The 55,502-nt window shown below is 69.2% G+C and carries 54 protein-coding genes (2 of these 54 running past the window's edge); 29 read left to right on the top strand and 25 right to left on the bottom strand.

Annotated elements, in window-relative coordinates; all coding sequences use genetic code 11:
- The 3 genes from CYFUS_RS09160 to CYFUS_RS09150 form a co-directional block, all read left to right on the top strand.
- Window positions 1–986, top strand: the 3' portion of a protein-coding gene (locus CYFUS_RS09160) for an NAD(P)/FAD-dependent oxidoreductase (RefSeq protein ID WP_232537462.1). 463 nt of this gene lie to the left of the window's left edge; 986 of the gene's 1,449 nt are visible here — the last part of the coding sequence; its start codon lies off the left edge, out of view; the stop codon is at window positions 984–986.
- Window positions 987–1,077: 91 nt separating this feature from the next.
- The gene (locus CYFUS_RS09155; protein WP_095984875.1) at window positions 1,078–3,159 is read left to right on the top strand and encodes an OPT family oligopeptide transporter; all 2,082 of its coding nucleotides are present in this window, start codon (window positions 1,078–1,080) and stop codon (window positions 3,157–3,159) included.
- A gap of 229 nt (window positions 3,160–3,388) precedes the next feature.
- The gene (locus tag CYFUS_RS09150) at window positions 3,389–3,826 is read left to right on the top strand and encodes a hypothetical protein (RefSeq protein ID WP_095984874.1); all 438 of its coding nucleotides are present in this window, start codon (window positions 3,389–3,391) and stop codon (window positions 3,824–3,826) included.
- A 12-nt stretch (window positions 3,827–3,838) separates the two neighbouring features.
- Here the strand turns inward: CYFUS_RS09150 and CYFUS_RS09145 are convergent, their stop codons facing one another.
- The 6 genes from CYFUS_RS09145 to CYFUS_RS09120 form a co-directional block, all read right to left on the bottom strand.
- Window positions 3,839–5,011 (bottom strand): pyridoxal phosphate-dependent aminotransferase, encoded by a 1,173-nt coding sequence (locus CYFUS_RS09145; protein ID WP_095984873.1) that lies wholly within the window; start codon window positions 5,009–5,011, stop codon window positions 3,839–3,841.
- The gene (locus CYFUS_RS09140; RefSeq protein WP_095984872.1) at window positions 5,008–5,286 is read right to left on the bottom strand and encodes a hypothetical protein; all 279 of its coding nucleotides are present in this window, start codon (window positions 5,284–5,286) and stop codon (window positions 5,008–5,010) included. The genes CYFUS_RS09145 and CYFUS_RS09140 overlap by 4 nt, the downstream gene beginning before the upstream one ends.
- 103 nt (window positions 5,287–5,389) lie before the next feature.
- Window positions 5,390–6,103 (bottom strand): dethiobiotin synthase, encoded by a 714-nt coding sequence (gene bioD / locus CYFUS_RS09135; RefSeq protein WP_095984871.1) that lies wholly within the window; start codon window positions 6,101–6,103, stop codon window positions 5,390–5,392.
- A gap of 11 nt (window positions 6,104–6,114) precedes the next feature.
- Window positions 6,115–7,287, bottom strand: coding sequence for an 8-amino-7-oxononanoate synthase (gene bioF / locus CYFUS_RS09130; protein ID WP_095984870.1), 1,173 nt, complete (start codon window positions 7,285–7,287; stop codon window positions 6,115–6,117).
- Window positions 7,284–8,315: a biotin synthase BioB gene (gene bioB / locus CYFUS_RS09125; RefSeq protein WP_095984869.1), complete on the bottom strand. Its 1,032-nt coding sequence runs from the start codon at window positions 8,313–8,315 to the stop codon at window positions 7,284–7,286. The genes bioF and bioB overlap by 4 nt, the downstream gene beginning before the upstream one ends.
- A gap of 146 nt (window positions 8,316–8,461) precedes the next feature.
- Complete coding sequence (locus CYFUS_RS09120; RefSeq protein WP_095984868.1) at window positions 8,462–8,731, bottom strand: GlsB/YeaQ/YmgE family stress response membrane protein; 270 nt, start codon at window positions 8,729–8,731, stop codon at window positions 8,462–8,464.
- 187 nt (window positions 8,732–8,918) lie between these two features.
- On the opposite strand from CYFUS_RS09120, the gene radA reads away from it, so the two are divergent.
- On the top strand, window positions 8,919–10,280 hold the full coding sequence (gene radA / locus CYFUS_RS09115) for a DNA repair protein RadA (protein ID WP_095984867.1): 1,362 nt from the start codon (window positions 8,919–8,921) through the stop codon (window positions 10,278–10,280).
- Between the two features lie 101 nt (window positions 10,281–10,381).
- On the opposite strand, the gene CYFUS_RS09110 is transcribed toward radA, so the two are convergent.
- The 4 genes from CYFUS_RS09110 to CYFUS_RS09095 form a co-directional block, all read right to left on the bottom strand.
- Window positions 10,382–10,603 (bottom strand): hypothetical protein, encoded by a 222-nt coding sequence (locus CYFUS_RS09110; RefSeq protein WP_095984866.1) that lies wholly within the window; start codon window positions 10,601–10,603, stop codon window positions 10,382–10,384.
- 247 nt (window positions 10,604–10,850) lie between these two features.
- Complete coding sequence (locus CYFUS_RS09105) at window positions 10,851–14,006, bottom strand: efflux RND transporter permease subunit (RefSeq protein ID WP_095984865.1); 3,156 nt, start codon at window positions 14,004–14,006, stop codon at window positions 10,851–10,853.
- 21 nt (window positions 14,007–14,027) lie between these two features.
- Window positions 14,028–15,197, bottom strand: a complete 1,170-nt coding sequence (locus tag CYFUS_RS09100) for an efflux RND transporter periplasmic adaptor subunit (protein ID WP_095984864.1) — start codon at window positions 15,195–15,197, stop codon at window positions 14,028–14,030.
- Window positions 15,198–15,234: 37 nt separating this feature from the next.
- Window positions 15,235–16,581: a TolC family protein gene (locus CYFUS_RS09095; protein ID WP_095984863.1), complete on the bottom strand. Its 1,347-nt coding sequence runs from the start codon at window positions 16,579–16,581 to the stop codon at window positions 15,235–15,237.
- 250 nt (window positions 16,582–16,831) lie between these two features.
- Here CYFUS_RS09095 and CYFUS_RS09090 point away from each other — a divergent pair, with 250 nt between their 5' ends.
- The 4 genes from CYFUS_RS09090 to CYFUS_RS09070 all read left to right on the top strand — a co-directional run bounded on the left by CYFUS_RS09090 (window position 16,832) and on the right by CYFUS_RS09070 (window position 21,848).
- Window positions 16,832–17,326, top strand: coding sequence for a DUF6748 domain-containing protein (locus CYFUS_RS09090; RefSeq protein WP_095984862.1), 495 nt, complete (start codon window positions 16,832–16,834; stop codon window positions 17,324–17,326).
- A 1,339-nt stretch (window positions 17,327–18,665) separates the two neighbouring features.
- Window positions 18,666–19,424, top strand: coding sequence for a hypothetical protein (locus CYFUS_RS09080; protein WP_157758347.1), 759 nt, complete (start codon window positions 18,666–18,668; stop codon window positions 19,422–19,424).
- Window positions 19,421–20,362, top strand: a complete 942-nt coding sequence (locus CYFUS_RS09075; RefSeq protein ID WP_095984859.1) for a type VI immunity family protein — start codon at window positions 19,421–19,423, stop codon at window positions 20,360–20,362. The genes CYFUS_RS09080 and CYFUS_RS09075 overlap by 4 nt, the downstream gene beginning before the upstream one ends.
- 466 nt (window positions 20,363–20,828) lie before the next feature.
- Window positions 20,829–21,848, top strand: coding sequence for a hypothetical protein (locus CYFUS_RS09070; protein WP_232537461.1), 1,020 nt, complete (start codon window positions 20,829–20,831; stop codon window positions 21,846–21,848).
- Window positions 21,849–21,851: 3 nt separating this feature from the next.
- On the opposite strand, the gene CYFUS_RS09065 is transcribed toward CYFUS_RS09070, so the two are convergent.
- Window positions 21,852–22,439, bottom strand: coding sequence for a DUF1993 domain-containing protein (locus CYFUS_RS09065; protein WP_095984857.1), 588 nt, complete (start codon window positions 22,437–22,439; stop codon window positions 21,852–21,854).
- A gap of 182 nt (window positions 22,440–22,621) precedes the next feature.
- Between CYFUS_RS09065 and CYFUS_RS09060 the strand changes: the two genes are divergently transcribed.
- The 6 genes from CYFUS_RS09060 (at window position 22,622) to CYFUS_RS09035 (ending at window position 31,273) form a co-directional block, all read left to right on the top strand.
- Window positions 22,622–23,998 carry an AHH domain-containing protein gene (locus CYFUS_RS09060; protein ID WP_095984856.1) on the top strand — a complete coding sequence of 459 codons (1,377 nt, stop codon included), beginning with the start codon at window positions 22,622–22,624 and terminating at the stop codon, window positions 23,996–23,998.
- An 11-nt stretch (window positions 23,999–24,009) separates the two neighbouring features.
- The gene (locus CYFUS_RS09055) at window positions 24,010–24,573 is read left to right on the top strand and encodes an imm11 family protein (protein ID WP_232537460.1); all 564 of its coding nucleotides are present in this window, start codon (window positions 24,010–24,012) and stop codon (window positions 24,571–24,573) included.
- Window positions 24,574–24,604: 31 nt separating this feature from the next.
- The gene (locus CYFUS_RS09050; protein WP_095984855.1) at window positions 24,605–26,077 is read left to right on the top strand and encodes a sensor histidine kinase; all 1,473 of its coding nucleotides are present in this window, start codon (window positions 24,605–24,607) and stop codon (window positions 26,075–26,077) included.
- Window positions 26,078–26,286: 209 nt separating this feature from the next.
- Complete coding sequence (locus CYFUS_RS09045; protein ID WP_095984854.1) at window positions 26,287–28,401, top strand: PAS domain-containing sensor histidine kinase; 2,115 nt, start codon at window positions 26,287–26,289, stop codon at window positions 28,399–28,401.
- Complete coding sequence (locus CYFUS_RS09040; RefSeq protein ID WP_095984853.1) at window positions 28,401–28,820, top strand: response regulator; 420 nt, start codon at window positions 28,401–28,403, stop codon at window positions 28,818–28,820. The genes CYFUS_RS09045 and CYFUS_RS09040 overlap by 1 nt, the downstream gene beginning before the upstream one ends.
- On the top strand, window positions 28,817–31,273 hold the full coding sequence (locus CYFUS_RS09035; protein WP_157758346.1) for a PAS domain-containing protein: 2,457 nt from the start codon (window positions 28,817–28,819) through the stop codon (window positions 31,271–31,273). Before CYFUS_RS09040 ends, CYFUS_RS09035 begins: the two co-directional genes overlap by 4 nt.
- A gap of 9 nt (window positions 31,274–31,282) precedes the next feature.
- Here the strand turns inward: CYFUS_RS09035 and CYFUS_RS09030 are convergent, their stop codons facing one another.
- A complete protein-coding gene (locus CYFUS_RS09030; RefSeq protein ID WP_095984851.1) occupies window positions 31,283–31,855 on the bottom strand; it encodes an NUDIX hydrolase in 573 nt (190 codons plus the stop codon).
- A gap of 58 nt (window positions 31,856–31,913) precedes the next feature.
- Here CYFUS_RS09030 and CYFUS_RS09025 point away from each other — a divergent pair, with 58 nt between their 5' ends.
- The 4 genes from CYFUS_RS09025 to CYFUS_RS09010 all read left to right on the top strand — a co-directional run bounded on the left by CYFUS_RS09025 (window position 31,914) and on the right by CYFUS_RS09010 (window position 36,596).
- Window positions 31,914–33,323, top strand: a complete 1,410-nt coding sequence (locus CYFUS_RS09025) for a sigma-54-dependent transcriptional regulator (protein ID WP_095984850.1) — start codon at window positions 31,914–31,916, stop codon at window positions 33,321–33,323.
- 197 nt (window positions 33,324–33,520) lie between these two features.
- Entirely contained in the window at window positions 33,521–34,612 is a 1,092-nt protein-coding gene (locus CYFUS_RS09020; RefSeq protein ID WP_095984849.1) for a TetR family transcriptional regulator, read from the top strand.
- A 113-nt stretch (window positions 34,613–34,725) separates the two neighbouring features.
- Window positions 34,726–35,409, top strand: coding sequence for a TetR/AcrR family transcriptional regulator (locus tag CYFUS_RS09015; protein ID WP_095984848.1), 684 nt, complete (start codon window positions 34,726–34,728; stop codon window positions 35,407–35,409).
- Window positions 35,410–35,459: 50 nt separating this feature from the next.
- Window positions 35,460–36,596, top strand: a complete 1,137-nt coding sequence (locus tag CYFUS_RS09010) for an FAD-dependent oxidoreductase (protein ID WP_095984847.1) — start codon at window positions 35,460–35,462, stop codon at window positions 36,594–36,596.
- Here CYFUS_RS09010 and CYFUS_RS09005 read toward each other — a convergent pair whose 3' ends face one another.
- On the bottom strand, window positions 36,597–37,136 hold the full coding sequence (locus CYFUS_RS09005) for a hypothetical protein (protein ID WP_232537459.1): 540 nt from the start codon (window positions 37,134–37,136) through the stop codon (window positions 36,597–36,599).
- 117 nt (window positions 37,137–37,253) lie between these two features.
- On the opposite strand from CYFUS_RS09005, the gene CYFUS_RS09000 reads away from it, so the two are divergent.
- Window positions 37,254–38,306, top strand: a complete 1,053-nt coding sequence (locus tag CYFUS_RS09000) for a hypothetical protein (protein WP_095984846.1) — start codon at window positions 37,254–37,256, stop codon at window positions 38,304–38,306.
- Between the two features lie 7 nt (window positions 38,307–38,313).
- On the opposite strand, the gene CYFUS_RS08995 is transcribed toward CYFUS_RS09000, so the two are convergent.
- Complete coding sequence (locus CYFUS_RS08995; protein ID WP_002622181.1) at window positions 38,314–38,652, bottom strand: tetratricopeptide repeat protein; 339 nt, start codon at window positions 38,650–38,652, stop codon at window positions 38,314–38,316.
- Between CYFUS_RS08995 and CYFUS_RS08990 the strand changes: the two genes are divergently transcribed.
- Genes CYFUS_RS08990 through CYFUS_RS08970 form a run of 5 tightly spaced genes read left to right on the top strand, consistent with a single transcriptional unit; the run spans window position 38,651 to window position 42,731 of the window.
- Complete coding sequence (locus CYFUS_RS08990) at window positions 38,651–39,919, top strand: glutamate-5-semialdehyde dehydrogenase (protein WP_095984845.1); 1,269 nt, start codon at window positions 38,651–38,653, stop codon at window positions 39,917–39,919. The genes CYFUS_RS08995 and CYFUS_RS08990 overlap by 2 nt on opposite strands.
- Before the next feature lie 17 nt (window positions 39,920–39,936).
- Window positions 39,937–40,467, top strand: coding sequence for a ribosome silencing factor (gene rsfS, locus CYFUS_RS08985; protein ID WP_198316514.1), 531 nt, complete (start codon window positions 39,937–39,939; stop codon window positions 40,465–40,467).
- Window positions 40,464–40,928 (top strand): 23S rRNA (pseudouridine(1915)-N(3))-methyltransferase RlmH, encoded by a 465-nt coding sequence (locus CYFUS_RS08980; protein ID WP_095984844.1) that lies wholly within the window; start codon window positions 40,464–40,466, stop codon window positions 40,926–40,928. Before rsfS ends, CYFUS_RS08980 begins: the two co-directional genes overlap by 4 nt.
- 53 nt (window positions 40,929–40,981) lie before the next feature.
- Window positions 40,982–42,106, top strand: a complete 1,125-nt coding sequence (locus CYFUS_RS08975; protein WP_095984843.1) for an RNA ligase RtcB family protein — start codon at window positions 40,982–40,984, stop codon at window positions 42,104–42,106.
- A 13-nt stretch (window positions 42,107–42,119) separates the two neighbouring features.
- Window positions 42,120–42,731, top strand: a complete 612-nt coding sequence (locus CYFUS_RS08970; protein WP_095991886.1) for a glutathione S-transferase family protein — start codon at window positions 42,120–42,122, stop codon at window positions 42,729–42,731.
- Window positions 42,732–42,784: 53 nt separating this feature from the next.
- On the opposite strand, the gene CYFUS_RS08965 is transcribed toward CYFUS_RS08970, so the two are convergent.
- On the bottom strand, window positions 42,785–43,540 hold the full coding sequence (locus tag CYFUS_RS08965) for an anti-sigma factor family protein (protein ID WP_095984842.1): 756 nt from the start codon (window positions 43,538–43,540) through the stop codon (window positions 42,785–42,787).
- Complete coding sequence (locus tag CYFUS_RS08960; protein WP_095984841.1) at window positions 43,537–44,046, bottom strand: RNA polymerase sigma factor; 510 nt, start codon at window positions 44,044–44,046, stop codon at window positions 43,537–43,539. The genes CYFUS_RS08965 and CYFUS_RS08960 overlap by 4 nt, the downstream gene beginning before the upstream one ends.
- 107 nt (window positions 44,047–44,153) lie before the next feature.
- Here CYFUS_RS08960 and CYFUS_RS08955 point away from each other — a divergent pair, with 107 nt between their 5' ends.
- Both CYFUS_RS08955 and CYFUS_RS08950 read left to right on the top strand, forming a co-directional pair.
- Window positions 44,154–44,915, top strand: a complete 762-nt coding sequence (locus CYFUS_RS08955; protein ID WP_232537458.1) for an alpha/beta fold hydrolase — start codon at window positions 44,154–44,156, stop codon at window positions 44,913–44,915.
- A 41-nt stretch (window positions 44,916–44,956) separates the two neighbouring features.
- Window positions 44,957–45,415, top strand: coding sequence for a GNAT family N-acetyltransferase (locus tag CYFUS_RS08950; protein WP_232537457.1), 459 nt, complete (start codon window positions 44,957–44,959; stop codon window positions 45,413–45,415).
- A gap of 24 nt (window positions 45,416–45,439) precedes the next feature.
- Here CYFUS_RS08950 and CYFUS_RS08945 read toward each other — a convergent pair whose 3' ends face one another.
- Window positions 45,440–46,813, bottom strand: a complete 1,374-nt coding sequence (locus CYFUS_RS08945) for a hypothetical protein (protein WP_157758345.1) — start codon at window positions 46,811–46,813, stop codon at window positions 45,440–45,442.
- Between the two features lie 96 nt (window positions 46,814–46,909).
- A complete protein-coding gene (locus tag CYFUS_RS08940; RefSeq protein WP_198317015.1) occupies window positions 46,910–47,101 on the bottom strand; it encodes a hypothetical protein in 192 nt (63 codons plus the stop codon).
- A 54-nt stretch (window positions 47,102–47,155) separates the two neighbouring features.
- Here CYFUS_RS08940 and CYFUS_RS08935 point away from each other — a divergent pair, with 54 nt between their 5' ends.
- On the top strand, window positions 47,156–47,332 hold the full coding sequence (locus CYFUS_RS08935) for a hypothetical protein (protein ID WP_232537456.1): 177 nt from the start codon (window positions 47,156–47,158) through the stop codon (window positions 47,330–47,332).
- Window positions 47,333–47,505: 173 nt separating this feature from the next.
- A complete protein-coding gene (locus tag CYFUS_RS08930) occupies window positions 47,506–47,976 on the top strand; it encodes a hypothetical protein (RefSeq protein ID WP_232537455.1) in 471 nt (156 codons plus the stop codon).
- 46 nt (window positions 47,977–48,022) lie between these two features.
- Here CYFUS_RS08930 and CYFUS_RS08925 read toward each other — a convergent pair whose 3' ends face one another.
- The 4 genes from CYFUS_RS08925 to CYFUS_RS08910 form a co-directional block, all read right to left on the bottom strand.
- The gene (locus CYFUS_RS08925) at window positions 48,023–49,393 is read right to left on the bottom strand and encodes a hypothetical protein (protein WP_157758344.1); all 1,371 of its coding nucleotides are present in this window, start codon (window positions 49,391–49,393) and stop codon (window positions 48,023–48,025) included.
- Window positions 49,394–49,500: 107 nt separating this feature from the next.
- Window positions 49,501–50,310 carry an aminotransferase class IV gene (locus CYFUS_RS08920; RefSeq protein WP_095984838.1) on the bottom strand — a complete coding sequence of 270 codons (810 nt, stop codon included), beginning with the start codon at window positions 50,308–50,310 and terminating at the stop codon, window positions 49,501–49,503.
- The gene (locus tag CYFUS_RS08915) at window positions 50,307–50,879 is read right to left on the bottom strand and encodes an anthranilate synthase component II (RefSeq protein WP_095984837.1); all 573 of its coding nucleotides are present in this window, start codon (window positions 50,877–50,879) and stop codon (window positions 50,307–50,309) included. The genes CYFUS_RS08920 and CYFUS_RS08915 overlap by 4 nt, the downstream gene beginning before the upstream one ends.
- Window positions 50,876–52,351, bottom strand: coding sequence for an anthranilate synthase component I family protein (locus CYFUS_RS08910; protein ID WP_095984836.1), 1,476 nt, complete (start codon window positions 52,349–52,351; stop codon window positions 50,876–50,878). Before CYFUS_RS08910 ends, CYFUS_RS08915 begins: the two co-directional genes overlap by 4 nt.
- 142 nt (window positions 52,352–52,493) lie before the next feature.
- Between CYFUS_RS08910 and CYFUS_RS08905 the strand changes: the two genes are divergently transcribed.
- On the top strand, window positions 52,494–53,306 hold the full coding sequence (locus tag CYFUS_RS08905; RefSeq protein ID WP_095984835.1) for a hypothetical protein: 813 nt from the start codon (window positions 52,494–52,496) through the stop codon (window positions 53,304–53,306).
- Window positions 53,307–53,315: 9 nt separating this feature from the next.
- Here the strand turns inward: CYFUS_RS08905 and CYFUS_RS08900 are convergent, their stop codons facing one another.
- The 3 genes from CYFUS_RS08900 to CYFUS_RS08890 form a co-directional block, all read right to left on the bottom strand.
- Window positions 53,316–53,963: a LysE family transporter gene (locus tag CYFUS_RS08900; protein WP_095984834.1), complete on the bottom strand. Its 648-nt coding sequence runs from the start codon at window positions 53,961–53,963 to the stop codon at window positions 53,316–53,318.
- Between the two features lie 141 nt (window positions 53,964–54,104).
- Entirely contained in the window at window positions 54,105–55,001 is an 897-nt protein-coding gene (locus tag CYFUS_RS08895; protein WP_095984833.1) for a hypothetical protein, read from the bottom strand.
- Between the two features lie 82 nt (window positions 55,002–55,083).
- A protein-coding gene (locus CYFUS_RS08890; RefSeq protein ID WP_232537454.1) for a Rieske 2Fe-2S domain-containing protein crosses the window boundary here: on the bottom strand, window positions 55,084–55,502 show its final stretch. Its footprint extends 529 nt past the window's final position; the window shows 419 of its 948 coding nt (coding positions 530–948); its start codon lies beyond the right edge, outside the window — the gene reads right to left on this strand; the stop codon is at window positions 55,084–55,086.

Raw genomic sequence — 55,502 nt, 5'->3', positions numbered from 1 at the left:
TGGGCGTGAAGGTGAAGGGCCCGGAGGGAGAGCAGGAGATTCCAGGCGCGCTCATCGTGGACACCAGCGGCCGGGGCTCCCGGGCGCCGCAGTGGTTGGAGGCGCTGGGCTTCGGCCAGGTGGAGCAGGATCAGGTACGCATCGACCTGGGCTACACGAGCCGCCTCTACGAGCGCCCCCCGGGCTTCGACGCGTGGAAGATCCTCGTGCTCAATGGCAAGGCGCCCGAGAGCCAGCGCTCGGGCTTCATCTCCAACGTGGAGGGAGGGCGGTGGATCGTCAGCCTCAACGGCTACTTCGGCGACCACGCGCCCACCGACGACGCGGGCTTCCTGGAGTTCGCGCGCGGCCTGCCCACGCCGGCCATCTACGAGTACATCCGCGACGCCCGGCCGCTCACCGCGCCCGTGCTGCACAAGATTCCGTCGAGCCGGTGGCTGCACTACGAGCGGCTGGCCCGGAGGCCCGAGGGGTTCGTGCTGCTGGGGGACGCGGTGTGCGCCCTCAACCCCGTCTTCGGCCAGGGCATGACGGTGGGTGCCCTGGGAGCGAAGTTCCTCGGCGAGTGCATCGCCCGGGCGAAGGTCTCGCCGGAGGGCCTGCCCCTGGAGGTGGCGCGGCCCTTCCAGAAGAAGCTCGCCGGGCTCATCGGGCTGTGCTGGACGCTCACCACCACCATGGACCTGGCGCACCCGCGGGCCGAGGGCAAGCGCCCCATCGGCTTGAAGTTCCTCCAGTGGTCCTTCCAGAACATGATCGACCTGACGTCCCAGCACGCCGCGTCGTGCCGGACCTTCTACGAGGCGCTCCACCTGCGCAAGGGAATCCTGGGGCTGCTGCAGCCCGGCTTCCTCGGGGCGCTGCTGGTGTACAACCTCAAGAGTTTCTTCGTGCCGAGGCACCAGCGGGCCAACCTGGACCGGATGCCGGCCCGGCCGGGTCCCAGCCCGAGCCCGGGCCTGGGGCGGGTGGACGCCGCCGCCTGAGCCGATGGGGCGCCCAGCCATTTGGAGGACCCGGGAGGCGGTTGTAGAACCCTCCCCGACCCGGCCGTCCCCCATCTGGGAGCCCCATCACATGAAGCCTGATTCCGCTGGCCCCGCCGCGACAGAGTCCCTCCAGCCCGCCACCGACTTCCAGCCCTACATTCCCGCCGAGCAGATGGACGTGGCGGAGTTCACGCCCAAGGCCATCATCATCGGGGTGTTCTTCGGCATCATCTTCGGCGCCGCCACGGTGTACCTGGCGCTCAAGGCGGGTCTGACGGTCTCGGCGTCCATCCCCATCGCGGTGCTCGCCATCTCCCTGCTCAAGAAGCTGGGAGGCTCGACGATCCTCGAGAACAACGTGGTGCAGACCATCGGCTCGGCGGGCGAGTCCATCGCCGCGGGCGTGGTGTTCACCCTGCCCGGCTTCCTCTTCCTGAGCCCCGCGAGCCAGGGCGCGAGCTTCTTCGAGTACTGGACCATCTTCACGCTGGCGCTGCTGGGCGGCGTGCTGGGCACGCTGATGATGGTGCCCCTGCGCCGCTCGCTCATCGTCAAGGAGCACGCCAACCTGCCCTACCCGGAAGGGACGGCGTGCGCGTCGGTGCTCATCGCGGGCGAGAAGGGTGGCGATCTGGCGAAGATCGCCTTCCAGGGCGTGGGCTTCGCGTTCGTGTACGCGCTCTTGCAGAAGATCGTGAAGCTCATCGCCGAGACGCCGGCGCTGGTGACGAAGCAGACCAACCGGTTCTTCCCCTCGGCCACGCTCAACGGCGACATCACGCCGGAGTACCTGGGCGTGGGCTACATCGTCGGACCGAAGATCGCCGGCGTGCTCGTGGCCGGTGGCGTGCTCGCGTGGCTGGGCCTCATCCCGCTCCTGGCCACCCTGGTGCCGGCGGACACCATCGCGGCGCAGCTCGTGAAGCTCGGCTACCTGCAGAGCCTCACCACGGCGGGAGGCGCGGGCGGGTGGGATCCGGCGACGCACACCTTCCGCGACACCGCGAGGGCCATCTACAGCGCGTACGTGCGGCAGATTGGCGCGGGCGCGGTGGCGGCGGGCGGCTTCATCACGCTGCTCAAGACGCTGCCCACCATCGTGACGGCCTTCCAGGAGAGCCTCTCGTCGTTCAAGGAAGGGGCCGGGGCGGCCGTGAGGAAGCGCACCGAGAATGATCTGCCCATCACCGTGGTGCTCGTGGGCAGCGTGGGCCTCATCCTGGTGATGGCCGTGCTGCCCTTCCTGCCGGGCAGCGTGTTCGGCCGGCTGATGCTGGGCATCCTCATCGTGGTGTTCGGGTTCTTCTTCGTGACGGTGGCCTCGCGCATCGTGGGCATCATCGGCTCGTCGTCCAACCCCATCTCCGGCATGACGATCGCCACGCTGATGGCCACCTGCCTCATCTTCATCGGCATTGGCTGGACGGGGGACGTCTACCAGCCCATGGCGCTGTGCGTGGGCGGCATGGTGTGCATCGCGGCGGCGAACGCGGGCGCCACGTCGCAAGACTTGAAGACGGGCTACCTGGTGGGCGCCACCCCGCGCGCGCAGCAGATTGGCCTGATGATTGGCGCGGTGGCGGCGGCGATCGTCATCGGACTCACCATGAAGGTGCTGGACACGCCCTCCGCGGCGCTGCGCGCCCAGGGCGTGGAGCACGTGATCGGCACGGACGCGTACCCCGCCCCGCAGGGCACGCTCATGGCCACGCTCATCAAGGGCCTCCTGTCCTTCAACCTGGACTGGCAGTTCGTGCTCGTGGGCGTCTTCCTGTCGGTGACGATGGAGCTGTGCGGCGTGAAGTCGCTGTCCTTCGCCGTGGGCGCCTACCTGCCCCTGTCCACCACCGCGCCCATCTTCGTGGGCGGCGCCATCAAGGGGCTGTCCGACTTCGTGGCCCAGCGCAAGGGCGAGCACGTGGAGGAGTCCGAGCTGGGCCCCGGCAACCTCTTCTCCACGGGCCTGGTGGCCGGTGGCGCGCTCGCGGGCGTGGTCGTCGCCATGCTGTCCGTGTCCGACAGCGTCAGCAGCGCCATCTCCCATCTGTCGCTGGAGCACGCCCTCACCAACGTCCTGGGCGCGGGGGGCTACCAGTTGCTCGGCGTGTTCGCCTTCGCCTTCATGAGCTTCGTGCTCTACCGCGTCTCGCGCCGCCCCTCGCGGGTGTGACGCACCGCATCCCCCACTCCGCCTGGTGGACGAAGCGTGTGCTTGTCACCAGTGCGGGGGCATTCCCGGCGGATTTTTGAAGGGTGCAGGACGATCGTCGGCCCGCCCGCATGAAGAAGGAGCGGGCACTGCACACCTTTGTCACCGAAACGGCGAAGCGCTGTCCGCATCACTCCATCTATGTGGAGAAGGACATCGCGAAACCGGAACGGTTCCGGGGGAGGCGACCATGGCCATGACCGTGACGAAGCAGGCGGAAGAACGAGAGGGACAGAACCGAGCCCTCGAGGCACGGGAGCGCCGCAACAAGGCGCGGCAAGCGGTGGCGCGGAGCATGTCGGGCCGATCGCTCGTCGAGCTGTCCCTGGACGAAGCCCGGGAGAGCGTCCTGGAGGATGACCGGGAGCGTCGTTTCCTCACCGCGCTGCAGCAAGTGGAGACGGAGCTGGGGGTGGCGCCCTCGGAGATGGTGGAGGATGAAACGGGCTTCTACGGCCTCTTCGTCACCCCCATGCCCGCCCTGCTCGCCCGGCGCCGGGCCAGCCGCATCGAGGCGCGGGAGGCGTGGGATCAACGCCTGAGCATCGAGTGCTACGGACTCGCCGGCAGTCTGGTGGCCACGGGCAAGGTGCCCCGCGAGGCCGTCGGCACACCGACGCTGCACTGAAGTCCTTGGACCCTAGCCGCCCGCGGCCAGCACGCGCGCGAGCGGCCCCAGGGCGGCGGCGAAGACGTCCGGGTGCGTCAACAGCGACAGCACGAGGAAGGCACCTCCCCGGAAGTCATAGAAGTATCCCGGCTGCACGCTCACCCCCTCGTCCAGCAGGGCCAGACACGTGGCCTCCTCACCGGGCTCCAGGGGGATGCGCAACACGGCGCTCCAGCCGCCCTGGGCGGGCACCACGTCCCAGGACGCGCCCGACGGCCGGGCCTCGAGCAACCGGCGCCGGTTCTCCTTCACCCGCGCGAGCACCGCGCCCTGGAAACGAGGCGCGTGGGCCAGCCACTCCGGCAGGCTGAGCTGCACGGGCGTGTTCACCGGCAGGTACGTGTCCGCCACCAGCTCCAGACGCGCCAGGGCCTCGTCCCGCGCCGCCTCGGGTCCCCCCACGTGCATCCACGCGAGCTTGAGGCCCGGCAGGCCCGCGACCTTCGACAGCCCCGACAGGCTGAAGGTGGGCATCGGCAGCGCCCGCCCGGCCACCGAGCCCACCCGCCCCGGCTCCGCGTCCCAGGCGAAGTCGGAGAAGACCTCGTCGGACACGAGCGCCAGCCCGGCCCGCGCGCACAGGGCGCCGAGCGCCTCCAGCTCGCCCTCGCGCAGGTAGTGGCCCGTGGGGTTGCCGGGATTCACCACGAGCACCGCCCGCGTGCGCGCGTCACGCGCGGCGTCCACCGCGTCCACGTCCAGGCCGAAGCCATGCACGCGGGGCAGGCGATAGGTGCGCGTCTGGACGCCCTCCAGCCGCGCGAGGTACTCGAAGAGCGGGTAGCTGGGCGCGGGGACGAGCACGTTGTCCCCCGGCTCGCACAGCAGCTTGAAGAGCCAGCCGTAGGCCTCGCTCGTGCTCGCCGAGAGGACGAGGTGCTCGGGGCGGAGCGCCCTCCCCCGCGTGCCCAGGAAGCCCGCCACCGCCTCGCGGGCGGAGAAAAGGCCCAGGGACTCGGGGGCGTAGCGCAGGGCCTCGGGGTGGGCCAGCGGCGCGGGCGCTGGCAGGGGCAGCTCCACGCGGGTGGGGTTGGTCTCCGTGAGGTCCATCACCGGCAGTCCCCGGGCGCGGCGGCTGGCGAGCGCCAGGGCCAGGGCGTTCCACGTCCGCGCGAACCCCGTGCGCGCGGAGAAGGGACTCACAGGCCCGTCTGCAGCATGGCGTTGGCCACGCGCCGGATGAGCTCGCGGCGGATCTCCTTGCGGCAGTGGTCGATCGCCTTGGGGTGGGGCTTGGGCAGTGTCCCCTCGCGCGAGCGGAGGGCGGTGCGCAACACCAGTTCGACCTTGGATGGCTCGAGGTGGAAGAGCCGGGCTCCCTCCTTCTGCAGGAAGTAGGAGAGACCGCGCGTATCGAGGAGCTTGGAGAGGTATCGCCTGGAGTCAGCGAGGAGCGAGAGGTCGATGATGTCGGCCATTCGCCGAGGTTTCTCACCCGGATCGAAACATGCGTCCATTTCGCGGCCGGACGGTGCGAAAATTTGATCTCCGGCGCGCGTGCGAAACGCGGCGGAGGCCGATTTATCGGGCTCGCGCGCGATCCATCCCGAGCAGTGGGGCGAGTGCCGCACGGAACGCCGCGTGACGGCGTACCGGCTGCAACAGGTAGGGAACAGGGCCGAGGACACGGACGCCGTGGCGCTCGGCGATGAGCGCCGCGTTGTCGCGCTCGGAGGGGTCGCGCGTGGGGGAGCTCCGCGACAGCAGCACCGCCGCGACAGGGATGTTGCGCGCGGCGAGGGCCTCGAGGGACAGGGCCGTATGGTTGAGCGTGCCCAGGCCCGCGCGGGCGACGAGCAGCACGGGCAGGCCGAGCGTGGAGATGAGATCGATGACGTCGTGGGAGGAGTCGAGCGGGACGAAGAGGCCGCCGGCGCCCTCGACGACCACGGCCCCCTGCCCCACCCGCTCCCAGGCGGCGAGGGTGACGCCCCAGTCGGGCTCGCGGCCGAGGCGGCGCGCGGCGATGCCCGGGGCCAGGGGCGCGCGGAAGCGGTGGGGGCAGACGAGGTCCAGGGGCAGGTCGCTGCGCGCGGCCTCGCGCAGGCTCAACGCGTCCGCGGGGGCGCGCAAGGAGGCACACCCGCTCTCGTAGGGCTTGAAGCCCTGGGGAGACAGCCCCGCGTCGGCCATCAGGGACAGCAGGGCACGGGAGGCCTGGGTCTTGCCCACGCCGGTGTCCGTGCCCGTGACGAAGAAGCGGGGGGCCGGGGGAAGCGCACGTCGACGGGCCAAGGGGCCTCCTTCTAGAGGTTGAGGGCGCGCAGGGCGGCGAGCGCCAGGTCGATCTGGCCCTCGGTATGCGCGGCGGACAGACAGAAGCGCAAGCGGCTGGTGCCCTCGGGGACGGTGGGCGGGCGGATGGCCTTGACGAGCAGGCCCCGGGAGCGCAGCGCCTGGGACGCCGCGACGGCGCGCTCGGGCTCGCCCACGATGACGGGGAAGACGGCGCTGCGGGGCTCCACGGCGAAGCCGAGCGCGCGCAGCCCCGTGGAGAAGCGGTGGATGTTGCGCCACAGCCGGGCACGCAGCGCGTCATCGCGCTCGACGATGTCCACGGCGGCCTCGGCCGCGGCGCACAGGGCGGCGGGCAGCGCGGTGGAATAGACGAGGGGCCGGGCGCGCTGGAGCACGAAGTCCACCACCGGGCGGGACGCGGCGATGTACGCGCCCAGCCCGCCGAGCGACTTGCTCAACGTGCCCATGCGCACGTCCACGGACCCTTCCAGGCCCAGCGCCTCGCACAGCCCGGCGCCGCGCTCGCCGAGCACGCCCGTGGCATGCGCCTCGTCGACGAGGAGCGCCGCGCCATGGGCCTGGCACACCTGGACGATGTCGTGCAGGGGGGCGAGGTCTCCGTCCATGGAGAACACGGTGTCGGTGACGACGAGCCGGCGACGCGCGGGGGTGGAGACCAGGGCGCGCTCCAGCGCCTCGACGTCCGAGTGGGGGTAGACGACCGTGCGGGCGCGCGACAGCCGGCAGCCGTCGATGAGGGAGGCGTGGTTGAGGGCGTCGGAGAAGACGACGTCCCCGGGGCCCACGAGCGCCTGGAGGGTGCCCACGTTGGCCGCGTAGCCCGAGTTGAACAGGAGCACGGCCTCGGCGCGTTCGAAGGCGGCGAGCCGGGCCTCCAGCCGCTGGTGCGCGGAGGTGTCGCCCACCACGAGCCGACTCGCGCCGGAGCCCACGCCATACACCTCGAGCGCGGCGGCGGCCGCGGCGCGCACGGTGGGCGACGCGGCCAGGCCCAGGTAGTCGTTGGAGGCGAAGTTGACGAGCGTCTCGCCGCCCAGGCGCACGAGCGGCCCCTGGGCGGAGTCGAGCGGCTCCAGATAGCGGCGCAGCCCTCGGGCCTTCAGGGCCTCGAGCCCCTCCTCGGCCCACGCGGTGGCCACGCCTCCCGCGCGCGCGCTCACCGGGACGTGTCCGGTTCCAGCGGCCGGATGCCCGCCTTCTCCAGCAGGGCCATGTCCTGGGCGTACTCGGGGTTGCCCGTGGTGAGCAGCTTGTCGCCGAAGAAGATGGAGTTGGCGCCCGCGAGCATGCAGAGCAGCTGCGCCTCCTCGTTCATCTGCTTGCGGCCCGCGGACAGGCGCACCATGGACAGGGGCATGAGCAGGCGCGCCGTGGCGATGGTGCGCACCATCTCCACCGACTCCACCGGCTTCTGGTTCTCCAGGGGCGTGCCCTTCACCGCCACCAGCGCGTTGATGGGCACCGACTCCGGGTGCACCTCCTGGTTGGCCAGCGTGAGCAACAGCCCGCAGCGGTCCTCCACGCTCTCGCCCAGGCCGATGATGCCGCCCGAGCACACGGAGATGCCCGCCCTGCGCACGCGCTCGAGCGTGCGCAGCCGATCGTCATACGTGCGCGTGGTGATGATGTCCTCGTAGTGCTCGGCCGAGGTGTCCAGGTTGTGGTTGTAGGCGGACAGGCCCGCCTCGCGCAGCCGCACGGCCTGGCTCTCGGAGAGCATGCCCAGCGTGGCGCACGCCTCCATGCCGAGCGCCTTCACGCCCTTCACCATCTCCAGGACGCTGTCGAACTGGGGACCGTCCTTCACCTCGCGCCAGGCCGCGCCCATGCAGAAGCGCGTGGCGCCCGCGGCCCGCGCCTGGGCGGCGGAGGCGAGCACGGCCTCCACCGGCATGAGCTTCTCGGCCTTCACCCCCGTGTGGTGGCGCGCCGCCTGGGGGCAGTAGCCGCAGTCCTCGGGACAGCCGCCCGTCTTGATGGACAAGAGCGAGCACAACTGCACCTTGTTGTCCTGGAAGACGGCCCGGTGGACGGTCTGCGCCTTGTGGATGAGCTCCAGGAGCGGCAGCGCGTAGAGGGCCCGCACCTCGGGCAGCGTCCAGTCATGGCGGACGGTGACTCCGGGAGGCGGCGTGGCGAAGTGGGCGTGGCCGTGGAACGAGTCGTCGGAAGGGGCGTGGGCGGACATGGGCTCCTCGGAAGAGCGCCGAACGTCGTGGATGGCCCCATCGTTGTCAACCACGCGGAACGCCCGGGTTGACAACCCCCGGGCGTGCCGAAAATCACTGGGATATCAGGGACTTACAGGGGTCATCCCCCCGAAGGCCCGCTGAATCAGGCGTGGATTCTGCGTCCGCGGCCCGCCCAGCCCGCCAGGAACAACACGACGATGGAGCCAATCACCGACATGATGAGACCCGAGGGCTGCAGGTCCAGCACGCTCCGACCCGGCGAGAACAGCGCGCCGATGAAGCCACCCACGAACGAGCCCACGATACCCAGCAACATCGTCGCGATGACACCCATGGACTGGCGGCCCGGAACCAGAGCACGCGCGATCAGACCCGCCACCAGACCCACCACGATGAACCAAATGATGCTCATCTGTTCTCTCCTCAGATCGGGCACCGCCCCGTGCGGCCCCAGTGGTCTGCAACTTGGGGACCCCCTCCCCGGAGCACAACTTGATCCGGCGGATTCCGATGAATCGCCACGCCTCCCTGCCCGCTCTCCTTCCATCCAGGAAATGAAGTGGGGCGGCGTGGGACGGGTGCGCTAGAGAACAATCTCCATGGCGAAGGCGAAGACGCATTACGCGTGTCAGGCGTGCGGGTACCAGTCGGCGAAGTGGTTGGGCAAATGCCCTGACTGCGGCGCGTGGAGCTCGCTGGTGGAGGAGACCGAGACGAAGGTGGACGAGAAGCGCCCGGCCTGGGGCGCCTCGGGCGGAGCCTCCAAGCCGGTGCGGCTGCGCGAGGTGAGCGGCGAGCAGGAGCAGCGCCGGCACACGGGCATCGCCGAGTTCGACCGGGTCCTCGGTGGCGGAGTGGTGGACGGCTCTCTGGTGCTGCTCGGCGGCGACCCCGGCATCGGCAAGTCCACGCTGCTGCTCGCCGCGTTGGATCGGCTGGGCCACGCGGGCCCGGTGCTCTACGTGTCGGGCGAGGAGTCGCTGCGGCAGACGAAGATGCGCGCCGAGCGCCTGCGGGTGGAGGGCGAGGCCATCCACCTCTTCGCGGAGACGGACGCGGACCGGGTGCTCTCGGTGGCCGAGTCGCTCAAGCCCCGGGCGCTGGTGGTGGACTCCATCCAGACCATGTACCTGCCGGAGCTGGGCAGCGCGCCGGGGAGCATCTCCCAGGTGCGCGAGGTGGCCGGGCGCTTCATGGCCTACGCCAAGCGCAGCGGCGTGCCCACCTTCCTCGTGGGCCACGTGACGAAGGAGGGCTCCATCGCGGGCCCGCGCGTGCTCGAGCACATGGTGGACACCGTCCTCTACTTCGAGGGCGAGCGCGGCCACCCCTTCCGGATTCTGCGGGCGCACAAGAACCGCTTCGGCTCGACGAACGAGATTGGCGTCTTCGAGATGAAGGGCGCGGGGCTGGTGGAGGTGGCCGACCCCTCGGCGCTCTTCCTCGCCGAGCGCCCGGCGGGCAAGGCGGGCAGCGTGGTGACGTGCACGCTCAATGGCACGCGCCCCCTGCTGGTGGAGGTGCAGGCGCTGGTGGCGCCCACCGGCTACGGCACCGCGCGGCGCACGGCCATCGGCGTGGATGGCAACCGCGTGGCCCTGCTCGCCGCGGTGTTGGAGAAGAAGGAGGACATTCCACTGGTGGGCTGCGACCTCTTCGTCAACGTGGCCGGCGGCATGCAGTTGTCCGAGCCGGCATGTGACCTGGCGGTGTGCGCGGCCCTGGTGAGCAGCCTGCAGAACCGGCCACTGGAGGCGCATACCCTGGTGCTCGGCGAGGTGGGACTCGCGGGCGAGGTGCGCGCGGTGGGCCAGGTGGAGCCGCGACTCGCCGAGGCGGCGAAGATGGGCTTCCAGCGCGCCGTCATTCCCAAGGGCAGCGCCCGGCGGCTCGAGGACTCCAAGCTGGAGGTGGTGGGCGTGGAGACGCTGTCCGAGGCGCTCGGCGCCATGTTCGACTGAGCGGGTCCCTCCCCCACGAACGACGACCGGCCCCGCGCCGCGTCCCCCTCATCGGAGGACCGCGCGAGGCCGGTGCGGATGAGCCGCTCGAGGAGCGGGAATCAGCCGCCGATGTTCTTGAGGACGGACATGCCCATCTCGTGCAGCTGCTTCATCATCTGCGTGATGAACTGGTTGAGCTCCTGCTCCTTCTGCATCTTCATCTGGGCCTCCAGGAAGGGCTTCATCTCGGCGGGAGCGGTCGCGAGCATCTGGTTCTGGGCAGCGCTCAGACCGCCCATGGCACCCTGGGTCGAATTCACGATAGAGGACAGAGAGGACATGTGATTTTCCTTGGGCCCGCTCGGGGCCGAAGCTGGGGTTCGAATCCAACTGCTTGATAAATTGGTTATCGATTCTTGAGAGTCGGAGTTTCCTCCCAGATTTTCGGAACCATTTCCGAGCGAATTCGGAGCACCCCCAGGGAGCCCTCCACGCCCAGCCGGTCATCTGGCCAGAGAGAAAGAGAGGCGGGGTGCATGACCCGCGCGGCAATCGTGCACCCCTCTGCGTCGCGCCGAGGAGGCCGACTCAGCCCGCCTTGCGAATCTTCTCCGCCGACGGCACCACCTTGAGGAAGCTCACTGGCATCTTGTCCACCAGCCGCTCGGTGTACTGGGTGAACAGGCGATAGAGCACCGGCAGCAACACCAGCGTCAGCACGCACGCGGAAATGGTCCCCGCCACGATCACCACCGCCAGCGGCTTCTGCGTCTCCGAGCCAATGCCCCGGCTCAAGCACGCCGGCACCAGGCCCAGCGCCGCCAGCGACGCCGTCATCAGCACCGGCCGCAGGCGCTCCATCGCGCCGTTGAGGATGGCGGACTCCAGCGGCTCGCCCGCCTCGCGCCGCTCGGCGATGGCCGACATCACCAGCACCCCGTTGAGCGCCGCCTGGCCGATGAGCGCGATGAAGCCCACCGCCGCCGCCACCGACAGCGGCATGCCCGCGAGGAACAGGCCGAAGACGCCCCCGATCAGCGCGAAGGGCACGTTCAGCAGCGTGATGACCGCGCGGCCAAACGAGTTGAACGCCTTGAAGAGCAGCAGCAGCGTCAGCACGAGCGCCACCGGCACCACCGTCAGCAGCCGGTGCATCGCGCGCTCCTTGCTCTCGAACTCGCCACCCCACTCGATGCCCACACCCTGGGGCAGGGGCACTTCCCTGGCCACCTTCGCGCGAGCCTCCTCCACGAACGAGCCCATGTCGCGCCCACGCACGTTCATGCGGATGCCGATGTAACGCCGGCCATTCTCGCGATTGATGGACGCGCGGCCCTGGCCGTTGCCCACCTGGGCCAGCGCCTCGAGCGGCACCGTCACTCCACCGTCCACCGGAACGCGCAGCTTGCGGATCTTCTCCACGTCGTCGCGGCTGGAGGAGGGCAGACGCATGACGACGTCGAAGCGCCGCTCACCGTCCCAGAACTCGCTCACCGGCTGGCCGCTGAGCGCCGTCTGCAGCACGTGCTGGAACTCGCCCATGTCCATGCCGTAGCGCGCGAGCGCCACCCGGTCCGGCGTCACCTGCACCTGCAACACCGCCGCGCTCTTCACCAGGCCCAGGTCCGCCACACCCTCCACATGGGAGATGCTGTTCTTCACCTTCTCCGCCAATTCCTGCAGCGCCGCCAGGTCGTCACCGAAGAGCTTCACGGCGATCTGTCCCTGCTGGCCGGAGATGCTCTCGTTGACGTTGTCGCCGATGGGCTGGCTGAAGTTCACCTCCAGGCCGGGGATGCCGTCGATGGGCCTCTTGAGCGCGTCCATCACCTCGTCGAGCGTGGGCGTCTCCTTGGGCCACTCGTGCGGCGGCTTGAGCTTGACGAAGAACTCCAGGTTGTTGGCCAGCTTGGCGTCCGTGCCGTCCTCGGGGCGGCCCAGGGCGGAGAGCACCTGCTCCACCTGCGGCGCCTGCTCGATGAGGTGGGTGATGCGCGGCACCAGCTTGCGGCCCTCGGTGAGCGAGACATTGGGGGGCAGGCTGAAGGTCATGTAGATGCTGCCCTCGTTGAGCGCGGGGAGGAACTCGCTGCCCAGCCGCGGCACCATCACCCCCGCCACCAACAGGCCCGCCGTGGCCACGCCCAGCACCAGCGCGGGCCGCTTCAGGGCGAACCTCAGCGTGGGGCCGTAGGCGCGCTCGGCCAGCTTCAGCACCGGGCTCTCCTTGTGCCTGGCCCCCTTGCGATAGACGAACGAGGCGAGCACCGGCACCAGCGTCACCGAGAAGACGAGCGCGCCCACCAGCGCCGCCACCACCGTGTTGGCCATGGGGCTGAAGATGCGCCCCTCCACCCGCTCCAGCATGAAGATGGGCAGATAGGCCGCGATGATGATGAGCATGGAGAACACCGTGGGCCGCACCACCTGGGAGGTGGCCTGGCGGATGCGCTCCTCCACCGGCACCTCCTCGCCCGGCGCCCCGTGGCCCTGCCCGTGGCCCAGCGCCAGCTTGAGCAGGATGCTCTCGATGATGACCACGCCGCCGTCCACGATGACGCCGAAGTCCACCGCGCCCAGCGACAACAGGTTGGCGGACATGCCTCGCATCTTCAGGTAGATGAACGAGCTGAGCAGCGAGAGGGGAATCAGCGTCCCCACCACCAGCGCCGCCCTCAGGTCCAACAGGAAGATGAAGAGGACGAGCGTCACCACGATGCCGCCCTCGAGCAGGTTGTGGCCCACCGTCTTGAGGGTGGTGTTCACCAGGTCCGTGCGATCATAGAACGGCTCCACCTTCGCCCCGTCCTGCTCCAGGCGGTGGTTGATCTCCCCCACCGAGTCGCGCAGGCGCGCGAGCACATCGGAGGGATTCTCCCCGCGGCGCATCAGCACGATGCCCTCCACGGAGTCGAGGTTGGTGCCACGGCTCACCACGCCCTGGCGCGGGGCCCAGCCGTCCGCCACCTCCGCCACGTCCTTGATGAAGACGGGCGTGCCGTCATGCGTGGCCACGCGCACGTCGCGGATGTCGTCCAGCGTGGAGAAGAGGCCCTGGCTGCGGATGACGAGCTGCTCGGCGCCGCGCTCCAGGACTCCGCCCGAGGCGTTCTTGCTGCCGCCCTGGAGGGCCTTCTCCAGATCGTCCAGCGTCAGGCCGAAGGAGGCCAGACGCGCCGGGTCCGGCTGCACGTGCACCTCGCGCAGCAGGCCACCGATGGACACCACGTCCGCCACGCCGTTCACCCGCAGCATCATCGGGCGCACCACCCAGTCCTGCAGGGTGCGCAGCTTCATGGGATCCCCCTTCGCGCCGCTGAGCGTGTAGCGGTACACCTCGCCAATGGGCGTGGCGTAGGGCCCCAGCTCCGGGGTGATGCCCTCGGGCAGCTCCGCTTCACGCAACCGCTCCAGCACCTGCTGGCGCGCCATCAGTCCGTCCACCCCGTCGTTGAAGGTGAGGGTGACGAAGGACAGCCCGAAGAGCGACAGGTTGCGCAGCCGGTTCAGACCCGGAGTGCCATTGAGCGCGCGCTCCAGCGGCAGGCCAATCTGCCGCTCCACCTCTTCCGAGGGCTGGCCGGGAAAGAGGGTAATCACCTGCACCTGCGTGTCCGTGGGATCCGGAAAGGCCTCCACGGTGAGGCCCTGGAAGCTCACCCAGCCCCAGATGGCCACCAGCACCGAGAAGAAGAGGACCGCGGCCCGGTTCTTGAGTGAGAAGTCTACGAGTTTGTCGAACATGGATGCGTCTCCGGTCCGCGGCTAGTCCGCCAGCTCGATGGTGTTCTCCAGCAGCAGCGCGCCGCGGGCGACGTAGCGGCTGCCCGTCTCCAACCCGGCGCGCAGTTCGACCTCGCCGTCCCGGCGGCGGCCCGTCATCACCGCCACGCGCTCCAGCCGTCCGGCCTCCCGCGCCACGAAGACGACCGAGCGCGCCCCGTCCGTCACCACGGCGCTGGCCGGCACGCGCACGCGCCTCACGTCCGCGGGCGCCTCGGGCGTCACCTCCATGAAGGCGTTGGGGCGCAGCACCCGATCCTCGTTCACCACCCGCACCCGCACCTCCACCGTGCGCCGCCGCGGGTCCACCACCTCCGAGACACGCTCCACCATGCCACGCCGCTCCACTCCACCCGACTGCGTGCGGACGATGGCCGGCTGGCCCTCGCGCAGGTCCGAGGCGTCCGACTCCTGCATGTCCGCGATGACCAGCACCTCGCTCAGGTCCGAGATGCGCGCGAGCGGCTTGTCGCGCTCCGGCGTCACCTCCTGGTTGGACACCACGTCCAGCTCCACCACCGTGCCCGCGCGCGGCGCCGTCACCCAGAAGAGGTTGTCGCCCTCGGCGGACACCGAGAGGCTGGCGCGCTTGGCCCGAGCCGCCTCCAGGGCCAGCCTCGCCTGGCGCAGCTCGGCCTCGGCGGCCAGCAGCTCCTTCTCCGGCGCGGCCTGCAGGTTCACCAGCTCGCGCAGCCGGTCCGCCACGCGCTGCTTGTCCGCCACCTCCGTCTCGGCGCTCTTCTGCTCGCGATCCAGGTCCGCGTAGGCCGCCGAGCGCACGGAGAAGAGCCGGTCTCCCGCCTTCACCCGGTCACCGATGCGCACGCGCACCTGATCCACCCGGCCCGCCAGGGGCGCGCCCATGGAGGCGGTGCGGCGCTCGTCCAGCTCCACGCGGCCGGGCGCGGGCAGCGGCGCGAGCGCGGATGCCTCCGCGGCCACCGCGAGCTCGATGTACTGCCACTGCGGCCCCTCCGGGGGCAGTTGCACGCTCTCGCCCTTGACGACGGGACCGGACACGGGCGTGGGCTCGGCCTCGGCGTTCGAGGGGCGGCCGAGCACCAGGCCCACGGAGACGGCGGCGCCCACGCCGAGACCGGCGGCGGCGAGCCAGAAGGGACGGCGGGGAGAACGGGAGGAGGATGCGGTCATGGAAGACTCCGAAGGGGAAAAGGGGTGGGGAAGGAGGTCAGAAGTGCTCGCCGAGCTCCGGCGGCGGCTTGGGACCGGCCGAGCGCACGCGGTCCAGGTCCAGCGAGAGGCGGAAGGCGGAGAGGTCGATGTCGGCGGCATCCAGCAGGAGCTGGCCGTAGGTGCGCCGGGCGAGGAGCAGGTCCTGCAGCGAGGCCCCTCCGGCCTTCACCGCCGCCTCCAGCCGCTGCACCAGCGAGGAGGCCAGGGGCAGCGTCTGCTGGCGCACGCGCTCGCGCCGGGCCGCCACCGCGTCGCGCTGGGTGGTGAGGGATTGGGTGTCGCGCTCGGCCTGGGCGGTGAGCTGCACGCGGGCCCGCGCGGAGGCCTCGGCCTGGGCGCTCGCGGCGAGCGCGTCCGCCTGACCATGATCGAACACGGGCAGGGGAAAGGACAGGCTGACACCCAGTGAGTCGCGCTGGTTGCCGGAGATGAGGAACTGGTCGCGCAGGTAGCCCACACGCACGGTGGGATCCGGAATCCAGCGCCGCCGGGCGAGCGTGAGCGAGGATTGAGCGCCGCGCCGCTGGGCCTCCAGCGAGAGCAGATCGGGCCGCTGTTCCACCTCGGAGGGCGGGAGCGGACGCGACAGGCGCGAGGAGAGGAATTGGCTCGCGACCTCGCGACCGCCGAAGGGCGAGCAGGACAACCCCACCGTCTGTGAGCACGCTAGGAGCGCCGCGGCCAGCCGGCTGTGCTCCTCGACGAGCTGTCCCTGGAGCTGCGTCTCCTCCAGCGTGGCCCGGTCCACGTCCAGGCCCGCGGTGTCGCCCCGCTGCGCCCGGACGCGTTGCAGCTCCGTCAGCCGCGTGGCGTCCTCGGCCAGACGCTCCAGCTCGGCCAGACGCACCTCGGAGGTGGCCACCTCCGCCGCGCGCTCCAGCACGTCATAGGTGCGCTCGCGCAGGTCGGACTGCACCTCGAGCGCGGTGGAGGCCAGGGCCGCCCGGGCCGCATCGCCACGGGGGCCGCGCTTGCCCAACTCGATGAGCTCCGAGATGCCCACCCCCGCGTTGGGCACCTGCGTCAGCCGATTCAGCCCCGGCGGGTTGGTGGGCCCCACCGCGATGGTTCCGACGGAGAGATCCATCTCGGGATTGGGGAGCTGGCGCGCGCGCACCACCTCGGCGCGAGCGGCGGCGAGGCGGGCACGGGCGGTGGCGAACTCGGGCGAGTGCGCCCACAGCAGCGAGGCCAGGCCCTTCTCGTCGGGCAGCGAGGCGAGCGACAGGGAGGCGGACGAGGCGGCGGACGCTGATGTGGCGGTGGGGGAGTCGGGCTGGGCGAGGGCGGGGGGGGCCCCGAGCACCAGACAGGAGACGAGCAGCAGTGGAACACGACGCACGAAAGGGACTCCCGGTGGGGTTCGGAGGAGTCCCTGGGCAAGCCGCGTGCCCGCGCCACTTCCAGTGATTCCGAGGGGTTGGGCCAAGGAGTCACTGCAAGGATCTTGAAGTGCCGGCCGGACTTCAAAATCCTTTCATTGAAGATTCTTGAACCGCCTGGTGCCGGGCGCGTGGGGGGAGGGAACACCGGGAGTGACATCGGCCCACGGAGGGGACGAAAGTGCGCGCGACCCTTGCTGGAGTTCACACATGACCCCACGCCGTCCGCTGTTGGCCGCCACCCTCGCCATGGGCCTGCTCGCTGGATGCAGCCGCAATGCGCCGCCCCCGTCGTCGCAGCCCTCCGAGTCCGGTGGAACGCCCGCGCAGACCGACAAGCCCGCCAACGAGACTCCCACGCCGCCCGCCGACACCCCGTCGGCCGGGAGCAATGCGGCAGAGACTGCCGCCACCCAGCAGAGCGCCACCTATTACGTCCGAGACAGTGGCATCCGCTGCATCGCCCCGCCCTGCCCGGCCTTCATCGCCACCCGGGTGGACAAGCCCGACGAGGACGGGCTCCAGATCACCGACCTCGACCTCAACGCGCTGGGCCTCAGCCAGGAGAAGCGCGACAGCCTGATGGAGGCGACCCACACGGCCCCCGGCATCAAGGTGGAGGCCATCCTGGGCATCGGCGCGAGCGCCGGCCCCGCTGGCCCCGCCAAGATCCTGCGCATCAGCCGGGTCCTCGAGAGCAAGTAATCACTGGCTTCGCGGTGCACGACCTCCGGCGCCGGTACGCGGGCACGGAGGTCTCGCGCCAGGTCACCCACCCTCCGGGGTTGGCTCGGCGTCCATGTCCCATTGCTCCGGCGAGAACATGCAGACACCGTTGCCCGCGTCATCGGTGCTCACGCAGAACTCGTTCACACACGGGGAGGGGCCCGACAAGGAGCAGCGTTGGCGGCACCGGCCCTGGACGCACGCGGAATCTTCCGGACAGCTCGCCTCCCCCTCGTGTCCACAGGGCTGGACGCACTGGCCCTGGGCACGCCCCACCAGGGTGAGGAAGGGCTCCGTCTCGCAGACCTTACCGTCGGGACAAGGCGCCTCACCGAGGCATGAGTGACCCAGAACCACGAGGCACGCCGACACGCCGCCCTCCAGGCGAACGCACTCCTGGTCCTCGGCACACACACGGCCCTCACACGTGGGCAGACACACGGGCCCCTCGGGGTCTCCGCGAGCGCAGAAGAAGCCCTCGGAACACGTTCCCTCCTCACCAGGAACACACCGCCGGCCGCACCAGCCGGAACCCGCGCAAACGAGTCCCTCCCCACAGGCCCATTCCCTCGAGGCCGGCAAAGGATCCCGAATGCATCGTTCCCCCTCCTTGCGCGAGCCCACGAAGACACACTGGCGCAAGGCCATCCGTCGTCCACGCACGGGGATGGCACGGCAGACGTTTCCATAGGGCGCGCACCACCGATCGGATTCGCATCCACTGGTCGTGCATCTCCGCATCTGGTAGCGCGGATCGTGAAAACACACGAGCGGAGGGTCACACTGCTCATCCCCCTGACATGGCTGGAGCAGGGTCGGCCGTTGACGGGCCTCCGCGGGCGGCAACCAGGCAGCGACGCGCCATCCCTCGACGAACTGCTCAGCGGGGGCCCGGTGCCAGAGCAGGAGGACTCCCACCAGTGGGAGAATCAACAACGATGCGGCGGAGATCCCCAGCACGACACGCCACTTCGTCATCGGCGCATCCTCTCGCTCGAATCCAACAGTCCATCCCTATCTAGCGGCTGTGCTCGCCCGTGCTGGTACATCACGCCGACCATGTTACCTCTCCAGTCAACCCGGCGCACCATTTCACCCGCCAGGACCAGAAACCGAGCGGTAACATGTGCACATGGCCACAGGGCACAACGCTCCCAAGGTACGGACCAGCACTCAATCTGAGGATGCTCGAACCCACCCCACCAGAAAGAGCGAGGCACGGGCGGCATTCCTGGTCACCCTGCTCGCCAGCATGGGCACCAACGGTTGTTACGCGGACGCCAATTGCACGCCCGCGGATACGACCCATAGCTGCTGCGTGAAGAACCACCCCGAGAAGCCTGAAGCATGTGACGGGATCGAGGCAGTGGAAGGCACGGCCTTCCGGAGTTCCTCCACCCCTCAACAGGTCAAGACCTCCAGCAGCAAGGGTCCAATGATCGCCGTCGCGACCGTCGCGGCGACTGGGACGGCAGCGGTGTTGGTCAACATGAGCGATGCCGTCCAGTTCGAGAAGCTACAGGCGGAGTTGGACAGGGTGATGGAGGAGTGTGTGGATCTGGCGGATCGAACCATCGATTCGAGACGGCCCAAAGGCGAAATCCTCGACTCCGTCAGGTGCAACGAGGAGGTGGGGAAAGACGCCAACGGGAAACGAGTGACCCGAGCCATGCAGTTGGGCAATGAGAAGCACAAAGAAGCATCCAACTGTGTCGAAGAGAAGCTCAGCAAGCTTATCAAGGGGCAATTCCGCATCGAGCAGCGCTACCGGTACGATCCGTTAACGGGGAAGCTCAAGCTCGTGAGCACAGAAGAAGAACAACACTTGATACGGCAGGGGCGGAAACACGAACTCAGGGGCACGTTGAAGCCGGATGTCGTCATCCACTCAGGAGATCCAACGCAAGCCCGGCTTGTCTACGACTTCAAGTTCCCCTGCGGAAACGACAAACCTCCTACATGGCGTGTCTACGAAAAAGGCGCATATCGGGACAGCACACAAGGAGAACAATACAACGAAGCGTTCGGTGTACCGCCTGGGCGTGTCGCGCCCGGCAAGAAGGGCGTCATCCGATGAGCAATCGCTATCCGCGAATCAGACGGTACGACGAGCATGGCCCATTGATGCTCCGAGAGGGGCTGGTCCTCTGCTTTTTCATGCGGCACTCGCACGATGCGATAGCACAAGCCGTCATACGCGCCCTGGACATCTATCTCGATGCGGTAGGACCCGAGAAGCTGGGCTGGTCCCTGGAGCCAGAAAGGGACGACGATCCCGATGAAGAGGGCATTGAGACGGTCATGCGACCACTCGACAGTGTGCAGTGGGCAAGCGTTCGAAGGAAATTGAGCGACCCCATCAGTTGCCTCCTCCAATTGGAAGAGCATGAAAACCAGGTGGGTGGATTCCATGTCGAGTACTACGGCAGACAACGCGCCACCCTCGAACGCCCTGCTCGGTCACAAACCGTTAGCGCACTGTCCTTCTGGTTGCCCACGGAGTACCTGGAGGAGAAGGGCCCCTCGCGGGTCAGGGACATGGCCGTGGCGATGGCTCGCGAGCTTCCCATCAACTCAGGCTATGTCAGTCTCGCCTTCAACTACCTTTTCAGGTTCCGAGACGTCGTCCGTGCGGTACACGAAAATTGCTTCCGCTACCCGGGTCTGGATGTGCATGACCTGAGCGACGCGTCCATGGAACTCGGCACACGGGTTCGCGGGGCGTATTGGTTGAACTTCTACGGACAGCCGCTGCTCGGACAACTCGGAGGCGCGGACCGTCTTCGCCAGCAACTCGATTCACCCCAGGTCTCCGTCGAAGAACTCGGGAAAGGAAAGGTTCTGGTGGCGCTCGGGGCGGAACCAACGACAGGGGAAGTGGAACGGAAGAGCGAGCTACATCCGTATCGGGCCCTGACCCGGGTGCTGGAGCCCTTTCTGCATCAGGAGAAACCAGGCTGGTTCAGCTTCTCCCTGGAGCAACTGCGTCACTGGGAGCACCGATTCACGACCTGATGGACTCCTTTTCTTCATGCTCAGGCCGCCGAGTATGCACGTTCGGACCTCGAGGAAGTCCTACTTCAATCACGCGAAAACGCGCCCGATCCCACCTCTGTCGGTGCGCACCAGGGCAACGAAATCGCGGGGCCTCGACCAGATAGTAGCTGGAACTGCGCTGTGTTAGAGAACGCCGCTTCCCGCCGTTCCTCCCTGGAGGCTCGTCATGAGATTCATCGCTGCTGGTCTTTCCGCCGCTCTGCTCGGATTCCTCGTTGCATGCACCAATCCCTCCACGGGTCCTCGGGGGGAGCCCGGTTCCGCGGGCCAGGATGGAGTACCGGGCCCGAAGGGGGACAGCGGCGAGCCGGGTGCCAGGGGCCAGGATGGAGCACCGGGCCCGAAGGGAGACAGCGGCGAGCCAGGTGCCAGGGGCCAGGATGGAGCACCGGGCCCGAAGGGTGACAAGGGCGAGCCAGGTGCCATGGGCCCTCCGGGCGTGATGTATGTGCGCACGAAGGTGGTGAGTCCCGCGGCCTCCGACGTGGACAGTGGCAACTCCTTGCGCGCCGCCATCGCGGGCATCACGGGTGGCGGACCCTGGCGGGTGAAGCTGGAGCCGGGAACCTATGACCTCGAAGCAACTCCCCTGCGCCTCAAGCCGGGGATCTCCCTGGAAGGCTCGGGCCCGGAGGTCACCTTCGTGCGCTCCCATGTCGGTGAGTCGAACGGCGGCACGCTGGTGGGGGTCGCGGGTTCGTTCGTGAGCGCGCTCACCGTGCAGAACACGGGAGGGGGCGGCAACGCCTTCGCCCTCTACAGTGAGGCGGACTCCTTCGCCTTCCACGATCTCGTGGCCACCGCGAGCAGCGACACCTTCGACGCCGTCGCCATCTATCTCAAGGGGGCACGGGGCACGTTCGAGCGCGTGCGCGCCTCCGCGTCCAGCCGCGGTTACGCCAATGCCTTTCGCTGCCGCGACTGCAACCTCCGCCTGCACGACTCCGAGGCCGAGGCAAAGGGAGGCACACAGGGCGTCGGCATCTACACGGCGGGGGGCTCCGTGGTCCTGCGTGACGTGAACGCCACCGCTCAGGGGGCCACCGAGAATTGGGGCATCTACACGGATGGTGACATGACGCTCGCCGACGTCGAGGCCCTGGGCCGCGGCGGCACCAGCGCCACTGGCTTTTTCGTTGGCGAGGGCAATGGCACCGTGCGCCACAGCACCCTGATGGCCACGGGCGCGACGACGAGCAACGAGGGCCTCTCCTCGTCCACGGACTACAACACCCACGGTGTTTTCCGCACCGTCTCCGTCCACGGCTCCACCATCGAGGGCGCTTCCGTCAGTGTCCACCGCGCGAGGTATGTGAACATCCGCATCGCGGGTTCGCAGCTCAAGGGCTCCGTCACGCAGGAGTCCGACGCCAGTGCCTCCTCCGGGGCCTATACCTGCTTCAACGACTACGGCCCGAGCTTCGCGCCCGTCACCTGCCCCTGAGAGTCACTGGAAGCGCCGATTCACGACCTGATAGACCGGGGCGCCCTCGTAGTCCTGTTTCCCGAGGGTGACTCCCGCCGATCTCAGCAAGGCGTACACCACGGTCACGTGGAAATAGAGATTCGGCAGAACACACTGGAGGACGAAGGCCCGGGGATTCTCGAAGACACGAGCCTCTCCCGGCCTGGCCACCGAGACAGGCGCCTCTGGCGCGGCGTCGATCTCCTCCCGCGAGAGGGTCTCCAGATAGCCGAGCGCCCCCAGAATCAGTGCCTGCAGAGCGGCGAATGACGTCAATCGCTCTCCGAAGGACTGCTCGGCGCCGCGGTTGAAGACCGCGAACTCGGGGGACTCATCGTTCGGGTCGATGCGGCCGGCCAGCCGGGCAGCACAGCCCTTCACGCCGGAGACGATGATTTCCACCTGTCTCGAGAGAGGAAACATGTCTGGAGCGAGGCGCCGCTCCAGGAGCGACTCCGGGCTCATCCGCTCCTTCTCGGCGAAGGTGGCGGCCTTGTGCAGGATCTGGCTCAGATTCCGCAGCATGAGGCGCAAGGTGGGAATGCTGGCCTGATAGATGGAAATTTCCATGCGTGTCGCGTCGTAGCATGGCGCGGGTGCGGGGGAAGCAAATGCTGGAGTAGGAGCCTCCCTCACCACCCCATCCGACTCCCGGACACACCCGGTTCGCTCGTGACGTGCCACCTCGCAGCGATCGACCTTACCGGCACGGCCGTCTAAGCTCCTGGCCATCCTTCGAGGAGGAACCATCCATGCTCGAGACGAGAAAGGGACCTCTGGTTGCGCACCTGCCCGTAGCGCTGAGCCTGATGCTTGTCTCCGCGTGCGTCACCCTCGACGAGTCTCCCTCGCCCGCCCCTCGAGGTACCGTGTCAGAGGGAACCATCCGCGTCACCTCACTGCCAGATGGCAGGCTCCTGCTCACCTTCCCTCCGCTGCCCGAGGAACCATCCCTCCAGCGGTTCTCATCGGAAGACGCCCGTAGGGTGCTCGCCCAGTTCCATGAGGATCTCTCCAGCTTGAAACCCGAGCTGCTTCGAAGAGCAGGGATCGGGCTCTGCGCTGAACTCCAAGGCCATGCCACCCAACAGCCTGTTCTGGGCGACCCATTTGCGTCCTCCTCTGGCTTGTCTCGGCCCTCCCCGATGGAGCGCACACTGCGCGAGCAGTTCACTATTCGCTATGGCGAAGCGCTTTTTCCCCTACCGCCATGCCTGGAAAATAGTCCGCTTCTCATGGCACTGCGCCTGTCGCCCCGGTACATGCCCCAAGGGATGAAAGAGGGATTCGAGACACTCGTAACGGATCCGGCCTTCCTTGCCAGCATGGTCACGGCCCTCGTCCTGTATGGCATTGCCTGGGCGGCCCCCGAGCCCCTCTTCACCAAGGCGTTCGCCGCCTCCGTGACCGTGGTGCTCCTCACCCTCTTCTCCTTCGCGGAACTCACCCACTTCGGTCTGATGGCCTTCCGCCTTTATGAAGGCACCCGTGATGCTCGAAGCTTGAAGGAAGTCGAGGCCGCCTCCGAGCACTTTGGCAGGTATCTGGGAGGCGCCGGGCTCCGCATCCTCGCCTTCGTGGCGATGCGGGGTGTCGGCAAGAGCGTGCGAATTCCTCAAGGTGGATTGGGGAGGCTCTGGCCCCGCCGATTGGCCCTGCCAGGAGGCTACAACTGGAGCAACGTCACCCTCGCCCAGGCCAATACAACCGAGGGCACACTTCTCGTCACGGGTACGGTCGCTGGTACAGCCAGTGCTGCCCTGCGCAGTGCCTGCAAGGAACTCCCAGATAAAACGCCCGGGTACTCGCGCCACCACCTTGCCACCAACAAGAATGATGAGTCCCATGTGCGGGGTGGCCCCTGGACACCGCGCTTCGAGAAGCTCTTCGCCAGGGCGGGAATGGGTCTCGACGACGATGCGAACAAAGTGAACCTGCTGGGCCACTTCGGACCTCACCCCGAAGAATACCACGTAGAGGTCTTCAGACGTCTCGAAGACGCTCTCAGGTTCTGCAAACCGCAACAGCAATGCAGGGCCAGACTGTTGGCGGAACTCACGCGGATCGCGAATGAGGTCTGCACTCCTGGCACGCAACTCCACGGGCTGACGACGAAAACCAGTGATTGAGATGGGCGGACATGAGATTTCATGAATTGTTCTTCGACTCGCGCATCCGCGACCAGTGGGTCCTGGCAGAGCCCATCGACGAGAATGGCGAGGATCTCGACCCCTGGCAATTCTTCGGTGGGCAGCCCATCGCGCTGGTGAGGACACCCCGAATAGTCCAAGCAGCCCCAGGGCGTGCGCTCGACTTCAGCTTCACCACGCTCAGCATCCCCATCATTCACTCGCGGCTCGTCACCCTCTTCGAGCGCCTCGGTTTCCAGCAACAAGTACAGTTCCTCCCGGTCGAGGTATCAGGGCGGATGGAGTCCTATTTCATCGTCAACACCCTGCGCGTCATTTCCTGCATCGACGATGCCCGGTGCGAGCGGGTGGAATACTGGAGACCCGAGGATGGAGCGCCCGACAGGACAGGTGACTACCGCCTCGTCAGGGGACTGCGCATCAACCCATCCCAGGCGGGTGATTCGGACATCTTCCGGCCCAGGGGTTGGAGTTCCGTCCTGCTCGTCTCCGAGCGTCTCAAGCAGGCGCTGGAAGACGAGCAGGTGGGTGGTATCCGCTTCATCGAGGTCTGAGCCCCGCCGTGAGTAGACTGAGGGTCCGCCCATGGCCCCCTGGACCCCGCTCACCACCCGGCTGTCGGACGCGCTCGGCTCGCTCTCGGCGCGCCTGCTCGTGGCCTTCCTCCTGCCCACCCTGCTCTTCCTCGCCCTCACCGGCACGGCCGTCTACGCGCTCGCCCGCGGCATCCTCGAGGACGAGCTGGGCACGAGCCTCACCGCCATCGCCGCGGCCACCGCCACCCAGGTGAGCGGCGAGCGCATGCTCACCATCGAGCCGGGGGACGACACCACCGGCACGCGCACGTGGCGCAACCTCGTGCGTCTGCTCACCGACGTGCGTGACGCCAGCGGCGTGCGCCGCGTGTACGTCGTGGACACCCGCGGCCAGGTGCGCGCCGACGTGGGCGGTGGCCTCCCCGTGGGCACCGAGGTCCCCGAGCTCGCCCGGGATCGGCTCGAGCTCTCCCGCGTCTTCTCCGGGCAGCGCGCCGCGAGCCAGGTCCTCTTCCAGGGCTCCGACGGCCAGCTCTACAAGACGGGCTACGCGCCCGTGCGCCGCGAGGGCGAGGTGGTGGGCGCCGTGGCGGTGGAAGGCAGCGCCGCCTTCTTCGGCCCGCTCGCGCGCCTGTCCCGGGGCTTCGCGGCGGCGAGCGCGGGCGCACTCGGAGTGCTCGCGCTCGTGGCGCTCTTCACCGCGCGTGGGCTCGCCCGGCCCTTGAGCCGGCTCATGGACTCGGCGCTGCGCATCGGCCGGGGGGACCTGACCACCCCCGTGCCCCCCGAGCCCACCCGGGAGATTGGCGTGCTGGCGCGCGAGCTGGAGGTGATGCGCGGGGCGCTCGAGAGCCGCGACCGGCAGCTCAAGTTGATGCTCGCGGGCGTGGCCCACGAGGTGCGCAACCCCCTGGGCGGCATCTCGCTCTTCTCGGGCCTGCTCACCGAGGACCTCGAGGCGGGCGCCACCCAGGAGGCCGCCGGGCACGTGGCGCGCATCCAGCACGAGGTGGACTACCTGCAGCGCATCGTCGAGGACTTCCTCGCCTTCGCCCGCGAGCAGCCGCTCTCGCGCGCGAGCGTGGCGGCCTCGGAGCTGCTCTGGGAAGCGAGGGGCCTGCTCACCTCGGACGCGGCGGCGCGGCAGGTGGAGGTGCGCGTGGACGCCGAGGAGGCCGTGCTGGAAGCCGATGGCAGCCTGTTGACGGCCGCGGTGGTGAACCTGGTGAAGAACGCCGTGCAGGCCACCCCTCCCGGGGGCCTCGTGCGGGTGACGGGCCGCGGCGAGGGCCCCCACTACACCATCCGCGTCGAGGACCCGGGCGGGGGCGTGCCCGAGGCCGAACGCGAGCGCATCTTCGAGCCCTTCTTCACCACCCGGCAGAAGGGCACGGGCCTGGGCCTGCCCCTGTCGCGCAAGATCGCCCGGGCCCACGGCGGCGACCTGCGCCTGGTCCCCACGCCGGGCGTGACCTGTTTCGAGCTCACCCTCCCCCGGGCCGCTCCACCGCCTCCTCATTGACCCGGCGGGCCAGCACATGCCCGCCCTGCCCTCCAGAGAGGAAATGAAGTAGGGAAAGGACCTGTTGCGCGGACGACAGCCTGGACCGCGCGACGGCCACCCCCTCCACCACGGGTTATAAGAGGAGATCCAAGGGGGCCCGGACAGGCAATAGGTGGATGGCTGCTCGGTGAAAACCATCTCCTCAACCCAGCGGAGGCCTCCTCCTCGTGTCCCTGCCATCGGATAACGATCTCTCCTCGCCCGGCGCCCTGCACGCGCTCTTCGGGGGCGGGGGCCAGGAGCAGCGGCTGGACACCGAGCGGGAACAGTTCCGGCTGCTCGCCGAGGCCCTGCCGCAGATCGTCTGGACGGCCCGGGCCGATGGAGTCCAGGACTACCTCAACCGGCGCTGGTTCCAGTACACGGGCATGTCCGCCGAGGAGTCCCGGGGTGACGCCTGGATGCGCGCCTTCCACCCCGATGATCTGCTGGAGTACGAGCACCGCTGGCGCCACAGCCTCACCACCGGCGAGCCCTTCGAGGCGGAGTCGCGCTGCCGCCGTCTGGACGGAGTCTGGCGCTGGTTCCTCGCCCGTGCCATCCCCGTGCAGGACCCCCAGGGTCGCGTCATCCGCTGGTTCGGCACCTGTACCGACATCGACGACCAGAAGCGCACCTCGGACGTCCACAGCTTCCTGGCCGAGGCGAGCTCCCTGCTGGCGCTCACGTTGGATCCGGAGGAGACGCTGCGCAACTTCACCCGCCTGGCGGTGCCACGGCTGGCGGACTGGTGCACGGTGGACCTGGTGGGAGTGGACGAGAGTGTCGAGCGCGCGGCGGTGACCCACATCGACCCGGCCAAGGAGACCCTGGCGTGGGAGCTGGCGCGCAAGGTGCCGGCGGACCTCCAGAGCGCCACGCGGGGGGTGGGCCAGGTCATCCGCACCGGCGAGTCGGAGCTGCTGGAGCTGGTCTCCGACGAGCTGCTCGCCAGCCTGGCGCACACTCCGGACGAGCTGCGCCTGCTGGGTGAACTCGGCCTGCGCTCCTCCATCATCGTTCCCCTGGTGGTGCATGGGCGGACGCTGGGCACCATCACCCTCGCGCAGGCCAGCGGCACCCGGAACTTCTCCGCCGCGGACCTGCCCCTGGCCGAGGAGTTCGCGCGCCGGGCCGCGCTCGCGCTGGACAACGCGCGCCTGTACCGCGAGAGCCAGGAGGCCGTGAGCCGCGCCCAGCACGAGCGATACCTCGCCGAGCAGGCCCGGGCGATGCTCGACACGCTGCTCGACGCCGCCCCCGCCGGCATCGCGCTCTTCGACCGGATGCTGTGCTTCGTGCGCGTCAACCGCACCCTGCGCGACATCAACCGCCTGTCCACGGATGACCCGGCCTTCTCCGAGGCCATCTCCACGCAGGGCCCCGGGGCGACGCTCGTGGTCAAGTCGCTCGTCAAGGCGCTGGAGACGGGAGAGACACAGACGGTGGAGTCCACCACGCGGCTGCCCAATGGCGAGGAGCGGGCGTGGCTGGCGCGCTACGCGCCCGTGCGCTCGGCAGAGGGCAGCACGCTGGGCGTGGCCACCGTGGTGCTCGACATCACCGAGCGCAAGCGCGCCGAGGCCGAGCGCGAGCGCCTCATCGCCGCGCTGGAGCGCAGCAACCAGGATCTGGATCAATTCGCCTACGTGGCCAGCCATGACCTGAAGGCGCCCCTGCGGGGTATCGCCAACCTGTCGCAGTGGATCGAGGATGACCTGCAGGAAGTGATGACCGCGGAGACGCGCGAGCAGATGCGGCTCTTGCGCGGGCGCGTGCAGCGCATGGAGGCGCTCATCAACGGCATCCTCGACTACAGCCGCGCGGGCCGGATGCGCGGCCGGCCGGAGCGGGTGGACGTGGGGCGGCTCATCACGGAGTGCGTGGAGCTGCTCGCGCCTCCCGAGGGCACGCGGATCGAGGTGGCGCCGGACATGCCCACGATGCGCACCGAGCGCGTGCCCCTGCAGCAGGTGTTCCTCAACCTGCTGAGCAACGCCCTCAAGCACGCGCAGGGGGTCGAGCCGCGCATCCGCGTGGGCGTGCGCCCGGCGGACGGCTTCTGGGAGTTCTCCGTGGAAGACAACGGCCCGGGAATCGCACCGGAGTACCATGAGCGCATCTGGGGCCTCTTCCAGACGCTCCGGGCGAGGGACGAGATGGAGAACACGGGCATCGGACTGTCGGTGGTGAAGAAGAGCGTGGAGGCACGCGGCGGGCGCGCCTGGCTGCGCTCCACGCCGGGGCAGGGGGCCACCTTCCTCTTCACCTGGCCCGGCCACATGCCGGATGAGGGAAGGTGATGGTTCCCCTGAAGATGCTCAACATCCTCCTGGTGGACGACGACTCGGTGGACGTGATGAACGTCCAGCGCGCCTTCAAGAAGAGCAACATCCAGAGCGCCCTCTACGTCGCGAGCGACGGCAAGCAGGCGCTGGACATGCTGCACGAGGGCCGGGTGCCAGCGACCAACCGGCTCATCCTGCTGGACCTCAACATGCCACGCATGAATGGCCTGGAGTTCCTGCGCGCCATCCGCGCGGATCCCGATCTGACGTGCACGCCTGTGGTGGTGCTCACCACATCCAACGATGACCGGGACCGGGTGCAAAGCTACGCCCACCATGTTGCCGGCTATCTCCTCAAGCCCGTCACCTCCTCGGCATTCGTGGAGTTGATGACCGCGCTCAACGCATACTGGGCGCGAGTGGAGTTGCCGTGAGAGCCGAGGGGCACATGGAGGATCAACGGCTGCGCCTGCTGGTGGCGGATGACGACGAGGTGGACCGGCTCGCGGTGCGGCGCGCCCTGCTCAAGGCGGGACTGAGCGCGCAGCTCGTCGAGGTGGCCGACGGTGCGTCCGCGCTCGCGGCGCTGCTGCAACAATCCTTCGACTGTGCCCTGCTCGACTTCCAGATGCCCGGCCAGGACGGGCTGCAGGTGCTGCGCAAGGCGCGCGCCGCGCTGGTGGAAACCCCCATCATCATGCTCACCGGCCAGGGGGACGAGCAGACGGCCGTGGAGTTGATGAAGGCGGGCGCCACCGACTACCTCGGCAAGTCGGCGCTCACCGCCGAGCGGCTCTCGCACCTGTTGCGCCAGGCGCTGCGGCTGCACGAGGCCCAGCAGCAGTACCGCACGCTCGCCGAGGTGCTGCCCCACACCATCTGGACGAGCCGCCCGGACGGGCACATGGACTACCTCAGCCACCGGGGCTTCGAGACCATGGCGGTGCCCGAGGCCAACCCCGCGCGGTGGATGGAGGCGGTGCACCCGAATGATCTGCCGCGCCTGCACGAGCTGTGGCAGCGCAGCCTGAACACGGGCGAGCCCTTCGAGGTGGAGAGCCGCCTGCGGGGCCCCGAGGGTGGCGACCACTGGCACCTCATCCGGGCCCACCCCATGCGTGACTCCCGGGGACGGGTGCTGCGCTGGTTCGGCACCAACGCGAACATCGACGGCCAGCGGCGGGCCCAGGAGCGCATCTCCCGGCTCCAGGCCGTCACCGCCGCCCTCTCCGAGGCGCTCGCCCCGCGCCAGGTGCTCGACGTCATCGTCACCCAGGGGCTCGTGGCGATGGACGCCCAGGCGGGCGCGGTGTGGCTCGTGTCCGAGGACAACCAGTCCCTCGAGGTCGTGGGCCCCTCGCTCCACGCCCGCGAGCTGGCCCGGGGCCTGGAGCGCCTCACGCTCGACACCGCCGTGCCGGTGGCCGAGGCGGTGCGGCAGGATCGGCTCGTCACCTACGCCACGCGCGAGGAGCGCGACCGGCGCTACCCGCTGCTCGCCCGGCAGGGGCTGCCCTTCGAGGCCTCGGCGGTCATCCCCCTGCGCGGCAGCCGCGGCGTCATGGGCGCCCTGGTGGTGGACTTCACGCGCCGGCGCGTGCTGCCCCAGGACGAGCAGGAGTTCTTCCTCGCCCTGGCGCGCCAGGGAGCCCAGGCACTCGAGCGCGCCCGCCTCTACGAGGCCGCGCAGCAGGCACGCGCCGCCGCCGAGGCCAGTGAGACGCAGCTGCGCCACGTGCTCGCCGAGCGCGAGCGCATGGAGGCCACGCTCCAGGAGCGCGACGAGCGGCTGCGCGCGGCCTTGTGGGCGAGCAGCACCGGCACCTTCCGCTGGGACCTGCGCACCGGGGCCCTGGAGTGGGACGAGAACCTGGATCAGCTCTTCGGGCTGCCGCCGGGGCGCACGGTGCAGAGCATCGAGGACTTCCTGTCGCTGCTGCACCCCGAGGAGCGCGACGAGGCGCGGCGGCGCACCGAGGCGTGCGCGCGCGAGGGCGCGGACTTCGACATGGACTTCCGCGTGGTGTGGCCGGACGAGCGCCTGCACTGGCTCAACTGCAAGGGCAAGACGTTCGTGGACGCGGGCGGGCGGCCGCTCTACATGACGGGCGCCTGCGTGGACATCACCGTGCAGAAGCAGCAGGAGGCCGAGGCGCGCCAGCTCGCCGAGTTCGAGCGGCAGATCCTCGGCATCGTCAGCCACGATCTGCGCAACCCCTTGAGCGTCATCCGCATCTCCGCCTCCACCCTGCTCGCGCGCGAGGGGCTGGACGAGCGGCAGAGCAAGAGCCTCACCCGCATCATCACCGCCACGGACCGCTCCACCCGCCTCATCCGCGACCTGCTGGACTTCAGCCAGGCACGGCTCGGCGGCGGCATCCCCGTGGAGCGCAAGCAGATGGACCTCTTCGAGCTGACGCGCGGCGTGGTGGAGGAGCTCGCCGCGAGCCACCCGGAGCGCGAGGTGGAGATCAGCCAGGAGGGCGAGGGCGCGGGGGACTGGGATGGAGACAGGCTCGCGCAGGTGCTCGGCAACCTGGTGGGCAACGCGTTGCAGCACAGCCCCGCGCACACCCCGGTGCGCGTGCGCTGCCAGGGCGAGCCCTCCACGGTCGTCATCGAGGTGCACAACGAGGGAGCCCCCATCGATCCCGCGTACCTGCCGGAGCTGTTCGAGCCCTTCCGCCGGGGGCGTCACGCGGGCAGTGGCGCGGGCAGCGTGGGGCTCGGCCTCTACATCACCCGGCAGCTGGTGCTGGCCCACGGAGGCCGCATCCAGGTGACCTCGCGCGAGGGCGAGGGTACGCGCTTCGCCGTGCGGCTGCCGCGCGGCCCCCAGACACCTCCGCCCATCCCGGGAGCGTCGGTCCGCCCCGTCAGCGGTTGAGCGGGGGGCTCACCCCGCGCGAGCCACCGCCCGGGCCTTCTCCAGCAGGCGCCGCAGCGGCGCGTCCTCGCCCACCCGCGCGAGGGCCTCGTCCCATGTCAGCCACTGCGCGCCCGTGGACTCGTTGGGATCATGCACCAGCGCCTCCGGGTTCTCCGCCACCACGAGGTAGCGCACGTCCAGGTGCTGGTGCTCCGCTTCATCCTTGCGCGCGGGAATGGTGTGCACGTCCACGTCCAGCGGGCGGGGAGCGCGCGGATGGAGCACCACGCGGCAACCCGTCTCTTCCCGTGCCTCGCGCAGCGCCGAGTCCTCCATGCGGCCCGCGTCCGCCTCCTCCGCGTGTCCGCCGGGTTGCAGCCAGCGCTTGAGCTTGCCGTGCAACAGCAGCACCACCCGCGCTCCCGCCGGGTCCACCACCACGGCGCTCCCGGTGAAGTGCGCTCGCGGCTGGGCACGGGAGAAGGGCTGCTCCAGCTCCTCGGCGAAGCGGCGCATGCGCTCCAGGTCCTCGCGCTCCCGCTCGTCCGCGGGAACGTGGTGGGACAGCAAGGCGCGCAGGGAGTCCAGGGAGGCATTCATGGGGCGCGCATTGTGCCCACTTCGATCCCGAGTGCCAGAACGATATAGGTTCGCCCCCATGGCCCGAATCCTCGTCATCGACGACCACGACACCCTCCGCGAGGGCATGGCGGTCACCCTCACCCGCTCCGGCCACGTGGTGACCGCCGCGCGCTCGGGGGCGGATGGCGTCGCCGCCTACAAGAAGACGCCGTTCGATCTCGTCGTCACGGACCTGAAGATGGATGGCATGGACGGCATCGCCGTCACGCGCACCCTCAAGGCCCACGACGCGGCCGCCGTCGTCATGGTCGTCACCGCCTTCGGCACCATCGAGACGGCCGTGCAGGCCATGCAGCAGGGCGCCTACGACTTCATCACCAAGCCCTTCACCCCGGACGTGCTGCGCGCCAAGGTGGACAAGGGCCTGGAGCTGTCGGCCACCCGCCGCCAGGTGGAGAAGCTGTCGGCCCACACCGAGGCACTGGAGTCCGACGCCGCGCGCGCCAGCGGCGGGCTGCTCGTGGGTGACAGCGAGCCCATGCAGCGGCTCGTCGCGCAGGTGCGCAAGGCGGCCGCCACCGACGCCACCGTGCTCGTGCGCGGCGAGTCCGGCACCGGCAAGGAACTCGTGGCGCGCATGCTCCACCAATACTCGCCCCGCAAGGACGGGCCCTTCGTCGTCGTGCACTGCGCGGCCCTGGCCGAGACGCTCCTGGAGAGCGAGCTGTTCGGCCACGAGCGCGGAGCCTTCACCGGCGCCGTCAAGCGCAAGCTCGGCCGCTTCGAACTCGCCGATGGCGGCACGCTCTTCCTCGACGAGATTGGAGAAATCCCCGCCTCCGTGCAGACGAAGCTCTTGCGCGTGCTGCAGGAGAAGGAGATCCAGCGCGTGGGCGGAGAGGAGACGCTCAAGGTGGACGTGCGCGTGGTGAGCGCCACCCACCGCGACCTCCAGGCCGAGGTGAAGGCGGGCCGCTTCCGCGAGGATCTCTACTACCGGCTGCACATCGTCCCCCTGATGCTGCCGCCGCTGCGCGAGCGGCCCGAGGACATCCCCACGCTGGCGCGGCACTTCGTGACCCGGCATGGGCCGCGGGTGAACAAGCGCGTGCGGGGCCTGGAGGACAGCGCCCTGCGCGCGCTCGCCCGCTACGCCTGGCCGGGCAACGTGCGCGAGCTGGAGAACGTCATCGAGCAGTCGCTCGTCTTCGCCGAGGGAGAGACACTGGCCGCCACGGACCTGCCGGCGCACCTCTCCCAACTCCCCCCGCGCACCGACGCCGGCCTGCCCGTGCCCACCGGCGACCGGCCCCTGCCCGACATCCTCGAGGACCTGGAGCGCCAGCTCATCGCCCGTGCCTACGAGAAGGCCGGCGGCGTGAAGACGGAGACGGCCCGGCTGCTCGGCATCAAGACGTCCGCCCTGTACTACAAGCTGGAGAAGTACAGCTTCATCTCCAAGGGCGAGCGCCCCGACGAGTCCTGACGCGGGGGACACCGCGGGGCCCCTCCCCTCGAAAATCCATCGCCCCCAGCCTCCCCTGGCGGATTTCCACGGGACGGCACCCCGGCCCCACCCGTCCCGCCTGGCCGAACCCCCTGGAACCACGCGGGTTGGACGGAAAACGGCTCGCCTCGCCGTGCAGTGGCCCTGGCATCCGTCTTGCTGATAGGAATCGGGTGATGAAGCGCGTCCTGCTCGCCCTGTGGCTGTGTCTCGTGCCGGGAGTCCCCGTGTGGGCGGCTTCGGGACTGGACACGCCCAGGACGCAGGCCCAGGAAGCGCGCGCCCGGGTGCGCGAGCTGCGCGAGCAACAGCAGGTGCTGCGCGCGGAGTTGAACACCCTGGCCGGACGCATCGAGCAGCTCAAGGCCGGGCAGAAGGGCCGGCTGGTGGCGGGCTCGGAGCTGGAGCAGGCGCTGCGACGCTCACAGGAGCTGTCCGGACAGCTCACGGGGCTGGCCCAGTCGCTCGCCGGGGCCGAGTCCGAGGCGGAGCGGCGCCACCTGGCGTTGCACACGGCGCTCTCCGAGGAGCTCGATCGGGTGCGCGCGGCCTGGGACGCCACGAGCGATCGTCGGGCGCGGGCCGGACTGCTCGAGCGCATGCGCACCCTGCGCGCCGAGCGAGATGCGGTGCGCACCGCGCTGCCGCCCTCCCAGGTGCCTGCGCTGCCCGGGGCGGCCACGAGCGATGACGCCGAGGATCTGCTGGAGCAGGCGGACGCGCTGCGCGACACCGAGGACAAGGTGCACCAGCGGCTCCAGGCACTGCGCGCCCGCCTCACCGAGGTGCGCGAGGAGCGGGAGCTGGAGCGGCGCATGAGCGACTTCCTCGGCGAGGAGTCCATGTTCGACGAGCAGGACCGGCGCCTGCGCTTGAGCATCGACACCGCCACGAGGAACATCTCGGTGAGCGCCACCCCTCGCACCGGGATCCCGTTCCTCGTGGCGGGGGACGAAGCCCCTGGGGGAATCGGGTCGGGGGGAGCATCGCCCCCGGCGTCGCCAGGGACCGTCGTGAGTCCCCCCCCGGCGAGCACCCCCGGTACCCCGGGAGGGCCCTACAACTCCGACAACGGGACGCCCCCTACCTACCAGCAGGCCATCGACAGCCGCCCGCAGGTGGGAACGGTGCGCGCCCAGGTACTCGCCAGTGATTTCCCGGAGGATGTACGGGGCCTGGAGCAGGAAGCCGCGCGGCTCGAGTCGCTCGCTCGGGAGCTGGACTCGCGCGCGGACTCGCTAGAGCGCCGCGCGCGAGAGTTGCGCTAGCTCACCATCCCACGGTCGGTTCGTGGCCGACCCTCTCGCACCCCCATACCCCTTGCAACGAACATGTTCGTCAAGAACTTGTTCCTGACGAACATGTTCGTTAGAGTAGGGGCATGAGTTCGACCCCACCGCCCACCAGCCGTCGCGAGCGCCCAGCGAAGCCAGCGCTCACCCGCCAGGCCATCGTGAGTGCCGCACTGGACGTGGTCCGCAGGGAGGGACTGGAGCGGCTGACGATGCGCCGGCTGGCCACCGAGCTGGATACCGGCGCGGCCTCGCTCTACGTCTACTTCCGCAACGCCGCCGAGCTCCACGCCGGCGTGCTGGATGAGTTGCTGGGCACCGTCGATCTCGGCGGCGGGGACGGCGACTGGCGGACCCGGCTCGTCGGGGTGCTGCGCTCCTACACCCAGGTGCTGCTCGAGCAGCCGAGCCTCGCCCGCTCCGCGATGGTCTCCCGCCCCTCGGGGCCGCACTACCTGGCGCTGCTGGAGAAGCTGCTCGCCCTCCTCGCCGAGGGCGGTGTTGCCGACGACCAGGCGGCGTGGGGTGTCGATCTGCTCCTGCTGCACGCCACGAGCACGGCGGTCGAGCACGGCACCCGCGATGGGGAGGCGAGTAAAGAAGACGGGTTCAACACCCTGGCCACCGCGTTGCGCACCGTCCCGGCCGCCAGCCACCCACGCATCGCCGCACTCGGTGACGAGCTGTTGTCCGGCCCCGGCCCCGACCGCCTCACCTGGGGCTTCGACGTCCTGATCAACGGAATCCCGCGCACCCCCAGACCGCGGCGCTGACGCCCGTCCCCACCCACGACGCAACCCACCCCCACGAAGAAGCCATACCCATGACCGCGACCCCCTCGATCACCATCGTCGGTGCCGGGCTGGGCGGATTGACCCTCGCCCGCGTCCTGGCCCTCTCCGGAATCCACGCCACGCTCTACGATCTCGACGCCTCACCCACGGCCCGCCCCCAGGGCGGAATGCTGGACATCCACGAGGACTCCGGGCAGCGAGCCCTGCGCGAGGCCGGGCTGTTCGAGCGGTTCCTGCCGCTCATCCAACCCGGCGGCGAGGAGCTGCGCGTCCTGGACGAGAACGCGACGGTGCGACTTGAAGAGCAGGGCGAAGGCGGCCGGCCGGAGGTCGAGCGCGGCGCGCTGCGAGATCTGCTGCTGTCCTCCCTGCCCGAGGGACGGGTCCGCTGGGGGTCCAAGGTCACCGCCATCCGCGCGCTCGGCGATGGCCGGCACCGACTGACCCTGGGCAACGGGGACGTGGTCGACACCGAGCTGCTGATCGGCGCCGACGGAGCCTGGTCGAAGGTCCGACCCCTCGTGTCGGCGGCCGTGCCGGTCTACTCGGGACTGTCCTTCATCGAGGCACACCTGAGCGAGGCCGACACCCGGCATCCCGCCAGCGCCGCCCTCGTGGGCCGAGGCTCGATGTTCGCGCTGGGCGCGCACAAGGGAATGATCGCCCACCGCGGAGGCAAGGGCGAGCTGCACGTCTACATCGCGCTGATGAAGCCAGCCGACTGGGCGGCCTCCCTCGACGTCACCGACCCGGCCGCCATCAAGGCCCGCTTGCTCGAGCACTTCGCCGGCTGGGACGAATCCCTGCTGGCGCTGATCTCCGACGCCGACGACCACCTCGTTCCCCGGCCCATCCACGCCCTGCCGGTCGGACATTCCTGGCCCCGGACGCCGGGAGTCACCCTGCTCGGCGACGCCGCCCACCTGATGTCGCCCTTCGCCGGAGAGGGCGCCAACCTGGCCATGCTCGACGGTGCCGAACTCGGGCGGGCACTCATCGCCCACCCCGGCGACGTGGAAGCAGCGCTGGCGGCGTACGAGCGGGAGCTGTTCCCCCGCGGCGAGAGGTCGGCCGCCGAGTCCGCCGCCAACCTCATCGCGCTCTTCGAGCCCGACGCCCCCCAGGGGCTGCTGAACATGATGGCCCGGTACGCCGCGGCCGGCTGATCACCGCCCCACGAGCACGTCCAGCTTCACCTCGGCCTGCAGGCGCACCTCGCGTGACGGCATGCGGCCCTTGCCCCGCACGAGCAGGCTCATGGACGGAGCGGCGAGGAAGGGCTGCAGCTCCGCGTCCGTCAACTCCAGGAACAGCACGGGATTGGGCGCGCTCAAGTTCAGCGCGGAGATGTTCTGCTTGTGCGCCACCCGCACCTCCCGATCTCCCGAGCGCGCATAGCACTCCACGGTGTCCAGGAAGGAGAAGTCCTGATCCGCGGGCGCGAGCACCTTGAGCTGGAAGGAGAAGATCCGCGCGGACGTCACGCGATCCTTGGTGATGTCCAGGTTCTGGAAGTCCTGGTTCCGGTTGAAGTCGAGGTTGGTGAAGCCACCAAAGGCCGGGAAGGCGTCGAGCGGGGTGTTGGTGTCGCCCGGGGGAGCGGCGGGAATGGTCGTCTCGCCCTTGAGATTGGCGACGTAGGAAGGGGACGCGCAGGCCACGAGCGCGAGCAGGGCACACATGGGAAGCACGAAAGGGGGGCGCATGGGGTGGGAATCTACCGGCCCGCCGGGGAGACGTCACCGAGCCCCCTTGAAGCCCTCCCTTGGAGTCCGGTCCTCTCGTGGACAGAGCGGGCCTGGCCCGGAGTATGGTGCGCTCGCTTGAAACGCATCCTCTCCACGCTCCTGGTGCTGGTCGTGGCGCGGGCCGGTGGTGCGCGGGCCGCCGACGTGGAGGGACGCCTGCGCGTGACGGGCCGGGTGCTGTGGGATGGCAACGCGCCGCGGGACTTCTCCCAACGGGGCACCACCCGCGACACCTCGGACGGGGTGTTCAGCCTGCTCGCCTCGGCCGAGGGCCGCTACACCGCCGAGCGCTGGCAGCTGGTGGGCCGCTACGACGGGGGCGCTCGCGTCTACCTCGACTACACCTGGGAGAACACGCTCGTGCAGGCCGCCGCGGTGGAGGGCTCGCGCGCGCTGGGCGAGTCGCTCGGTCTGGGTGCGGAGGGACGCGCCAAGGACCGGCGAGGTGGAGGCCGCGCGTACACGGACCTGGCCGCCTCGGCCTTCGCCGAGTACGTCCCGGACGCGCGGCTCGCCCTGCGCCTGCGCCTGGGTGCCCACCGCTTCCTCTACCGCCCGGAGCCCTCCGCGAACTTCAGCAGCCCCGAGCTGGGGGTGCTCGCGCGCTACCGGCTCGACCGCCGCCATACCTTCAGCCTCACCGGGGAGTACGGTGCGCGCCGCTACGCCTCGGCCGCGCGCCTGGCCCCGGCCGAGCCTCCCCGCGTGACGGCTCGGCGCGCGGACACGGCCCTGCTCGCGACCGTGGGCTACACCTACAAGGGGCCCCTGTCGCTGGGGCTCGCGTACACCTACGCGGAGAACAACTCCAACAGCTTCGGCGAGTCGGTGCACCGCCACCGGCTGAGCGCCACCCTGGGGATGCGCCTGCCCTGGAAGCTGACGCTGCTGGCCCAGGGCGCGTTGGGGCTCAACCTCTACCCGGATGGCGTCTACCTGTCGCCGGAGATCACCCTGCTCGAGGAGGACGAGGCGCAGAACATGCTGTCGGTGCGACTGGTACGGCCCCTGAACGACTGGCTCGACGTGGAGCTGTCCTCGGCCGTCTATGGCAGCAGCCGGATGCCCACCACGGGCCTGTCCTACTTCCGCCCCGTGGTGGGCGTGGGCCTGACCTGGCGGCCCTGACGACCGCTCACTCCAGCCCGGAGAGCCGCTCGTCGATCTCCTCGGCGAGGCTCGCATGGCTCTGGGCGAGCGCCGTGTCGCGGGCACGGGTGAGCACCTCGCGCGCCCGGGACGTCTGCCCGGCTCCGGAGTAGGCGTCTCCCAGGGACACCAGGGCGGCGGCGTACTGGGGATCCAGGCGGACGGCGGTCTCCAGGGCCTCGGCCGCCTCGGCGTAGCGCCGCGCCTCCAGCAGGGCCTTGCCCAGGGAGAAGTGCGCCATGGGGGCGTCGGGGAACTGGGCGGCCATCTTCTTGAACTGCTCCAACCGGGCGTCGCTCATGGCGGGGTGATAGAGGAGAGGCATGTCCGTTGCCAAGCAAGACGTGCGCTCCCTCGCCGAGGCCGCCCGCAAGGCCTCGCGCGTGCTCGCCTCCGCCCCCACCGCCCAGAAGGACGAGGCCCTGCGTGCCATGGCCCGCCACCTGCGCGCCGCCCTGCCCTCGCTGCTGGCCGCCAACGCGGAGGACCTGGCCGCCGCGCGCGCCGCGGGCAAGCCCTCGGCCTTCCTGGACCGGCTCCTGCTGGATGCCGGACGGGTGGAGGCCATGGCCCGGGCGGTGGAGGAGGTGGCGAACCTGAAGGATCCGGTGGGCGAGCGGACGGAGGAGTGGGACCGGCCCAACGGCCTGCACGTGAGCAAGGTGCGGCTGCCGCTGGGGGTGGTGCTGATGATCTACGAGGCCCGACCCAACGTGACGAGTGACGCGGCGGCGCTGTGCCTCAAGAGTGGCAACGCGGCGCTCCTGCGCGGAGGCAGCGAGGCGGCGCGCTCCAACGCGGCCATCGCGGCGGCGCTGGCGGTGGGGCTCACCGAGGCGGGGCTGCCGGCCGCGAGCATCCAGCCGGTGCCCCCGGGCGAGCGCGAGACGCTGCTGGAGCTGCTCAAGCTCGAGGGCCTCATCGACCTGTGCATTCCCCGGGGCGGCGAGAGCCTCATCCGCTTCGTGGCGGAGCACGCGCGCATTCCCGTGGTGAAGCACTACAAGGGCGTCTGCCACGTGTACGTGCACGCCGCGGCGGACCTGGAGATGGCCACGCGCATCGTGCTCAACGCCAAGACGAGCCGTCCGGGGGTGTGCAACGCCGCCGAGTGTCTGCTGGTGGACCGGGCCATCGCCGGGCGCTTCCTGCCCCAGGTGGGCCGGGAGCTCGCGGCGCGGGGCGTGGAGCTGCGCGCGGACGCGGCCTCGGGAGGGATTCTCGGGCAGGCCGGCGTGGCGGCGCGACCCGCGACCGAGGAGGACTGGGGCCGGGAGTACCTGGACCTCATCCTGGCCATCCGGGTGGTGGACGGGCTGGAGGAGGCGCTGGAGCACATCGGCCGCTACGGCAGCGAGCACACCGAGGCCATCGTCACGGCGGACGCCGGGGTGGCCGGGCGCTTCACCCGGGAGGCCCAGGCGAGCGCGGTGGTCTGGAACGCCTCCACGCGCTTCAACGACGGGGGAGAGCTGGGCCTGGGGGCCGAAATCGGGATTTCCACCAGCCGACTGCACGCCTTTGGACCCATGGGCCTGAGAGAATTGACGAGTCAAAAGTACGTCATCCACGGACAGGGCCAGGTGCGCTAGGGTGCGCCCAGACACGTATGGCGACCAAGAAGACGACGAAGAAGCCGGCGGCGAAGAAGAGCGCGACGAAGACGCCCGCCGCCCGCAAGAAGACGGCCGCGAAGAAGACGACGGCGAAGAAGCTGGCCGTGCGCAAGAAGCCGTCCGTCCGCAAGAAGAAGGCGCCCGCGCCTGCGGCGGCCGCTCCGGCCATCCCGGAGAATCCACGCGCCCATGCGCTCGCGCGAAAGATCGCCAACCTGCTGTCGGACAAGAAGGCCGTGGACATCGTCATCCTCGACGTGCGCGGCATGACGTCCTACGCCGACTACGTCGTGGTGGCCTCGGGCGAGAGCGACCGGCAGGTGTCCTCCATGGCCGAGCACGTGCTCGTCAAGCTCAAGGAGAGCGAGGGCCTGCGCCCCGTGGGCCACGAGGGCATGGACACCGGCCAGTGGGTGCTCCTGGACTTCGGCGAGGTGGTCGCCCACGTCTTCTACTCGGAGATGCGCGCCCACTATGACCTCGAGGGCATCTGGGCCGACGCGCGCCGGGAGAAGGTGGCCTGAAGGTCCGGCTCGTCTCGGTGGGCAGGGATCGCTCGGGCCTCTATGAGCCCGCGGTCCAGGAATACGCCTCGCGCCTAGCCCACTACACCCGCTTCGAGCTGGTGGAGCTGCCCGAGGCCGGTGGCAAGAAGGGCAAGGCCACGGACGCCCGCGCGCTCGAGGCCGACGCCCTGCTCGCGCGCAAGAAGCCGCAGGACCTGTTGGTGGCGCTCGACGAGCGGGGCAAGCTGCTCGACTCGGTGGAGTTCAGCCGCTACGTGGGCCGGGCCCGGGATGGCGCGAAGGATCTCCTCCTCGTCATCGGAGGCGATGAGGGGCTGGACGAGCGGGTGCGGCAGTCGGCCGACCTCGTGCTCTCGCTGTCGAAGATGACGCTGCCGCACCGCCTGGCGCGCGTGGTGCTGGTGGAGCAGCTCTACCGCGCCTTCACGCTCCTCAAGGGCGAGCCGTACCACAAGTAGCCCGCCCCGCCCGGCGCGTCAGACGGCGCGCGCCGCGCGCGTCCGGGGGCGGCATGAACTCCACCCTTCCCCGAGTCCGTGTCATCGCCTCGCCCCAGTCGTGGGTGGAGGGAGAAGCCCTGCGTCAACTCGAGGCCGCCGCGCGGCTTCCCGGCATGCGCTCCGCGGTGGGCCTGCCAGACCTGCACCCGGGCAAGGGCGCTCCCGTGGGTGCCGCGTTCACCTCGCAAGGCGTCTTCTATCCCTTCCTGGTGGGCAACGACATCGGGTGCGGCATGGGGCTGTGGGCGTTGGATCTGCCCGCGCGCAAGGCGAAGCCGGAGCGATGGGCCGCGCGGCTGGACCTGGAAGGCCCCTGGGAGGGCGACGCGGAGGCGATGCTCGCGGACGCGGGCGTCAGGCCCTGCGGCTTCGAGGCCTCGCTCGGCACCGTGGGCGGTGGCAACCACTTCGCCGAGGTGCAGCGGGTGGAGGCGGTGCACGACGCACGGGCCTTCCAGACGCTGAAGCTGGAGACGGATCGGTTGCTGCTGCTGGTGCACTCGGGCTCGCGGGGCCTGGGAGAACACATCCTGCGCGCGCACGTGGACCGACATGGCGCGGGAAGCCTCGCGGAGGAGTCGGCCGAGGCGCGCACCTACCTCGCTCGGCATGATCAGGCGGTGGGTTGGGCGCGGGCCAATCGCGCCGCCATCGCCGAGCGGGTGATGCGGGGCGTGGGCACGGCGGGGCGGCGGGTGCTCGATGTCTGCCACAACAGCGTCACGCCCAAGACGTGGGAGGGAGGGCAAGGCTGGCTGCACCGTAAGGGCGCGGCGCCCTCGGATCAAGGGCCGGTGGTGATTCCCGGCAGCCGCGGCGCGCTGAGCTACCTGGTGCTGCCCCTGGGAGACGGCGAGGACCATGCCTACAGCCTCGCGCATGGGGCGGGCCGCAAGTGGACGCGCACCCATGCCCGCGAGCGCCTGCGCGAGCGCTTCACCCCCGATGCGCTCCTGCGCACCACCTTCAAGAGCCACGTCGTGTGCGAGGACCGCGACCTGCTCTTCGAGGAGGCCCCGCCCGCGTACAAGGCCATCGATCGCGTGGTGGGCGATCTGGTCGATGCCGGACTCGTGCGCGTGGTGGCCACGCTCGCCCCGCTGCTGACCTACAAGACCCGGAGTCGGCGGGAGTAGGCTCGTGCCCGCCATGCTCAAGCTCTACCAGTTCCATCCCTCGGGTAATTGCTACAAGGTCCGCCTGCTGTTGCACCAGCTCGCCATTCCCTTCGAGACGGCGGAGGTGGACATCGCCGCCGGGCAGACCCGCACGCCGGAATTCAAGACGAAGAATCCCATCGCCAAGGTGCCCACCGTGGAGCTGGAGCCGGGAGTGTTCCTCGCCGAGTCCAATGCCATCCTCTGGTACTTCGCCGAGGGCACGCCCTTCATCCCCTCGGACAAGCTGGAGCGGGCGCGGATGCTGCAGTGGATGTTCTTCGAGCAGTACAGCCACGAGCCCTACATCGCCGTGGCGCGCGCGTGGATCTCCTTCTTCGGGATTCCCGCGGGCAAGGAGCAGGAGTTGGAGGAGCGCATCCACAAGGGTTACGCCGCGCTGGACGTGATGGAAGGCGAGCTCAAGAAGCGCCCCTTCTTCGCCGGAGACACCTACAGCCTCGCGGACATCTCGCTGTATGCCTATACACACGTGGCGGACGAGGGCCGCTTCGAGCTGGGACGCTACCGGGCCATCCGCGCCTGGTTCGAGCGGGTGCAGGCCCAACCACGCCACCTGCGCCTGCGCGACCCGGTGGCGTGAGAGCGTATGGTGCTCGCGGCGGTGACGCACCGAGCCCGGGGCGAACGGGCCCGTCACGTCGAGGCGTCGAGGGCCTCCTTCACCTCGTCCGCGCGCGGATCATCCGAGAGGCTGATGACGGCGAAGCCGTAGCCGTCGCGGAACCAGTAATGGGTGAGCAGCACTCCATCCTGACGCAGCCCCTTCGTCCGGCCGGGAACCCGGGTTCCCGGACGCATGTAGAAGCCGAGACGTCGTCCGTCCCGGGCCTCGTAGAGCAACAGAGCGGCCGCGCCCGCGTCGGTCGACAGTAATTGCCCGCCGAGCAGCGTGAAGCCGTGCGCCTGGAGATCCGGCACCGCCGCCCGGGGGCCCAGGTTCCTGACCAGCCATCGCTTCAAGTCGTCGGACTTCGACGCGTCCAGCTCGAGCGCGTGCGCCTGGTCCATCGCGAACAGGCGGTAGGCCTGGAGCGCGTCCTCCATGGGCGGGAGCGTGGCGGCCATCGTCATCGAGCGGGCCACCCAGCCGCCCACGGCGCCCACGCCCGCCGTGAGCACCAGGGCCGCCGCCAAGGCCACGCGCTGGCGCGTCCGGGCGCGCAACGAGCGGCGGATGGCGGAGGGCTCGAGTTGGGGAGCGGGCGGGAGGGCACGGGGATTGGCGAGCGCAGCGCGCAGCCGCTCGGCATCGCGCTTCCATGCGGCAACCGTCTCCGCCCACTCGGGGGTGGCCTCGAGCCAGGCCTCGACCTCCCGCCTCCGGCCATCGTCCAACTGGCCATCGACATAGGCGTGCAGTTCGTCCTCGGTCGGAATGAGCGGCGTCATTTCAGCACCCGGAGAGAAGGAGGAGACACATCATTGTCCGTCAACTCGCGCAGCGCCTTGCGCGCGCGCGACAGGCGGGACATCACCGTCCCGATGGGCACCCCGAGCGCCTCGGCGGCCTCGCCATAGCTCAAGCCCTCCACGGCCACCAGCAGCATCAACGCCCGCTGCTCGGGTGGCAACCGGCCAAAGGACTCCAGCGAGGCGCGGGCGATGACCACCTCCTCGGCCGAGGGCGCCACGTCCCGGGGACCCCGGAACACGTCCAGCAGCCGCGAGAAGCGCCCCGCGCGCTTGCGCTCGTCGAGGAAGCGCCGGTACAGGATGGAGAACAGCCAGGCCTGGAGGCTGCCCGCCTCGTGCCGGCTCTTCCATCTCGACACCGCGCGCTCGAGGCTCGCCTGCACGAGGTCGTCGGCGGCGGTGGAATCGTGGGTCAAGGCCCGTGCGAACCGCCGCAAGCGGGGAATCAAGTCACGGAGTTCGGCTTCGTCGGTCTCGGTCATGGGGCGCTCGTGAGACGACCGAATCCTGTCCCTATTCCGCACCGCTCCGAAAGCCGGGGAATAGGTGCGCGCGAGCGTCGTCTCACGGGCTCTTCAAAGGACACCTCATGATGCACCTCAACCGCCTCGCCTCTGCTTTCGCCGCCTTCCTCGTCCTCGGAGGGGTTTCCTCTCCCGTGCTCGCCGCCCCGGTGAAGAACGTCGTTCTGGTTCATGGAGCCTTCGTCGACGGCTCCGGCTGGAAGCCCGTTCACGACATCCTGATCAAGCACGGGTACAACGTCAGCATCCTCCAGCACCCGATGACCTCGCTGGAAGACGATGTCGCCGCGACGAAGCGTCTTCTCGACCGCCAGCAAGGCCCCGTCCTGCTGGTCGGTCACAGCTACGGTGGCACCGTCATCACCCAGGCGGGAACGGATCCACGGGTCGCCGGGCTCGTCTACATCGCGGCCCACATGCCGGACACGGGAGAGAGCGGCGTCTCCAACAAAGCGAAGATGCCAGGCGCCTCGAAGGCGATCGCACCCACGCCGGACGGTTTCCTCTTCATCGATCCCGCGCGCTTCCATGAGGACTTCGCCGCTGACCTGCCGCGCGAGCAGGCCGAGTTCATGGCTCGCTCGCAGATGCCCACCTCGCTCCGGGCGATGTCGACGCCCATCGTCAATCCCGCCTGGAAGACAAAGCCCAGTTGGATGCTCGTGTCGACGGAGGACAAGATCATCCATCCCGAGCTGCAACGGATGTACGCCGCACGCGCCCACAGCCACAAGGTCGAGGTGAAGGGAAGCCATGCGGTCTACGTGTCGCACCCCAAGGAGGTCGCGGCGCTGATCGAGGACGCCGCGAAGCACGCCGGGGACTGAAGCAAGGCGAGAAGGTCGCGTGAGATGATAGGAAGCCAGCCATGATGCGAATCATCCCAGGCGACCTCGGTGACCCGCGCGTCATCGAGCTGCTCCACATCCATCTCACACGAGCCCGGGCGGAGACGGCACCGGGCAGTGCGCACGCCTTGGACCTCACCGGGCTGCAATCGCCCGACATCCGCCTCTGGACGATCTGGGAGGACGAGACGCTTCTGGGTGTCGGCGCGCTGAAGCAGCTCTCACCGGAGCATGGTGAGATCAAGTCGATGCATACGGCGCAATCCATGCGCGGCCGGGGCGCTGGAAGCGCCATGTTGCGCCATATCATCGAGACCGCACGGGCCAGCGGTATGTCGCGCCTCAGCCTGGAAACGGGCTCCTGGGATTATTTCCGGCCCGCACGGGCGCTCTACACGAGCCATGGCTTCGTGGAGTGCCCGCCGTTCGCCGACTATGTGCTCGACCCGAACAGCGTCTTCATGACGCTCGAGCTGTGAGCTTCCCGCCGGTCCAACACGCGGCTACTCGAGGCGGCACAACATGCCGGTACAACTCATGTCGTTGAAGTCGTAGACCACGGAGCCGCCTGGATTGCCACGCGGACGCTCCGTACCTCTTGGTACGAAGAACACCGCCGAGTTCGCTCCGTAGAGACCCGCCGGAAACGTCATGGGCCGCAGGACGACGTATTCGTTGTACATCATGTGCAACGACCTCCGCCTGGGGGCTGGCACTCCGCCCGCGACGGGTGGCGATCCGCGCTCAGGCGCCAGGCGCGCCATTTCCTCGTCCCACGCGTTGCTGTCCGCGATGTTCGCGCGCCGCAGCAGCCCCTTGCGCACAGCATCATCAAGGCCCGCATCCCCCACCAACGGCGCCGTCTTGTCGGCGTACGACTCCACTGGCGCATCGCTCCCACCCACCCACTTGGAGGGCGTGCCCTTCGCCTCGCCCAGGATGACCTCACCGTTGTGCGCCGGGTAGACCATGTCGACATCACGCCCGAAGAACCGCCGAGCCATGGGGTTCAGCTCCTCGAGGTGATCCGTGTCCACATAGAAGGAACCGCATGAACTCCCGTCGTCGGCCGTATGGATGGCGACCGGCGTATCGGCATCCAGGCCCGCGACGATCTGGCGATGGTAGCCGCTGACCAGCACGGCCAGCAGGGTCGTCTTCTGAGAGCGCCGGATCGACCAGATGGTCGGCGCATAGGCACCAAGCATCAGCACGACGGGCTTGCCAGGGTTGTCGACACTCACCGTCATGGTCGTGGCGACACTCCCGCTCTGATCAATCTGTACCGAACTCTCCTTGCCCGCGTAGCCGCCGCCAGCCAGAACGGCGAAGTCGGCGGGCAAGGACAAGCCCCTGAAGCCGCAAGCCGACGCGACGGGTGGCGCCTTGATGTGCGGTTCTGGCACGACATCGGCCCCCCTGGGCTCGCGCGAAGCGACGACGGGCGGAGTCTTGATGGGGGACGGTACTGGCGGGAGATGCTCCCTGAGTCTGCTCAGCTCGCGCGACGGAGTCCTGAGAACCGTCCACGATGAGAACATGATCGACACCTCTCCCTCCTTGCGCTCCATGGAGGTGAGCTCCCGCTCTTTCCGATCATCAATGAGCAACGAGTCCTCCGACATCCAGACCATGCGTGGAAACAGCCCGGGAGACAACGTCACTTCCTGCAAGGCCCTGCTCTCGCAGTCCAACGCTCCACCCGAACGAACCACCTTGATCAAAGTGCTTCGCTCACTCGGGCCATTGCGGCAATCCAGCACGACGGCCTGGTAGGTCCCGTCGGGCGACGGGATGAGCTGCAACATCTCCCCCGCTGGCTCACAACCCAACAACGCCATCGAGCCCAGCACGCACAGCACCAGCAGCCGATTCATGACCATCCCTGTCATCAACACACAATGCGTGGGTCCATCGTCCTCTGAGGTTTTACCCAGCGTCAACCCTCGCCGGGGAAGCAGCGGTGCGGGCCGTCACTCCTCGCGCCGTGCATACTCCCACACCACGGCCCGAGCACGCTCGGCCAGCGCGTGACTCCCGGGCAACTCCCGCCCGAGCAGCCGCGGAACGGCGAGCGAGCGGCTGACGGAGTTGGTGATGATGCCGGGAAGGCAGGGGGCCTCCAGGGGCGGAGTCACCACCGCGTCCCCCAGGAGGAGGAACACCACATCCATCCCACGCGTGCCCGGGAGGAGACGGCACCGGGCAGTGCGCACGCCTTGGACCTCACCGAGCTGCGATCGCCCGACATCCGCCTCTGGACGATCTGGGAGGACGAGACGCTTCTGGGTGTCGGCGCGCTGAAGCGGCTCTCGCCGGAGCATGGTGAGATCGTGGAGTGCCCGCCGTTCGGCGACCATGTGCCCGACCCGAACAGCGTCTTCATGACGCCATGACGCGGGTGGCCTGATCGCCACCCAGCTCTGGCACACCGGGCGCGAACGCACGGAAGACGAAGCCAGGGGACGGCCACCCGGCTGGGCCATGATGGAAGCGCTCACGCCGGTTGATCTCACGACATCCGAAATCGCCGGCATCGTGAAGGGGGAACCTCGAGAACCGCACACGCTTGACGCTGGAAATCCTCGCGGCGGTCTCGGACGTCTACGGTGCCGAGCGCGTTGGAATCAGGTTCTCGCCCAGCGCCACCGTCGCGGGGAGCCCGGATCCACGGGTTGAGGAGACCTTCGCCTATCTTCTCGAGCGGCTCCGTCCGCTGGGTCTCGCCTGGGTCGATGTGACCCGTGTCACCGCGCAGGATCTCGCCCATGGGTCTGGACCAGGAATCCCGCTGGAGTGGAGCCGGTCGCACTACGCGGGCCGGCTGATCGGAGCGGGTGAGTTCGACCGCGAGACGGGCGAAGAGGCACTCGCCCGGGGCACCCTGGACGCCGTCGCCTATGGCCGGCTGTTCCTCGCCAATCCGGATCTGCCGAAGCGCTTCGCCAGGCGGGCCCCGCTGAACAATCCCAACCCTCAGACCTTCTACGCACCGGGTGAAACCGGCCTGACGGACTACCCCACGATGGAGGCGGCATGAACACCCCCATGGATGAGCGAGTCCTCCAACCAACGCCAACACGCGACTACAGGTGACACCTCGGACCACCGGTACAACTCATGTCGTTGAAGTCGTAGACCTCGGAGTGACCTGGATTGCCACGCGGGCGCTTCGTGCCTTTCGGTACGAAGAACACCGCCGAGCGCGCCCCATAGAGGCCCGCCGGAAACGTCATGGGCCGCAGCACGACGTATGCATTGCGCATCATGTGCGACGACCTGAGCCTGGAGGCCTGCCCATCGCCCGAGACGGATGTCGCTCCGCGCCCAGGCGCCACGCGCGCCATCTGCGCTTCCCACTTATTGATGTCGCCAATGTTCGCGCGCCGCAGCAGCCCCTTGCGCAAGGCATCATCAAGGCCCGCCTCCCCCGCCAGCGGCGCCGTCTTGTCGGCGTACGACTCCACTGGCGCGTCGCTCCCCCCCACCCACTTGGAGGGCGTGCCCTTCGCCTCGCCCAGGGTGACCTCACCTCCGCTTGCCGGGTAGACCATGTCGACATCACGCCCGAAGAAGCGCTGGGCCATGGGGTTCAGCGTCTCGAGGCGATTCGCATCCACGTAGAAGTAACCGCACTCGCTCCTGTTCTCGGCCGTGAGAACGGTGACCGGCGTGGTGGCATCCAGGCCCGCGACGATCTGTCGATAGGAACTGCTGACCAGCACGGCCAGGATGGTCGTCTCTTGAGAGCGTCGGATCGACCAGAGGGTCGGCTCTTGGGAACCAAGCATCAGCACGACGGGCTTGCCCGGGTTGTCGACACTCACTGTCATGGTCGTGGCGGCGCTCCCGCTCTGATCGATCTGCACCGTGCTCCTCTTGCCCCCGTGGCCGCCACCAGCCAGGACGGCGAAGTCGGCGGGCAAGGTCAGGCCCCTGAAACCGCACGCTGGCGCGACGGGTGGCGTCTTGATGGGCGGTTCTGGCACGACATCTGCCCTGGACATGCTTCGCACGGCGAAGGGCGGCGTCTTGATGGAGGGCGGTGCTGGCGGGAGATGCTCCCTGCCTCTGCTCTGCTCGCGCGACGGAGTCTTGAGAACCGTCCACGATGAGAACGTCATCGACACCTCTCCCTCCTTGATTTCCATGAAGGTGAGCGTCCGCTCTTTCCGATCATCGATGAGCAACGAGTCCTCCGACATCCAGACCATGCGTGGAGACAGCCCGGGGGACAACGTCACTTGCTGCAAAGCCCTGGTCGCGCAGTCCAACGCTCCACCCGAACGAACCACCTTGATCAAAGTCATTCGCTCAATCGGGCCATTGCGACAATCCAGCACGACGGCCTGGTAGGTCCCATCGGGCGAAGGGATGAGCTGCAACATCTCCCCCGCCGGCTCACAACCCAACAACGCCATCGAGCCCAGCACGCACAGTACCAGAAGCCGATTCATGACCGTCCCTGTCATCGACATACAACGCGTGTGCCCATCGTCCTTCGAAATTTCACCCAACGTCAATCCTCGCTGGGGACGAGCGGGGAAGCAGCGGGTGAGGACCTTCACTCCTCGCGCCGTGCGTACTCCCGCACCACGGCCCGAGCATGCTCGGCCAGCACGTGGCTGCCGGGCAGTTCCCGCCCGAGCAGCCGCGGAACGGCGAGCGCGAGGCTCACGGAGTTGGTGAGGACACAGCCTCGGACTGACTCCAGTTGCTCCCGCCCCACCGAGCGCTCCACGACCGGCATGTCCCCGAGCCGTCCTTCCTCCAGCAGCACGGAGCGGATGATGCCGGGAAGGCAGGGGGCCTCCAGGGGTGGAGTCACCACCGCATCATCCAGGAGGAAGAACAGATTCCCGTTCGGCGCCTCACAGAGTTCCCCGGCCTCGTTGGCGAAGACCACTCCCCGGCCGAAGTGCGCGTACTGCCGCAGGTACGAGACGCTCTTGTGTCTCAAGGTGGGGTCACCCCTCCGGTAGCAATGCTCCTCCCTCTCATCGAGGACCGTGTGCTCTTGGGGGGCCGGCAAGGCCCGGAAGGACAGCAGCAGCCGCCCATCTCCCGCCACCAGCTTACCCACGCCGGAGAAGCTCGGGCCCAGGCTGGCATCCGCCTCCAGACACCGTTGCAAGGACTGACGGACGGCGCCGACGGTGAGCACGTCCTCGGGTGGTGCGCGCACGCAGCCCTCATGGGCCTCGAGGCTCGACCGGAGCCGCGCGAGGTGCCGCCCGAGGAACATGGGCATGCCCCCGGTGACGAGGAACGTCTCGAAGAAGCCCGCGCCGAAGAAGAACGACTGGAGGAAGTCCTGGAGCCGCAACTCCTCGAGCCGCCGCACCTCTCCGTTCACCGCGACCGTGTCCATCATCCGCTTCGCTCCTCCAGGAAGTTCGCGAGCAACGTGTTGCCGTGCGGTGTGAGGAAGGACTCGGGATGGAACTGGATGCCCTCCACCCACGGGTACTCGCGGTGGCGCAGCCCCATCACCAGCTCGCCGCACCAGGCCGTGACCTCCAGGCACTCTGGAAGGCTCGCCCGCTCCACCACCAGCGAGTGATAGCGCGCGGCGACAAACGGGTTGGGCAGGCCCCGGAAGACGCCTCGGCCATCGTGGTGGATGTCGGCCGTCTTCCCGTGCACGGGCACCGGTGCCCGCACGACGCGCCCGCCGAACACCTGACCGATGGACTGGTGCCCCAGGCACACCCCGAGCACCGGCACCCGGCTCGCGAAAGCGCGGATGACCTCCAGGGAGATGCCGGCCTCGTTCGGCGTGCACGGGCCCGGTGAGATGACGATGCGCTCCGGCCGCAGGGCCTCCACCCCGGAGAGAGCGAGGGCGTCGTTGCGCACCACCTTCGGCTCCGCCCCGAGCCCGCCCAGCGCCTGCACGAGGTTGAAGGTGAAGGAGTCGAAGTTGTCGATGAGCAGCATCATGCCGCGTCCTCCACCGGGCGCGCGGACAGCGCCAGCAACAACGAGCGGGCCTTGTGCAGCGTCTCCTGGTACTCGCGCCTCGGCTCCGAGTCGTGGACGATGCCCGCCCCGACCTGCACCCAGGCCCGGCCACCCTTGAGCACCATGGTGCGGATGACGATGTTCAGGTCCAGCTCGCCCGTGAAGCTCACGTACCCGAGCGAGCCCGTGTAGAGGCCCCGCGCGTGGGGCTCCAGCTCGGTGATGATCTGCATGGTGCGGATCTTCGGCACGCCGGTGATGGTGCCACCCGGGAACACCGCCGCCACCACGTCGAGCGGCTCCACTCCCGGCGCCAGCCGACCCACCACCTCGGACTCGATGTGGAGCACGTGGGCGTACTCGATGATCTCCATCAGCTTCGTCACCTGGACGCTCCCGTAGGCGCAGACGCGCCCCAGGTCGTTGCGCTCCAGGTCCACCAGCATCGCGTGCTCCGCCCGCTCCTTCTCGCTGGTGCGCAGCTCGTGCGCGAACCGGGCGTTCTCCTCCGGCGTGCCCTTGCGGCGCGTGCCCGCGATCGGGCGGGTGATGGCCCGGCCGTCCTCCACCCGGACCAGACGCTCGGGCGAGGCACTCACCACCTCGAAGCCATCCACCTCCAGGTAGCTGGCGAAGTGCACCGGGCTGATGGACGCGAGGGCCTCGTACAGCTCCAGCGCGGGGAGCCTCGGCTCCACTTCCAGCCGCTGCGAGAGATTGACCTGGTAGGTATCTCCCGCGCGGATGTACTCCTGCACGCGCTCCACCGCGCGCTGGTAGCCCTCCTGCGTGAAGTTGGAGCACCAGGGCACGTCCGGCGTCTGGCCGTCCGCGAGGCGCCAGGCCGGTGCCGGCGGCCCGGCCGAGACGACCGCGCGCACGACACGCTCCAGCGCATCCAAACGTCGCAGGCAATCCTCGTAGTCACGGCCCGTGGCCACCACGAGCGCCCGGTCCTCCAGGTGGTCCACCGCCACGAAGGTGTCCACGAAATCCAGCGCGATGTCCGGCAGGCCCAGCTCGTCGTTCGGGCGGCGCGGCAGGGATTCGAAGTGGTGTGCGGCCTCGTAGGCGAAGAAGCCCACCGCCCCGCCGCAGAAGAGCGGCATTCCCGGCAGCCGCACGCCCCGCCAGCGCCCCAGCAACCCACTCAGGGTGGCCAGGGGCTCGCCCGGCTGGGGCTCGCCGTTCACCTCGCACCGCGTCCCCTGGGCCCGGAACGACAGGAAGGGTTTCGCTCCCACGAAGGAGTAGCGGCCCTCGCTGGAGACGCGGGTGCTCTCGAGCAGGAAGCGGTGCCCCGGGGGAAGGGCTCGCAGCACGTCCACGGGCCGTGCGCCGTGCAATTCCACCGAGCGAACGAGGGGAACCTGATTGTACCCCTCCACCACGAGCGCCTCGAAGCGTTCGCGGTCCAGCGGAGAGGGAGGCGGAATGGGGACGACTGACATGGGCGGGCTTGTAACAGAGGAGTGGAGGGGAAACCCGTCAGGGGTGGTCCATCAGGAGGATCCCGCTCGTATGCCAGGCGGGCCTCGTGCATCCGCTTCGCGCGCTTCCTCCTCGAGGAGCCTGTCTGGTAGGACCCACTTCATGGCATCAGGACAGACCTCTTCGCTGCAACTGCCATCGTTCCTACATGGCACCTTCCGCTCGGTGCAGCAGAAGACGAGACGGGATGGCTCGCGGTGTGGCGAGCAGTATCGTGAGGATGGCACCTTCCCCGTTCCGCGACAGATGCTGGAAGTCGCTCCGGGAGAGATAGTGGTGGCGCACGAGGTGGTGGACCTCCAGCGAGAGCACCCGGCCTGGCGGCTGTACATGGTGTCGAATGTCATCGACGGTCTGCTCGATGCAGTGGACTCGAAGAACACGTTGCCCGCGAGGGATGCCTATGAAGCCGCCTTCCTGGAGACGGCCTGGGGTGCGCTCTACTTCACCCTCGCGCAGATGGGTCCGGTGAGTGCGGAGCGGACGGCGCGGCGCCTCCAGGCGGTGCTGCGCTTCTGGGAACCACTCCAGTGCGCGCGCTATCTCTTCAAGAAGCTGGGGATGGCGCACACGCTGGAGGAACTGATGGTGGCCTCCTGCGACTGGGCCATGGATGCGTGGTGCCCGTTGGGAGAAGTCTCGGTACGTGAGCGCCTGGAGATGGCGGCGCAGCGCATGGAGAAGGCAACACGGGAGGACTGCATCGACGCCATCTTCCGGGAGATGCCGCGAGCGCTCGCACATGTCGGCGAGTTGAAGCACTGGAAGGTGGTGGCCGACCCTGACTTCCAGCGCGAGCGCCTCACCACCCTCGACCCGAGGTCCTTCGAGCGGGTATCGGCTGCATGTACAGCGGACCTGCTCTGGCTGTTGACTCGCTGGGACCGTGACGAGGTTTCGATCGCCACGCTGTAGCGCTGGCGCTCAGCGCTGGGTGCGCTGGAACGAGGCCAGCAGCACGCCGGCGAGGATGAACAGCGTGCCGAAGGTCTTGTTCAGCACCGACAGGTGCCGTGGCGAGCGCAGCAGCCGCAGCGCGCGCGCCGCCAGCAGCGTGTAGCCGCCCATCACGACGAGGTCGGTGAACCCGATCGTCGCGCCGATCGCGAGATACTGCGGGCCCAGCGGTTCCGACAGCGCGACGAACTGGGGCACGACGGCGAGGATGAAGACCGTGCCCTTGGGGTTCAGCGCATTGACGATCCAGCCCTTCAGCACGAGCTGGCGGCGCGGCACCATGCTCCGTCCACCGGCAGGGCTGGCATCGGAGTCCGCGACCAGCGGCAGCGCCGACGCGCGCCACTGGCGCACTCCCAGCCAGACGAGGTACGCCACACCGACCCACTTCACCACCGAGAACGCAAGTGTCGAGGCGGCGATCAGCGCGCCCAGCCCCATCGCGACGACGAACACCTGCGTGACGATGCCGAGCACCAGACCGAAGGTCACGAAGTAGCCGCGGAGAAAGCCGTGGTCGAGACCCGCGCTCATCGCGGCGACCGCGCCCGCGCCGGGCGACAGGCTGATCGCCCAGGAGGCGGCGAAGAAGGTGAGCCAGACGGACAGAGCCATGCCGGCGTTGTAGCACGGCCCTGTCCGTCCCCGTTCACTGGGGCAGCCTTGGGCCCGCGGCCCTGTCCCGCCAGGTATAGGGCTGTGCGTGGCCCACGACCTGCCGCCGGCCAGGACGGCCGCCGGCCGCGAGATGGAGATTCAGATCGCGGACCGCCAGCGCCCGTTGCGGAACAGATAGAGGTCCTTCGGGCCGAGGGAGTACAAGCCGTCCTCCGCCGGCAGCAGCCGCAGGCAACTGCCGGGGCGGGCGTCGCTGTCGAAGCGGTCGTCCGGGACCAGGCGGTCACCCCGCAGGCGCAGGATGCGGAAGTCGCTGACGACGAAGACCTCGCCGCCGAAGTCGGCCACGTCCCGCAGCGTTTCGCCGCGTCCGGTGTCCACCGTTTCCCAGAGGTTCCCCCGGCCGCGCACCAGCATGCCGCCGTCCCCGACCGCGTACACCTGCCCGTCGGCGGCGCAGCAGACGGCGTTGAGGTTGGCCGACGTGGGGCTGTCGATGCGCGCCCAACGCCCTTGCACATCACCGCGCCACACCTCCCCCTGCCAGCCCACCGCGTAGAGCTCGTCGAGCGAGAAGCCATGCAGGCCCTCGAAGCCGACGACGCCGTGGTCGTCGGGCCGCGGGCCCGGGCCGATGGCGCGCCACTGTGCGGGGCCGTCCCGCACCAGCACCTCGCGGCCCATGCCGCAGGCGAGAACGACGTGGTTCACCACCGTCAATGCGGCGAGCGCATGCCGCGCCTGGTGCAGTTCGCCTTCCGCCTGCTGCAGCGTCTCGGGGTTGATCTCGAACACGTCCCGCCCGGCCCCGATGAACACGACCGCGCGCTGCTGGCCGGGTGGCTTGACCGTGGCGGCCGCGACAGCCGCCCATCCGACCGACGTCGGGACCTTCTCCACGCCGCCGTCGACGAAGCACAGGAAGGTCGAGTTGTTCAGCCCTTTCGCCGACAGCTCGTCGAGCGCCTTGGCCACGAAGCAGTAGTCGTGGAAGGGCGCGCAGCCGGCGAGGAACGTGGATTCGGAATGGTTCATGGGGATGCGTGGCCGCCAGGGCGAGGCCGACGTCCACGGAACTCTCCGGCTCGTCTATCACCCGCTGGAAGAACTCGTTGGGTTATTTGGGCTGGGCCTCCAGCCGTCGCTCGTACAAGCGGAACCAGAGCGCGATGCCCGCGTCGGCCCGCACCAGGTGGAAGTCCTCGCGGGCGGGATGCCGGGGCTCACTGTCGCGCAGCAGTGCGTAGTCTTCCGGCTGGATGAGCCACAGTTCCGTCCGGACCAGCAACCACGCCACCAGCCCGCCCACGAGTGGGAGAGCACTGCGATAGCGGAAGACTACCCAGGTGTGCTCCGCGTCGATGGGCGTGGCGGCCACCAGGGCCTGGGTGAGGCCACCAAAGCGGGCGAGCATCAGATGGGGAAAGAGCACCTTGAGCTCCGCCGCGAAACCGCTTCGACCATCCCAAGGCTTGCCATCGTCCTCGCGCAGGACGCCGTGGGTGTGGATGACATCGCCCTCGAGGCGCGCCGTGT

The sequence above is a fragment of the Cystobacter fuscus genome, assembly GCF_002305875.1.
Taxonomy (GTDB): domain Bacteria; phylum Myxococcota; class Myxococcia; order Myxococcales; family Myxococcaceae; genus Cystobacter; species Cystobacter fuscus_A.
This window is presented reverse-complemented; position numbering and strand designations above follow the sequence as displayed.

Bases quoted from the DNA above. Each gene is read 5' to 3' on its own strand.
- CYFUS_RS09155 (WP_095984875.1), top strand. From the start codon at position 1,078: ATGAAGCCTGATTCCGCTGGCCCCGCCGCGACAGAGTCCCTCCAGCCC.
- CYFUS_RS09150 (WP_095984874.1), top strand. From the start codon at position 3,389: ATGGCCATGACCGTGACGAAGCAGGCGGAAGAACGAGAGGGACAGAAC.
- CYFUS_RS09140 (WP_095984872.1), bottom strand. From the start codon at position 5,286: ATGGCCGACATCATCGACCTCTCGCTCCTCGCTGACTCCAGGCGATAC.
- bioB (WP_095984869.1), bottom strand. From the start codon at position 8,315: ATGTCCGCCCACGCCCCTTCCGACGACTCGTTCCACGGCCACGCCCAC.
- CYFUS_RS09120 (WP_095984868.1), bottom strand. From the start codon at position 8,731: ATGAGCATCATTTGGTTCATCGTGGTGGGTCTGGTGGCGGGTCTGATC.
- radA (WP_095984867.1), top strand. From the start codon at position 8,919: ATGGCGAAGGCGAAGACGCATTACGCGTGTCAGGCGTGCGGGTACCAG.
- CYFUS_RS09110 (WP_095984866.1), bottom strand. From the start codon at position 10,603: ATGTCCTCTCTGTCCTCTATCGTGAATTCGACCCAGGGTGCCATGGGC.
- CYFUS_RS09105 (WP_095984865.1), bottom strand. From the start codon at position 14,006: ATGTTCGACAAACTCGTAGACTTCTCACTCAAGAACCGGGCCGCGGTC.
- CYFUS_RS09100 (WP_095984864.1), bottom strand. From the start codon at position 15,197: ATGACCGCATCCTCCTCCCGTTCTCCCCGCCGTCCCTTCTGGCTCGCC.
- CYFUS_RS09090 (WP_095984862.1), top strand. From the start codon at position 16,832: ATGACCCCACGCCGTCCGCTGTTGGCCGCCACCCTCGCCATGGGCCTG.
- CYFUS_RS09075 (WP_095984859.1), top strand. From the start codon at position 19,421: ATGAGCAATCGCTATCCGCGAATCAGACGGTACGACGAGCATGGCCCA.
- CYFUS_RS09070 (WP_232537461.1), top strand. From the start codon at position 20,829: ATGGGCCCTCCGGGCGTGATGTATGTGCGCACGAAGGTGGTGAGTCCC.
- CYFUS_RS09065 (WP_095984857.1), bottom strand. From the start codon at position 22,439: ATGGAAATTTCCATCTATCAGGCCAGCATTCCCACCTTGCGCCTCATG.
- CYFUS_RS09060 (WP_095984856.1), top strand. From the start codon at position 22,622: ATGCTCGAGACGAGAAAGGGACCTCTGGTTGCGCACCTGCCCGTAGCG.
- CYFUS_RS09055 (WP_232537460.1), top strand. From the start codon at position 24,010: ATGAGATTTCATGAATTGTTCTTCGACTCGCGCATCCGCGACCAGTGG.
- CYFUS_RS09050 (WP_095984855.1), top strand. From the start codon at position 24,605: ATGGCCCCCTGGACCCCGCTCACCACCCGGCTGTCGGACGCGCTCGGC.
- CYFUS_RS09040 (WP_095984853.1), top strand. From the start codon at position 28,401: ATGGTTCCCCTGAAGATGCTCAACATCCTCCTGGTGGACGACGACTCG.
- CYFUS_RS09030 (WP_095984851.1), bottom strand. From the start codon at position 31,855: ATGAATGCCTCCCTGGACTCCCTGCGCGCCTTGCTGTCCCACCACGTT.
- CYFUS_RS09025 (WP_095984850.1), top strand. From the start codon at position 31,914: ATGGCCCGAATCCTCGTCATCGACGACCACGACACCCTCCGCGAGGGC.
- CYFUS_RS09020 (WP_095984849.1), top strand. From the start codon at position 33,521: ATGAAGCGCGTCCTGCTCGCCCTGTGGCTGTGTCTCGTGCCGGGAGTC.
- CYFUS_RS09015 (WP_095984848.1), top strand. From the start codon at position 34,726: ATGAGTTCGACCCCACCGCCCACCAGCCGTCGCGAGCGCCCAGCGAAG.
- CYFUS_RS09010 (WP_095984847.1), top strand. From the start codon at position 35,460: ATGACCGCGACCCCCTCGATCACCATCGTCGGTGCCGGGCTGGGCGGA.
- CYFUS_RS09005 (WP_232537459.1), bottom strand. From the start codon at position 37,136: ATGCGCCCCCCTTTCGTGCTTCCCATGTGTGCCCTGCTCGCGCTCGTG.
- CYFUS_RS08990 (WP_095984845.1), top strand. From the start codon at position 38,651: ATGTCCGTTGCCAAGCAAGACGTGCGCTCCCTCGCCGAGGCCGCCCGC.
- CYFUS_RS08995 (WP_002622181.1), bottom strand. From the start codon at position 38,652: ATGCCTCTCCTCTATCACCCCGCCATGAGCGACGCCCGGTTGGAGCAG.
- rsfS (WP_198316514.1), top strand. From the start codon at position 39,937: ATGGCGACCAAGAAGACGACGAAGAAGCCGGCGGCGAAGAAGAGCGCG.
- CYFUS_RS08975 (WP_095984843.1), top strand. From the start codon at position 40,982: ATGAACTCCACCCTTCCCCGAGTCCGTGTCATCGCCTCGCCCCAGTCG.
- CYFUS_RS08970 (WP_095991886.1), top strand. From the start codon at position 42,120: ATGCTCAAGCTCTACCAGTTCCATCCCTCGGGTAATTGCTACAAGGTC.
- CYFUS_RS08965 (WP_095984842.1), bottom strand. From the start codon at position 43,540: ATGACGCCGCTCATTCCGACCGAGGACGAACTGCACGCCTATGTCGAT.
- CYFUS_RS08960 (WP_095984841.1), bottom strand. From the start codon at position 44,046: ATGACCGAGACCGACGAAGCCGAACTCCGTGACTTGATTCCCCGCTTG.
- CYFUS_RS08955 (WP_232537458.1), top strand. From the start codon at position 44,154: ATGATGCACCTCAACCGCCTCGCCTCTGCTTTCGCCGCCTTCCTCGTC.
- CYFUS_RS08950 (WP_232537457.1), top strand. From the start codon at position 44,957: ATGATGCGAATCATCCCAGGCGACCTCGGTGACCCGCGCGTCATCGAG.
- CYFUS_RS08945 (WP_157758345.1), bottom strand. From the start codon at position 46,813: ATGAATCGGCTGCTGGTGCTGTGCGTGCTGGGCTCGATGGCGTTGTTG.
- CYFUS_RS08925 (WP_157758344.1), bottom strand. From the start codon at position 49,393: ATGAATCGGCTTCTGGTACTGTGCGTGCTGGGCTCGATGGCGTTGTTG.
- CYFUS_RS08920 (WP_095984838.1), bottom strand. From the start codon at position 50,310: ATGATGGACACGGTCGCGGTGAACGGAGAGGTGCGGCGGCTCGAGGAG.
- CYFUS_RS08915 (WP_095984837.1), bottom strand. From the start codon at position 50,879: ATGATGCTGCTCATCGACAACTTCGACTCCTTCACCTTCAACCTCGTG.
- CYFUS_RS08910 (WP_095984836.1), bottom strand. From the start codon at position 52,351: ATGTCAGTCGTCCCCATTCCGCCTCCCTCTCCGCTGGACCGCGAACGC.
- CYFUS_RS08905 (WP_095984835.1), top strand. From the start codon at position 52,494: ATGGCATCAGGACAGACCTCTTCGCTGCAACTGCCATCGTTCCTACAT.
- CYFUS_RS08900 (WP_095984834.1), bottom strand. From the start codon at position 53,963: ATGGCTCTGTCCGTCTGGCTCACCTTCTTCGCCGCCTCCTGGGCGATC.
- CYFUS_RS08895 (WP_095984833.1), bottom strand. From the start codon at position 55,001: ATGAACCATTCCGAATCCACGTTCCTCGCCGGCTGCGCGCCCTTCCAC.